This is a genomic window from Aquimarina sediminis, from assembly GCF_002895435.1.
Taxonomy (GTDB): domain Bacteria; phylum Bacteroidota; class Bacteroidia; order Flavobacteriales; family Flavobacteriaceae; genus Aquimarina; species Aquimarina sediminis.
The window spans coordinates 57,672-115,342 of record NZ_POYJ01000008.1 but is presented as its reverse complement, the minus strand read 5'-3'; the positions used below and the strand labels follow the sequence as shown (position 1 = coordinate 115,342).

Below are 57,671 nucleotides of genomic sequence, written 5' to 3'. Positions count from 1 at the left end.
GTTTGAGAACATTAAAAGCAGACTAAAAACCGTATCAGGTACGTTACATATAGATTCTAGAATTAATAGAGGTACCCTCATTAATATTGAAATACCAACATTGACAACAATCACAGAAAAAATGAACCAAAAACAATTAAGTTGATCCCAACTTAAATGCGTACTTTGGTACACTTTTATTGAATTACATAAAAAATAAATAGATGAAATATAATTTAATTATAGCAGATGACCATAAAATGTTTTTAGATGGTTTGCTTAGTATTCTTAACTCAGAGAAAGAATATAATATTTTATTAACCGCCAAAGATGGCAAGCACATCGCCAAATATCTAGAAATCAACCCTGACGAAAAGATAGATCTTATTATTACAGATATTTCTATGCCAGAATTGGATGGCATATCTCTTAACAAGATCATAAAAGATAGAAAAACGAGTATCAAAACCCTTGTGGTTAGTATGCATAATGATGCGGAGATGATAGACAACCTAATAGAGCATGATGTTGACGGTTATGTCCCAAAAAACGCAGAAAAAGAAGAACTCCTAAAGGCTATAAAAACTATTTTAAAAGGTGAAAAATATTTTTCGAAAGAGATAAAAGATATTTATTTAGAAAATAAATTCTCCAAAAAAAAGCAAGAAGAAGTCAAGTTAACGCAAAGAGAAATTGATGTAATTACTTTAATAGCACAAGAGTTTACTACACAAGAAATTGCAGATCAACTATTCTTAAGTAAGCATACTATCGAAAGTTATAGAAAAAACCTTATTGCCAAACTAAATGTTAGAAACCTAGCTGGATTAACAAAATATGCTTTGAAAATGAAATATATAAAACCTTAAAAAAAATCATCTATTTCCTCTTTAACACTAATTTTAAAACAATAAGTACTCCTAACAATAAAGGTTAAATAAGTTCGCCTACAAATTAAATTGTATTCATAACAAGCTATCAGTTTTTTGCCTAATTCTTGATACTATCAAACACATTCAAAATACATTCGAAAAAGAGATGGATTAATTTCTACTATCAAAACCTTCTCCTAAACGATAGCTTAGTATTATTCCATGGGTATTATTAATGGGAGTATTTCGTAATGCATGATTATAGTTATACATTAATCTCAAATGATTAGACACATGAAATCCCACAAGAAAATTCATAGAAGAATTGGTTCTATACCCAGCTCCCATTTCTATTTGATTTCTATAGTTTACTGTGGTATTAAAATCTGCCTGTAGTGGTGCTCCAGAAACATATTTAATCAAAACACTAGGCGTAATTAGGACTTCTTCAAAACGTGTAGCAAAAAAGCGATATCCAGAATACGCATAAACAGGATTTACGATATTAATATTATTTTCTGAAGAAAGAGAACTTCCTAAAACATTTGGTGAAGAAACACCCAAATAAATACGATCTCTATTATACAAAATACCAACACCCAGAGTAGGAACAAGAGTATTTATATTACTTACAAAATTAGGATCATTAGCAATACCTAATGATAACAAATCCTCATTATAAAACGTAACTCCTGCCGTAATACCAAATGATAAAACATTTGGATTATAGGACCACCATCTTGCTCGGCTGTAATTATGATCAAAAACTAATTTATAGGAATAGGCACCAAATACATTGGTTGTTGTAGTCACGCCTACCTGATCACTATAAATCCCAGCACCTAATCCCATATTATTAGATCGCAATGGTGAATTAAATGTTAATCCAATATTTCGCGGACTACCATCCACTTGATTCAAGTACCCTCTGTTCGTAATAGTTATATCTGAATTTTGATAAAAACCCGCATGAGCCGGATTAATAACAACAGTGTTGTAGTTATAATTAGCAAAAACTGGAGTTTGCTGTGCAAAAATCAAGTTATATAAACAGTTTGATAGTAATACAACTGCACAAAGTATATTCTTTTTTCTCATCTATCTTTTAATACTTAAAATAATGATCTATCAACTTTTCCCTTCTCTTATTGATTGTGGTCATCATTTTGTTAAACACTCATTATGAGCTTTTGTTTATTATCTTTTTAAAACTAGGAATCCGGTTTGTTTTCTTAGGTTATGAGAACCTTCTATTTTGATGTCGAAGAAATATGTCCCTTCTGGCAACTTATCACCTCCTATATTTCTTTTTTTGTTTGCTATTCCTCTAAATACCTTAGACGTATTATTATATCCTTTTATCTCAAAAACTATATCTCCCCATCGATTATATATTGACACTTTATTGTTAGGATAATTTTCGATATCATAAATCTCCCAATACTCATTAATACCATCACCATCAGGCGAAAAACCATATCTTGTTAGATCTTCTGGTTGCGCCTCCACATATACAGTAATCATATCTTCTGCAATACATCCTTGATCATTGGTAAAAAGAACAGTATATGTTGTCGTTTGGTCTGGACTTGCTACAGGATTAGTAATATTGGCATTATTTAGACCTGTAGATGGTGTCCAAACAAAATTACCATTGGTTGAGGCTACAGAACTTAACTCTATTTCTTGACCTATCATAATTTCTTCATCTTCTCCTACTTGAACAGAAACCTCTTCCTGATTTATTGCAAAAGCACAACTCGAGCTATTAGTACTAAAGTCTGTTGCTGTAATCGTTATCAACATCCCATCTACAATAGGAGATCCTGCAACAGGGTTTTGGATAATATTGGGATTTGCATCCTGATTATCTGTAACAACAACTAATTCTCTATAATCTGGTAATATAGTAGCATCGCAAGATAGCTCTTGGTCAGAAGGGCAATTTATCTTAGGTGCTTCTGTATCTGTTGTAGCGGTTATAGTAATTGAGCATCTACCAATATTCCCACTAACATCTGTGACTGTAAATTCTATTGTCATATCATCTGTAAATGGGCTACCTGCAACGGGGTTTTGAATAATACCTAGTGAGCTATCGCAGTTATAAGTAGCTACAACCAACCCTGTGTAATCAGGAATAACGGCACCAGTAACCAAAACCTGATCAGTTGGGCAATCAAGAATAGGATCCACAGTATCGCTTATAGTTATTATTTGGGTAACATTAATGGAATTTCCTGCACTATCAGCTACGCTGTATGTTCTAGTAATTATATTCGAGCTTGTATTTACATCTCCTACATAAGTGACTATAGGGTTTACTGTACAATTGTCTGCTTCGTCAATAACTACTTCGATATCTGCCACGGGTACATCTGTTATACAGGGTACAGTAATTCCTGCTGGATTACTAGCAGTTGGATCTATTGTATCTGTAATTAGTATTGTATGAGTAACTGAAACTCTATTATTAGCTTCGTCTGATACATTATAAATTCTTGTAACCATTGTAGGGTTTGAATTATTCTGACTAATAAAAGAGACTGTCGGATTAGCCGTACAATTGTCTGCTTTACTGGTTACCACTGATACATCTACAGGCGGAACATCCTCAAAACAAGCCACTGTAATTGTTGTTGGATTGCTAGCCGTAGGATCAATAGTATCATTAACTACAATTGTCTGAGTTACATTTATACTATTCCCAGAACCATCTGTTACACTATAGGTTCTGGTAATTACCTCTGGATTAGAAAGCCCATTGCTAACATCTTGTACAAAGGCAACCGTAGGCAGCACCCCACTATTGTCTGCCTCATCTGTAACTACTAGCGGATTAGGTGCAGGAATATCTGCGCTACATTGCACATCTACGCTTATAGGATTACTTGCTGTTGGATCTATAGTATCAATTCCTGATAAGGTAGTTACATTATCTATATGATAAATCTCTCCCTGATTGCCTACTCCATCTTCTAAAAACAAATACACATCATAAGTAGTAGCTGCAGCCAAAGAAGAAATCACTTCTTGGATATCTGTATTTGCAATATTCATCAAAAAACTTCCATTAACCACAGATCCTACTCCACCAGTAATATCATCATGAGATACGGTTGCAGAAAAATTACCTGGAAAAATGGCATAGTGTATTCTTCCAGTTTCGGGTCCATTAACAACCAAGGTAAATCCAGAAATTGTTTCATTAATAGCTTGTGGATATCCTGAATTTAATGGCATAGCATAATGATCTCCCCCAAAGATTACATAGGCACTACCACCACTTGCACCATTTCTATCTCCAAATATAAAATCAGTAAGTCCATCCCCATTCATATCCTTCCCTCCATCAATAGGTCTTCCTATATTAGAATTACTAACAGAAATATTAAATCCATTAACTCCATTTAGTGTAGAAGAATCAAAGCTAGCCGAAAATCCCCCTGATGTTCCGAAAACAACATAATTATCTGCTCCTGCTACAATAAAATCATCTATCCCATCTAGATTCAAATCTCCAGTAGGTGCCGCACATAAAACATAATTGTTTAATACAAATCCATTTGACCCATCAAGATCACTCATTAACAAATTTGCTGAAAAAGGATTTGTTGACCCTAAAATTATATTATTTTCAGAAAAACAATCATCAATTCCATCTCCATTTACATCACCAATTGACCCTACAAATGTTAAAAATCCATTTCCACCATTATCAACCTTAAATCCATCTGTACCATCAACCGCTACAAGATCTACTATTGGATCAAAAGGTGTACCTTTTCCAAATAACACGTAACTAATTTCACCAGACACATCAAAGCTAGAGCCCCAATTTCCAATCATTATATCATTGTAACCATCATTATTGATATCTCCTGCTCCTCCTACATTATAGGATGGTCTACTACCAGGAAACTGACTAGTTCTAAACCCATTAACCCCATTAAGCCAAGAAACATTTATCAATGCAGGAAAATCAGTTGAACGACCAAATACAATCCATGCTTGTCCTGACCAATGAGGGGTACCAATAATAAAATCATTAATTCCATCTCCATTTACATCCCCTAGAACAGCAACTTGATTACTACCGGGAGTATCTATTAAAAATCCATTAGTACCATTAATATCATTCACATCCATTACCGCCGAAAAAGTTGTACTGCCATATATAACCATTTCATCCGCACTACTATTACTAGAACCTACAATCAAATCATCTATTCCATCCCCATTTATATCTCCCGGACCTGCCACTGTAGAACCACGTCTTTGATTATAACCTACACCTTCAACAACAAAACCATTGGTTCCGTTTAATGTAGTAAGGTCAAAAGGTGTTGGAAAACCAGTGGTGGATCCAAAAATAATATAAGCTCTTCCTGCTAGATCAGAAGACATAACTGTTTCCTCTCCGTTTCCAAGACATACATCTTCAAGACCATCATTATTGATATCTCCTATAAACTGCATTTCATACCCTAACTTATAGGTTGTATCCATACCCGGAATAACAAAACCATTTGTCCCATTTAATGTAGTAACATCAAAATTTGCAGGATATAACTGTTGCGCTTTACCACTATTAGAAATCAAACAAAAAAATATGAACAGTCCAATACATCTAAAAATCAGGGCATGCTTTTTTATATTTCCCATCTTCAAAATTGTTTGCAACAAAACTATAGCCTCCGCTAAAATCACATACCACCATAAGTAGGGTTTTACCATTGTTAGCACCCCCCTGTTTACAGGGTATATTACTACTGTAATTTTATTACTGGACAAATAAGTTATTTAAAAGAAAAGGTTACCTTTTTAAAACTAGGAATCCAGTTTGCTTTCTCAAATTATGAGAGCCTTCTATTTTAATATCAAAGAAATATGTTCCTTCTGGCAGCTCGTCTCCCCCGAGACTTCTCTTTCTGTTTGCTATTCCTCTAAATACTCGTGATGTATTATTATACCCTTCTACCTCAAACACTATATCTCCCCATCGGTTATATATCGACACTTTATTATTAGGGTAGTTTTCGATATCATAAATTTCCCAGTACTCATTGATTCCGTCACCATCTGGAGAAAAACCATATCGTGTTTGGTCTTCTTGCTGCTCCTCTACATAGATTGTAACCGTATCCTCGGCAACACATCCCTTATCGCTGGTAAAAAGAACGGTATATGTAGTGGTTTTGTTAGGCTTAGCTATTGGGTTGGCAATATTAGAATTGTTTAAACCTATTGATGGTTCCCAAACAAATGTTCCTGATTTTGAAGAAACTGCACTTAACTGAACCTCTTGTCCATCTATTATCTCTTCATCTTCTCCAACTTCTACCAATACATTTTCCTGAAAAACCATAAAAGCACAATTAGAATTGTTTGCACTAGAATCTGTTGCAGAAATCGTAATTAACATACCATCTCTAATAGGAGATCCTGCAGCAGGGGTTTGGGTAATGACAGGATTACTATCTTGATTATCTACAACGGTAACTAATTGAGTATAATCAGGTAACTCAGTCACATCACAAGATAATTCCTGATCTGAAGGACATGTAATTGATGGTGGAATAGTATCTGGAGACTCAGTGATAATGATTGAACATTTACCCACATTACCACTAACATCTGTAGCCGTAAATTCTACAGTCATACCACTAGTAAACGGGCTTCCCACAGCAGGAGTTTGAACAATACTCAAAGTAGTATCACAGTTATCTAAAACGCTAACCAACCCAGTATAATCAGGCAATGTACTACCAAATGGCAAGTTTTGGTCTGATGGACAAGTAACCACTGGATCTTCTGTATCAGCAGATTGATTCACAATAAACTGACAAGTATCCGCATTACCAGATGCATCGGTAGCGGTCATTGTTATGATCATACCATCTACAAAAACTGATCCTGATACGGGGTTTTGAGTAACCACAGGGCTTGGATCTACCAAATCTGTTGCTGTTACTAATCCTGTATAATCTGGAATCACTGAAGTATTACAAACTAATTCCTGATCCGAAGGACATATAATTGATGGTGGAATAGTATCTGGAGACTCAGTGATAATGATTGAACATTTACCCACATTACCACTAACATCTGTAGCCGTAAATTCTACAGTCATACCACTCGTAAATGGGCTTCCCACAGCAGGAGTTTGAACAATACTCAAAGTAGTATCACAGTTGTCTAAAACGCTAACCAACCCAGTATAATCAGGCAATGTACTACCAAATGGCAAGTTTTGGTCTGATGGGCAAGTAACCACTGGATCTTCTGTATCAGCAGATTGATTTACAACAAACTGACAAGTATCCGCATTACCAGATGCATCGGTAGCTGTCATTGTTATGATCATACCATCTACAAAAACTGATCCTGATACGGGGTTTTGAGTAACCACAGGGCTTGGATCTACCAAATCTGTTGCTGTTACTAATCCTGTATAATCTGGAATCACTGAAGTATTACAAACCAACTCCTGATCCGATGGACAAGTAATCGACGGAGGAGTGGTATCTGGAGAAGTAGTGATGATTATAGAACACCTACCTATATTACCACTAACATCTGTAGCAGTAAACTCTACAGTCATACCACTTGTAAAAGGGCTTCCCACTGCAGGGATTTGAACAATACTCAGAGCACTATCACAGTTATCTGCAACACTAACCAAACCTGTATAATCAGGCAATGTACTGCCCGATGATAAGTTTTGGTCTGATGGGCAAGTAACCACTGGGTCTTCTGTATCAGCAGATTGATTCACAACAAACCGACAAGTATCCGCATTACCAGATGCATCGGTAGCTGTCATTGTTATGATCATACCATCTACAAAAGCTGATCCTGATACGGGGCTTTGAGTAACCACAGGGCTTGGATCTACCAAATCTGTGGCAGTTGCTAATCCTGTATAATCCGGAATCACTGAAGTATTACAAACCAACTCCTGATCCGATGGACAAGTAATTGAAGGAGGAGTGGTATCTACATCTTCATTAACCACAAAAGTACAATTATTGGTATTTCCTTTTGCATCGGTCGCTGTAAGCGTTATTGTCATTCCAGGAGTATAAGCACTCCCAGCAATTGGATTTTGAGTAATTACAGGTGCCGCATCGCAATTATCAGTTGCAGTTGCTAAAGTTGTATAGTCTGGCAATACATTTCCGGATGCCAAAATCTGATTAGCCGGACAAGTAATTACCGGTCGTTCTGTATCAATAATTTCTTTTCCAAAAATAACATAAGCAAAACCAGGGTCTGTGTTAATTCTAATACTATGATGCATCCCATTCTGACGCGAAGATCCAATAACTACATCATCAATACCGTCGTTATTAACATCACCTGCATATCCGACAGATTTATATCTTGAGCCTCTTACATATATCTTTAATCCATCACTGGCAGTAAGTGATGTACTTGAAATCGTTGCTTCCCATCTATTTTTCCCATATAAGATTATATGCCCTCCATTACTACTTTGATATATATAATCATCAAATCCATCATTATTAAAATCTCCTGCATAATTAAAAATATCTCGACCAGAAATATCTGTAATATTAAAACCATTTGTTCCATCTAAAGTGGATAAATCCATTGTCGGCGGAATTGAACTACTTCCAAATAAAATATAACTTTTATTAACAGCAATATCATTAAGACCATCACCATTAATATCTCCTACTTTTGCAATGCCAGATACACTTGGCAAAGCAGAAGTCGAATTTTCTATAATAAAACCATTCGTTCCGTCCAAAGATGAGATATCAAAAGTCGGCGGAAACGAAGTGTTTTTCCCATAAATAACAAATTCTCTATTACCCTTACCGCCTACACCAATATCCGGAATTCTATCTCCATTAACATCTCCTAATCCAGCAACCATTCTACCTATTTCTCCTGTCATCACATTTCCAGTGATAGTAAAGCCATTTACTCCATTTATCTCATCTACTCGTAGAAGTGCCGGAAATCCAGAACGTGTTCCATACAAAATATAACATTTACCACTTCCTCCTCCAGACCCTGCCGTAGTTAAAGCAATATCTGTAAAACTATCATTATTAATATCTCCTACTGTATCAATATCATATCCGGCATTTTCGTAATTGCTAGCACCTACAATAGTAAATCCATTTGTACCATCTAATGTTGAAAGTTTAAAATCAGCAGAAAAACCAGTATTTTTCCCAAAAATAATATAAGTATGTCCGTTCTCTCGACCATGAGGAGAATGGCGATAAGGATCTCCAATCATAATATCACTTATCCCATCACCATTGAGATCTCCTGCACTACTGACTGCATACCCAGTAACCGGGAAATTACTAGAAGGAGTATCATTACGGATTGCAAAACCATTAGCTCCATCCAAAAGCCCTAAATCTATATTAGGTGGAAACCCAGAACTTGTACCATAAACAACATAGGCTCCTCCATCAATAATTATATAATCTCTACCATATGGCCCGGAGAAAGCACTGTAACCACCTGGCGCTCCTACAATAAAATCATCAATTCCATCACCATTAACATCTCCTGCAGTATCCACACTATATCCTACTCCTCCAATCGCTTTTTCTCCATATAGAACCAATCCATTACTTCCATTTATATCGTTGATTGAGAAACCAGTTGTTTGACAATCAATTTCAGTTGTATCCGTCTTTAATTTTACTAAAAATGTACACGAATTTGTATTTCCTGATCTATCAGAAACTGTTACTGTTACATTTGTATCTGAGGTAAACAAGCTTCCGTTAGGGGGAGTTTGGGTAAATGTTAAATTCATATTATATGTACAATTATCATTCACTGTACGTAAAAAATGAACATAATTAGGAAGTACAGAGTTAGCATATAACTCTTGACTTCCACTCGGACAAGTGATCGTTGGTCGTTCTACATCAAAAACATCCATCGAGCCACCAAAAAATACATGAGCGTTTCCTCTTAAACCAGAACTTGACCCTGCATTTTCTCCAACTATAAAATCATTAACTCCATCGTTATTAAAATCACCTGTATTACTTACCGAAAACCCAAAATTTTGTCTATTAAACCTTACGTCATAAAAAACCTGATAACCATTAGCCCCATTAATCTGGATATCTTCTAGCAACGCTGGTGGTGTTGATCCTCCATACAATACATAAACTCCCCCTGACCCTGCGGGACCACCTCCTCCAGATGCAATTAATACATCACTTATACCATCTCCATTAATATCAGTCCCTCCGTCTACATCATTTCTATACCCTCTTTCTCTTCTAAAAACTAGTGCTGTACTACTTGTAAAGTCAGAAACCTGTATTGAACTAGGAAAACTAACAGTAGTACCATACATTATATACACTTGATCTCGCCCCGTTGCAATAATGATATCATCAATTGTATCATTATTAAAATCTCTAGCGGCTGCTACAGAAAGTCCTAAGGTATTATTCTCTTGATTTGAAGCAATGTAAAAACCGTTACTTCCATCTAATAAAGACAATTTAAACAATGACGTAAATCCAGTATTACTACCAAAAACAACCGCTACCCTTCCTGCATTCCTTTCGCCTGATTCATCATAAGAAGGATACCCTAATAAGAGGTCATCTGTTCCATCATTATTTAAATCTCCTGCTTTACTTACCTTCATGGACCTACCCGAAAATGTCTGTAAAAAGCCTTCTATCTTAAAACCATTGTTACCATCTAGAATACCAACATTTGCACTTGCTATAGTAGAAGAACCAAAAAACACATAAGCATTTCCAATTTGACTACTAGTGGCAGAACGACTTCTTGAAGCCCCAATTATTATATCATCGACACCATCATTATTAACATCTCCTGCATCGCTTAATGTCTCTCCAAAACTAGTAAATGTATCCACATCTTCTAATACAATACCAGTAACACCGTCATCTATATCTGTCCTGGTATAAAGCGATAGAAATCCTGTAGTTCTTCCAAAAACAATAATAACCCCTCTGTTGGTACCTATCATTACATCATCAATCCCATCTTCATTTATATCTCCTGCAGTACTAACACTAAGACCAACTTTATCATCTGCAATGGTTCCTATTACTTTAAATCCATTAGCTCCATTTAAAGAACTAATATCTATTGAAGATGTTGTTATTCCTGGAGCTCCAAAAACAACATAAGCTGCTCCTATATTGGTATTCGTAGCAGAGTCTACTTCTGATGCTCCTATCACGATATCAGGAATACCGTCATTATTTATATCACCAGCATCACTAACCGATCTTCCAAAAATATCGTTTGTTTCTTCACCCGAAAACTTAAGAACTTGGCTTTCATCAAGCCCAGACAAAGGTACATCGGGACATCCCTGAGCAAGAGATACAAAAACGTTTATTAATAGTATCAAACAAAGGATATATCTTTTTACATTTATCCTTAATATACTGGTACACTGGATCATTTTACTTTTCATTGACTAAAAATTGTTTAGATCAAAAATAAACGCATACCTATAGTCACCTATCACCTTATATAGTGAATTAAAAATATAGACACCCCCCTGTTTTCAGGGTACAGATTTTCACCAGAAAAGGTGTGTTTCATAATGTATCCTTCCCGCATCTTTGTACTGTGATTTTTTGGTCTTCAAACCTGTATCAAAAATCGTAGACACAATAAGAAGTTCTTAAGATCACGTATTAAAAAATCATATACTAACCCTTTAAAAACCAAAAATCATGACTTGGGGAATCACATTAATTTTATTAAGTATTATAGCAGTACCATCATTATTATTGTCTAAAAAGCCAAATGCAAAAGAGCTTTTAGAAAAAATCGAACCTTACCAAGGCTGGATAGGACTTGTATTCTGTTTTTGGGGAGTATGGGGAATCATCTCTGCAGTATTAAATTTAGGATGGCTTACAACATACCCAATCTGGTGGGTAACACTATTAGCTGGAAATGTTATTGAAGCGGTATTAGGTTTCATGCTAGGTTTTGGATTAATCAACAAGTTTTTCTTATCTAAAAACGAAGCTGCTAAAGAGAAAGCAAACCAATTAAGAGAGAAATTAGCTCCAAAGCAAGGTAAATTAGGTGTTCTAGGAATCATTGTTGGTTGCTGGATGATTGTTGCTTCTTTCTTATTCTTCGTATAATCACGAGTTAAAAAAGTAAAAAAACCAAAACACTATGATCATATTTGGAACAAGCTCTTCAACTATTCATCCGAAGCAGCTAAGAGAAGGAGATTGCCCATATTGTAAGACAGAAAATAATATGTGGATACAAGGATATAGAAAATATGTTCATGTGTTTTGGATACCATTCTTCCCAATAGGGAAAAAAGTATACTCAGTTTGTGGGCATTGTAAGGGAGCCTTTGAAAGAAATGAAATGAAAAGTCAGAAGCTAATAGAGAGTTTTGAAGAGTCAAAAAACACTTACATCAAAACTCCATGGTATCACTTTACAGGACTGATCCTTTTAATATCAAGTATTGCTTTACTTACCATTCTACCTTATTTAAGGTAAACCATAGATAATTTCAAAAAACATTGACAAAATGAGAAAGTTCGTTTTCATAATAATAGTACTCCTAAAAGTTACATCTGCAATATCGCAGGACAATGCTAAAACAATAACGATAATAGGAGAAGCCAATAAGCAAATAGAAGTCAACACATATTCTCTTACAATTTCATTAAGACAAATTGTTGCAAATGGATATCAACAAGTTGAACCTAAAAGCTTATCAGAGGTTACTCAGATTTATGAAAACAAGTTAAAAGCGGTAGGAATCGATTTTAACAAATTTCGAAAAAATGTTCTTTACAAGTTATATGCTTCCTACTCAGAAGTAAATGATATCTCTTACTATAATTATATCGCTACTTCAGAAGAAGAGATAACAAAAATTATCAAGCAAAAAATGAACGGTTTAACGATTGTACAAATCGAAGCTGTTGCCAAAGAAAAAACAAACGAACAATGGGCTACTTTAACCCAGGCTGCAATTGAAGACGCAAAAATTAAAGCTCAAAAAATTGCTACTACTCTTGATCAAAAAATAGGGGAAATAGTAAAAATCGAAAATTCTGACACCAGAACACAATACATAAATATGTATAAACCAGATGAAATTCAAAAACACTTGGTTACTGTGACCTTTAGATTAGAATAACAAAAAAAAGTGTAAAAACACCTTTAATTAATTAATAAAAATCATAAAAATGAAAACAAAAATTTTAGCCTTAGTTGTAATCCTTGCTTTCGGAAGTAGCTTCAATTCTCAAGCACAAAAACTAAAGAAGTTTGGTAGTTCTATCGAAAAAAAGATTGGACCTAAAACTATAAAAGTACCTTACACTGATGTAGTGTCTTATATGGGATATGCTGCTACAGGTAACGAAGATGAAGTAAAAGATGGGAAGAAATTTTACTATATCTACGTATGGGTACCAGCTGTAGCTCCAGAACTTGGGGTAAGAATGATGTCTCCTGTAGGAAAAACTAAAATCAAAAAAGCAACACAATCTGAGGCTTACACAAAAAATGCAAAGTCTTCTGATTACTTTGATACCTATATCACTTTAGAGCGTTCTGATATTATTAGTAAAGATAATATCAGTGTAGAAGCAGCAAAAAATGCTAACTGGATAACTTTAGAGCGTAACGATGATAGTAGTGAAATGCCAAAACAACCTAGTGGAAGTAGCTACAACTCTTTATTGAGATACAAAAGTGAAGCGAGCAACCCTACTAAGGCATTAACTGTTGGATTATACCGTATCGGTTTCACTACCTACAAAACTGGTGAAGTAAAAGGTACGTTCCTTGCAGAAGTTGCTGCCCCAATCAAATTACCTGGTGTAGTGATGGCTAAAACTATCGAAGACCTGAAAAAAGGACTATAAAACATATATTGGAATACTAGTTTCTAAGGTTATTCCTATGTTTTAGTTCACAAGCATAGGGATAACCTTTTTTTAAATACTCTGAAAACTTTTAATTATCACTTTTCAAGATGCAAGAAAAGGACAAAAATAAATCTAAAGAAGAAAATAATCTTCTCGATGATATTCTGGCGAATGCTCTTTCTTCTACCAAAAAATACGCAGAAACCAATGCAGGTCTTGAGACTAAAAAATGTAAAAGCTGCGGAGCTGCCAGACCCGAAGACACAGATCTAAAATATTGTGATTTCTGTGGAGATCAATTTTACTAAAAACATAAACCTTTATAAATATGTCTTTTAATGATACACAAACCAGATGGGATGGCTTCTTAAAGAAAATCGAAGATCGATTTGAAGAGATATTAAAAAAAACAGAAGCTGCATTACCTCTCTTGTTTGATGCAACTGATTTTGAAACCATTACCTTTCAAAATGCCTGGCAAGGAATTTATACACAGGCCAATGATCTAATTTACAAAATAGAAGATACCTGGTATGAAAAAGTTGAAGACACATTTATAAATAGTGGTATACAATTTGGTTCCAAACAATTATTACAAGAAAGAGACAAAGGACTACGAGTTAGATTTAACTTAGAACAAAAATTAAAGTCTTACGAAGTCAGCATTTTTTCTGATGCTGCAAAAAAATTACTCAATAAAGCAAAAGAAATTTTATCCAAAGACTTTTGTTGCACCCAATGCCAAGCAAAACTTCCTGTTAGAGATAATTTTTTCAGATCATACTATAGTACCTGTGACTATTGCCAAACAGTAAATACATTTGAGCCAGGGTCTAAAGCCAGAAATGTAGAACATTTTGCTGTCGATGCAATAAGTGAAGAAGCTGCTCTTGAACATTATCTAGAATATGAGCGGCTAAAATTTGAAAACGATTTGCATGACAAAAAAATCCACAAAAAAGACCAATTAACCTCTCAATACCGAAAATATATAGAAACATATCTCAAAAAAAGAATTGAGATTATCCCTGATTATCAGGATAGGTATCAAAAAGATTTGGATGCAAAAATGTTTATGGAAACTAATTATTAATCATTCAAAAGAAAAAACATGTCAAATTCATTGAGAAATCAACTACGCTCTGTAATCGAATGGGAAAACCCAAACCCTGAAACTCTTTTTGAAAAATGGACAGAAAACGGAGATGAAATTAAAAATGCTTCAAAATTGATCGTAGGGCCCGGACAGGGATGCCTTTTTGTGTATGAAGGAAAAGTAGAGGGTTTTTATGAAGAAGAAGGGCTTTACGATCTTAAAACCGGTAATATCCCGTTTTGGACTACTATCAAAAATATCATGTATACCTTTGAATCTGCTCATAAGGTAGGAATCTTCTTTTACAGAAAAGCAGAAATGCAAAATATACGATGGGGAACCCCATCTCCAATTACTTATAAAGATCCCATATACAATTTCCCAGTAGGACTAGGTGCTTTTGGTAATTTTTCTTTTAAAATCACCAAACCTGTTGATTTTTTCTCCAATGTTATCGCTGGTATCGATTACTACCCTGTTAAAGCGATCCAAAAAGTAATACTTTCAAGAATTACACAACCCATTAGTGATTTTCTTGCCAATGCTTCTTTTAGCTATATAGATATTGACAAACACAGAAATGAAATTGCTTCTTTCTCCAAAAACTCGAGTGAGCAGATCTTTAATGAATTGGGTTTTGAATTACTTGATTTTAGAATTGAAGGGACCAGTTTTAATGAAGAGACCAAAACAAGAATTGGTCGAATTGCAGATATGAGTGCCGAGGCTCAGGCAATGAAAGAACTTGGTGTAAGCTACCAGGATTATCAACAACTGGAAGCACTAAAAAATATGGCACAAAACGAAGGAGGAGGTAATATAGGAATGCAAATGGGTGCCGGACTAGGAATGGGTCAAATGTTAGGAAATATGATGAGCAATCAACAACCTCAGCAACAGCAACAACCTAGTAACACATCTTCACCTGCCTCTCCAAATAATACTTCTCAAGATAATGACCCTATAAAAAAATTAGAACAACTGAAAAAAATGTTTGATGCGGGCTTAATAGATGAACAAGAATACAAACAAAAAAAACAAGAAATACTATCTCAGTTTTAAAAACAGAAATCAATCTTAAAAAAAATTAAATATCATGAGTACAGTTAACCAATTATATCAAGATGTTTCAGGACAACATAAAGATGAGTACAAAGAATACTTAAAGACAATAGATTGTATGGATTGGTCCAGTTATGATTACACAACCTGGCCATGTGCGGATCTTTCCTTTCAAAACCTTGAAGAAGATCAAGATTATGATCTCTGGCCTTTTAAGCCTAATCTAAATGAACCGCATTGGGTTGACCTTAATAACCAATTCAAATCAGGTATTAAAAGATATGGTTATGTCAACCAATACAAAATGCCACGGCAAGTACGGGAGCTTTCTCATGAAGATGCTACTGATATCCTTAACGAGATCAAAAATCTAACACATAGCAATCCTGCCGAGTTTAAAGATCAGATCCATGAATATGGCTTTTCTGATGAAAATCATTTTTTATGGGGAATAGCTTTACTAGCGTCTGCCGAAGAAAAAGCATATGACAGAGCAGATGATTTCTTAAAAAAGCAAAAGGCAAAACTTGATGCTCAAATGGATAACCATATTGCAGCTGCCGAAGCTGGTGGTTTATTAGATCCTATAAAAGATATTGATATGGAAACATGGGCTGCAGCCAATGCAAAAATAGCAGGTGGTATGGGGCTAGAAGAAGTATTAAAAGTAGTAGGTACAGAAAAACCTATCTGGGATGAAGTTACAGCAGAATGGACAGCCAGAATGTCGCAAGATACTACCCATGCCATTTCTAAAGTTTATGGTGATGCTTTTATGAATTCTGATATCGGAAAATTTGCAACTCAACAAACCAATGAAGAATTAAAAGTAAGTCCATCTTCTGGAATGGATGCTTTGGATCAGGTAAAAGAAGATTTCGAATTATATGTTAAAATCATGTGTCATCAAAACATGGGATCAGGGCAAGGAAAAGACGCTTCTTCTATTTTACAAGAGTATGGACTTACCGTTACTGATTGGAGTTATGCCGGAGCGCATTGGAGTCCTAAAATGGCTACAGATACCCGGATAGCATTAAAAATGGGAGAATTAATGGAAAAATATAATTCAGAATTTGCTACTGCAAAAGCTGGAGATGATATAGATTTTTAAAACAAATAGCTGTTGATTGATGACCTGAGATCTGTTTATACCCTTACACTATATTACTAAATTAGGGAGAAATCAGGTCATCTTATTTTCAAAACAAAAAGTTAATCATGCAACTGAAATGGATAAAAAACTTCTCGAATTGAAAAAAACAAAATAAGTAGAATTATATTGTTTTGATTCGTTAGATCATATAATGCTCGAAGTTATTTAGAATATATTTTAGTTCAAAAACTTTCCTTTTTTATAGAGGAAAAATATTAAATAAAAACAAATATTACTATTCGTGTTTTTATAATTTACTGACCCCCAGAATATACAAGTATAAAGAAATAAATTGTTAAAAACATCTCTATAAACTATAATAATAAACCCTCATATTTGCAGTTAACTTTATGGATTAATAATCCGCAATCACATAAAAACAACCTATAGTGTTAAAAAAAAGTGTGTGTCTAACACTAAAATCAAATCAATTATTATGAAAACAAAAATCTTAATTTTACTAAGCATATTTGCCTTAGGAACATCTGTTGATTCTCAAGCACAAAAACTAAAGAAGTTTGGTGGTTTAACAGAGAAAAAGATAGGTCCAAAAACGATTAAAGTACCGTATACAGATATCGTAACATACCTTGGGTATGCATCACCTGGTAACGAAGATGAAGTAAGAGACGGAAAGAAATTTTACTACATCTATGTTTGGGTTCCTGCTGTGGCTCCAGAACTTGGTATTAGAATGATGTCTCCTGTTGGAAAAAATAAAATTAAAAAAGCTACACAATCTGCGGCTTATACAGAAAATGCTAGTTCAAGTGACTTTTTTGACACTTACATTACTTTGGAGCGATCTGATATCGTAAGCAAAGATAATATTAGTGTAGAGGCTGCTAAAAGTGCAAACTGGACTATTTTAGAGCGTAATGATGATAGTAGCGAAATGCCTAAACAACCTAGCGGAAGCAGCTACAATTCATTATTAAGATATAAAAGTGAAGTAGGTGACCCTCTAAAGGCATTAACGGTAGGATTATATCGTATTGGTTTTACAACATATAAGACTGGTGAGGTAAAAGGTACTTTCTTAGCACAAGTTGCAGCTCCAATCAAATTACCTGGTGTTGTTATGGCTAAAACAATCGAAGACTTAAAAAAAGGATTATAATCTATAAACCCTAATTTATTGACACACACTTATGATTATTCCTATATTTTCTTTTTTAAAGAAAGTATAGGAATAATTGTTTTTCTCCCTAGTTTGGTCTATAGTGAAATTTTAGATTTCATCTTTTCTACAATATTATGTGCAGCAGGGCATATAGCAACATTTTTCAATGTTAAATTAGAGATTTGTTGAAATTTTTTTCGATCTGTATGTGGATATTCACGGCATGCTTTTGGTCTAACTTCATAGATGGCGCAATAGTTATCTGCTCCCAGAAAAGTGCAAGGAGTACCCTGCAATATTAAATCACCTTCTTCATCTGTCTGAAGGTATTGTTCTTCAAATTGCCGTGCTTTTATTTTTAAAAATTTTGATATACGTTCTACATCTCTATCCGTAAATAAGGGTCCTGTGGTTTTACAACAATTCGCGCATTGCAAACAATCAGTTTTACTAAATTCATCATCATGCAACTCCTGCATAATATGATCTAATTTTTTTGGTGGTTTTTTTCTGAGTTTAGCAAAGAACTTTTTATTCTCGTTATGTTTATCTTTGGCCAGTTTTGGTAATTGATCTATAAACTCTTGCATAATGCAAAAGTAAAACTTTTGAGAATTATTACTAGCTAATTATGGATATATCCAATTCTAATTAGTAGCATTAAGTATCTCTAGGTTTTTTTACCTGATAATCAAAATAGTTTTCTAGAATAGTAAATCAACAAGTAATATGAAGAATGATATTTTCGGAGAAGCCATCAAAGATTTCCATAATCAAAAATACACTGAGGATATTATAGTACAGGCTAATGACTTTGAGGATGATCATATACCTATCCCCTATCTCTTTAGAGCATATCCGGATATGCCCGACATAGAACAAAAAGCACTAGATGTTTCATTTGGAAAAGTACTTGATGTAGGTTGTGGAGCAGGTAGCCATAGCCTCTTTCTTCAAAATAAAAGACATCTAGATGTAACCGCATTAGATATTTCTAAAGGTGCAATTGAGGTTTGTAAAAAAAGAGGTCTCAAACATGCCTTTACTCAAAATGTTTTCGATCATAACTCTTCTACATATGATACCATATTATTTTTAATGAATGGTAGTGGTATTATAGGTACTCTTAATCATATTGATGTGTTTTTTAGCCATATCAAAACCTTATTGGCGCCAGGAGGGCAAATTTTAATGGACTCCTCAGACATTTCGTACTTGTTTAAAGATGATGATGGTGGTTTTTGGGTAGATGCTTCTGCCGGATATTATGGTGAAATGCAGTATAAGTTAAAGTATAAAGGGCAAGAATCAGAAGGTTTTGATTGGCTATATATCGATTACAACACTTTACAAAATGCAGCAAATACTAATGGATTCTTATGTGATTTAGTATGCGAAGGTGAAAACAATGACTATTTGGCTAGATTATCCTTAGTAGATTAATCAAAAACTTTTCTATAAATCATAGATGGTATAATCTTTGTGCAAGAAAATAACTTAATAAAACAATCTTTAAGCAAAAAATAAGATGCTGTATAAACCTGTTTGTTTATCAGTTATAATCCTATAAAAAAAGAAATCTTGTGCACGTAATTAAACTAACAGGCTATCTATTGATCTTTTCTTTCATTCTTATTGGTTGTTCTGATAGTGATGATGACACACCTATTACAGACGCATTACAAGTTGGTAACAAACGGCCCTTGGGAACCTCGGCAAATGATCTATTAAGTGATACAAATTTTAATAGCTTAACGATAGAGATTGTCTCTGTTCAGGGATATGAACCTACAACAACAACCATCACTGGATTTAAGCAATTCTTACAAGAACGCCTTTTTAAACCTGATGGAATTATTATTACCCAACGTACCCTACCTTCTTCAAATAAGAGACCATTTACGATTGACGAAATTATAGAAATAGAAAACAATACCAGAACACTATTTAATCAAGAAGATGATATAACCGTATATATCTATTTTGCCGACGGAAGTAAAGAAGATGATACGAATGAAAAAGTAACCTTGGGCTCTGCATATCTAAACACTTCTATCGTGATATATGAAAATACACTACGTAAATTAAGTATCAAACCTAACTCTCCTTCTTTGGCAACTATAGAAATCGCCACTCTAAATCATGAATTTTCTCATTTACTAGGGCTAGTTAATATAGGTACTGCACTACAATCAGAACATGAAGATTCTGATTCTAAAGGGCATTGCAATACACCTGGTTGTTTGATGGAAGCTGCCATAGAGTTTGGAGGTGGTATGGGGATAGGAAATGGTGTTCCCAAGCTAGACCCTCAATGCATTGCTGATCTACAAGCCAATGGAGGGCGATAATAGCAAAAAGCACCATCAAGTATATCTGATGATGCTTTAAAAAAATCACCTGCATTCCTAAAAATCAATCTCTCTTTTTCAATTTGCTATTGTTTACTCTTATTGGCAATATCAGTTAACTGTACTAATGAAAAAGCTCCAATAGCCATTACTATATCTCGCACAGCTACATCAATAAAATGCCCACTAAAAACTAAGGTAAGAGCAATAGCCAATAACCATCCCATAACTACATACCCTCCAATCTTAGGGCGAAAAAGAACCAGAATTCCTGCTACAATTTCAATTATTCCTACAATACTCATAAAAATTCCTTTATCAAAAGGTAACATATCGGCAAATCCAGGTGAAACATATTGCCCCCAATCAGTAAGTATATTAGTAAACTTATCTAATCCCGCCACTATGGGAACAAGTCCGTATGTATATTTTAATAAAGTAAAAACCTTTTTAACCTGTAAATTCATAATTTCTTTTTTTTGTTATTCGGTTTTTAGATAGGAAATAGGCATTTTGGTTACAAAATTTGTAACTTTTTATCTGCTTTTTAATCTAAACATTAAACGAAAAGCTATGGAGCCCATTAAAATAAATGACTATAGAACTCACAAGATTTCGGATTCTGATGTCATAACCCGCGTACTTTCTGGAGAAAAAGAATTGTATGAAATTTTATTAAGAAGGAATAATCAGAAGTTGTATCGTGTCATAAGAAGTTATGTAAAAGATACGGCAGAAATTGAAGACATCATGCAAAACACTTATCTAAAGGCATATGAAAAACTATTTCAGTTTAAGCATAACTCTCAATTTTCTACCTGGTTGATTAGAATAGGTATAAATGAAACTTTGGCAAGGCTAAAAACCAAAGGCAAATACCGTAATTTACATACCTCAGAAAACAGTTTGTCCAAAAATTTTGTTCTTGAAATTCCAGACAAAGAACAATTAAACCCTGAGAAGAAAATGATACGTCAAGAAGCGAAACAGATACTAGAAAAAACTATTGATCGATTAGATGCAAAATACAGTACCGTTTATGTTTTAAGAGAGGTCGAAGGAATGAGTATTTCTGAAATATCTGATTGCTTAGGTTTAACAGTTTCTAATGTAAAAGTACGTCTTCATCGTGCTAAGGATATGATTAGAGAAGAGCTGTATGAACTCTCTATGAGTGCAGATGTTTTCGAGTTTGGCTTTGACAGATGTGACAACATTGTGGATAAAGTGATGAACACAATTAAATAATGAGGTACTTCTCTAAAAAAGACAATTGTCCGTTGGTTTAACTGAGATAGTTCTTTCTTAGATATCTTAGAGTTTCTAAATTATCACCGGTATCAGTTCACATCTATTTCATTGTTTATATTATTCTGTTGTTCTACTTTTACATATTCAACTACGGCAATTAGTCTTTTAACAAAGCTTTTATTAAAAAAATGTACAATACTTGGGATAAAATTCAATTAGAATTAAAGAGAACATCTGATCCGATTGCTAACAAATTTCTCGAGCAATACCAGGAGAACTGTAACTCCTTGGCAGAAGTACTAATTACTATTTTAAGCAAAAGCCTGTCGGATGAACTGATATCTTCAACTGAGTTAGCTGTCATTTTTCAACAATCTCTAAATACGAATACTACCTTAGTAGAATTTTTTGAGCAAGATCTTGTCACCTATTTTGAAAGAGATTTTGCATGTAAAAATTATTTTGAAGTATTGTTTTTTTATAGAGGGTATCAAGCATTGCAAGCCTATCGATTCTCTCATGAAATTTTAAGTAATGGAAATCATATAGCTGCCAAATGGTTACAGAATAGGATTTTTGAAAAATATGCTATGGATATCCATCCCGCAGCAAAAATTGGCAAAGGTTTGGTTATTGATCATGGGATTGGAGTTGTTATAGGAGAAACTTCAGAGATTGGTGATAATGTGTTTATTTTTCATAATGTTACTCTGGGTGGTACAGGAAAAACAGAAGGAAAAAGACACCCAAAAATCTGTTCTAATGTTGTTATAGGTGCTGGTGCTAGCATTCTAGGCAATATCGTTATTGGAAAAAACTCTAATATAGCTGCCGGGGCAATCGTCTTAAAAGATGTTGCAGAAGGAATAACCGTCGCAGGAATACCAGCCAAACCAAAAGGAAAAGCAAGTAAAGTACAATAAAACCAGTCACCTTATTCTTCAAAAAAAGCATAATGCTTTATTTGTAATTCTTAGTATACTTTTTCTCCATTCAAATAAGTAGCCTTTACTTTTATATTAGGAATTTTGTTTTCTTCAATCTTCATGATATCATCTTCGAGAATAACAAAATCAGCAAACTTACCAGTCGTGATACTTCCTTTTTCCAACTCTTCAAAATTACTATATGCTGCCCAGAGAGTCATTCCTCTTAAAGCTTCTTCTCTGGTAAGCGCATTTTCTTTTTGAAATCCTCCTTCTGGGTATTGTTTTAAGTCTTTTCTGGCAACTGCTGCATAAAATGTATAAAATGGACTCACATGCTCTACAGGGTAATCAGTACCCAGAGCGAGTCTACCCGTTTTTTCTAACAGTTTTTTATATGCATATGCTCCTTTGATACGTTCTTTTCCCAATCGCTCATCTGCCCAATACATATCACTTGTAGCATGTGTAGGTTGTACACTCATCACCAGATTATCATTAAGAATCTCAAATTCTTCTGGAGCCACTACTTGTGCATGCTCTACACGCCATCTTCTATCCGATTTATTTTGTAAGACCTCATAATACGTTTTCATTACTACAGCATTTGCCGAATCGCCAATAGCATGGGTGTTCATCTGAAAAGGAGATCCTGATAATCGTTTAGCCAATGCTTTAAAATCAGCATTACCAATAACCATAGCCCCATAGTGATTTTCCTGATCCGTATATGGTTTTTTTAATGTAGCTCCTCTGGATCCTAAGGCTCCATCTGCATAAACCTTAAAAGAAGAAACATTAAGTCTATCACTTTTATACACTCCATTTTTCAAATAATGATCAACATATTGAGGTACATTGCTTATCATAGCATACATCCTAATTTTTAACTCATTCACCTTTTGTAAACTATCCACCAATGTGATCACTTCTGGACTTAGCCCCGCATCATCCACAGTTGTTAATCCATAACCAAAATTAATTTTCTCTGCATCTTTTAGCGCTTGTATTTGCTCTTGTATCGTTGGCTCGGGAATAATAGCTTCTACTAACTCCATCGGATTATCAATAAGCACACCCGTAAGTTCACCATTGTTTTGAAGAATCTCCCCTCCTGTTACTTTGGTGGTTATAGTAATATTAGCCATATCAAGTGCTTTTTGGTTCGCTATCATTGCATGACCATCTACACGTCTTATTGCCACTGGGGTATCAGGAAACAAACTATCCAATTTTTCTTTTGTAGGATATTCTTTTATCACCCAATCATTTTGATCCCATCCTCGCCCCGTGATAAATGACACCCGCTTTTCTTTCTGAAAAGCTATAATACGATCTAATACTTCATCATAACTTGTAGTACCCGTAAGATCTACTTTTTGCTGCTGTATCCCAAGACCATAAAAATGGCAATGGGCATCAATCAACCCCGGAACTATTGTTTTTCCTTTTGCATCGAGAGTGTCTGAAGCTGTGTATTGTTCTAAAATTTCATCAGTGCTTCCTACAGCAATAAATTTTCCATCTTTTACAGCAAAAGCCTCAGCTCTTGGTTTTGAATCCTCTACGGTATACACATTAGCATTGATGATTAATGTATCTACTACTATAGGTTCCTGGCAAGAAAAAAACACTATAGTAATTAATAAGATGGCTAGTTTTTTCATTATTGGTTGAGTTTTTAGAATGCTAAATGTAAATATATCTAATTCATCAAGAGGTTAAGGTTTTCTTAATATACAAATCAAAAATTTGAACTCAAAAATTCTTAAATTGATATAACATGGATATCAAAGCTCCATCGTAGTATAAATCTTAAACCTGGCTCTTCGTTTTTAAAATTTTATCTGGTTTTCCGTAAGGATATAATCTAAAGAAAACGTAGATTAGAGTTAAATATATTAATAACCAACTTAGTAGATCGTTAACTTCTGTTAGCGCTACCTAATTTTCAAAAATTAGATATATTATGAATCATGCAATCAATTCTACTCAAAACAACTTTATCGAACACAATTTTCAGTCCTTAGGTGATGCAGGATTACAAGATTTCACCATTCAAACCTGGTTAAAAACTGACCATTTTGGTTCACTGTTCCAACATAATTCAACAAAAAACAACAGCTACTTTTTTATTGATATTTCTATGGATGGCAAAATTAGCTTTGCGTCTCAATCCAAGGGTACTAATTCTTGTATTGAAACTATCCGGGGAGGAATCAATAACGGACAATGGCATTATGTCTCAGTAATAAAAAAAGATGCAGATACAAGGATTCTGGTAAACGGAAAACTCATTGCTACCATGCAAATCGATACACCTCGACTACCTAAGCAAAATATTGAAGGTGTTTTGATTGGTAAAAACCATAACCAAGATCTCAAAGAAAGTATTTTCCAAGGCGAACTTGGTGGTATAGTGATTTGGGATCGTGCTTTATCTAATGATGAAACTATAAAACATCAAAAAGAACCTATTACCGGTAATGAAGATGGTATTCTTATGAACCATCCTTTTAATGTTGAAAAAGATCAAGGTAGTATCTCATATAAAGCCATAGAAAAACAATCTGCAATTATTAATATAATCAATGACTCCCCTTTCGAACTAAAAAAAATAAGACATAAATATAATGCTCTTTCTAGTCAGTTCCCTGAATTTATCTCTGCAAATAGCACGATTACTGTAACACTTAAGGATACTACAGGCCTACCTGAGTTTTATGCTTCTGCAGCCTATATAAATCACGAGCAACCCGAAATTGAGTTAACCATTGAGGTAAAAAAATCACTCACCCCCTATAATTCATATCTAATAGCTCCAGTATCTCCTATTTTAGAAAGAGATATTACAGTAAAATCAAGTACCGCTGAAGTTTTTGATACTGAGTTAAGAATCAGTGAAAATCTAGTGATCATAAACGCAAAGAACCTCAATCATTTTATCAAAGAGATTATTCCTGAAATTGGTGAGGAAAAAATAGTAACTTCTATGAACTATGATGATCATACAGGAAAAGCCAGTAGTACGGGACGTCAAATTATTGAATACAATCAGGCGTGCCAGTTGTTTAATAGACGAATTCAGAAAAAACCTCTTGCTATTGTATATTGTTCTTGTACAGATGATGTACAGATAGTATATAAAGCAGCTATAAAATATAATCTCCCAATTAGTGTAAGATCAGGAGGGCATGACCATGAAGGAGAATGCAGTGGATCTAACACAATTCTAATTGATCTTATTGGTCTTAACGAAATAGTAGTAGACAAAAACACTAAAGTAGCAGAAATCGGTCCTGGCAATCGTTTTATTAAACTCACAACTGCATTAGCAAAAAAAGGAGTTATGATCCCTCATGGTACCTGCGCGACTGTTGCTATCCCAGGATTTATTATGGGAGGCGGTTGGGGTCCCTGGACTCGAAGTAAAGGTATGTGTTGTGAGTATCTGGTTAAAGCAGAAATAATACTAGGTGATGGCAGCAAAGAAATTGTTTCTGAAAAACATAAACCCGAATTGCTATGGGCATTAAAAGGTGGTGGTGGGATGAGCTATGGTATCGTAACAAAATTTTTTATACAGACTTTTGATCTACCAGAAACATTGGTAAAGTTTGAACTAGAATGGAATCAATATGATAAGCTCACACAAGAGATGAATGAAAAGACTCCTACCATAAATGTATTACGATGTTGGGAAGAGGTTATTAAATCCAAAAAAACGTCATCATTAATAGGTACCAATCTAAAAATTAATGGTAAACCACTTCTTATCACGGGTTATAAAGATGAAAATTGTAGCCAACCAATTTATGAAGATTTTCATCCTAATACTGTTACTCATAATTGCGTGATGTATGGATACTGGGAAGGAACAGAAGAAAAACTAGACGCTTTTATCAAAAGAGAGTTTACAGATATGGGTGTACCACCAGATGCTATTCGCATAGATGGTATAGGAGGTATAGGAACAGACTATGGGGCTAATCTAATGAGCTCCTGGGATAGAGAATCATATCAAAATATCAAATTACTAACAGCGGGAGAAGAAGGAATGCCACTACCCCCTGATCTTGACGAGCCTGCTCCTCATAAAATCACCTCTCGCCTGGTAGATAAACAAGGCTTAGGATTTAGCGGTCATGAAGCCTTACTTAGTAGTCTTACATCTCCTTTGATATTAAAAGGAAATAGAGAAAAAGGTCTTTTTACATATGTAACCTTGGGAGCAATCTATGGTGATTTCTATAAAAAAATGTCTCCTAAAGATAAAGAGAAAAGCGCATTCCCTTACAAAGACAAAATATATACTATTCAATATCAAACCTGGTGGAACAACGAATTGGCGCAAAAAGAAGAGCTACAAGACAATAAAGTATATACCCGAACCAACAGGGCATTAGATTGGATAGAGGCTAGTAGAGATTTTGAGATCCCTAATACCTCTGGTGCATTTATCAGTTTTAAGGATAGTTCTATACCTACCAAAACATATTTTGCTCAGAATTATCATCAATTAAAATATATTAAAGAAAAATATGCTATGGATCAATATAACCATCTTAGAAAAAGAAAAACGATTATCTAATACCATCTTCTTATGTAAAATGGCGCCCCCCTTTTTTTAAGTGTTCAAAAGAAACCTCAAAGCTTTACCTTTGAGGTTTCTTACATCATTTAGGAGCTGATCATACCTCAAAAGCTAACTACAGCAATCATAACATTACTCAATATCACCTCTACTTTTAACGAATTATCTTACATCAGAAAGAGACAAGACACCTTTTGTAAGCATAAGATCAGAACAAATGCAGAGATATAATGCTCTATAAGTTGCGATTATGTTAAATTTTGCGTAACTTTTATATCACTTCTATTAGCAACTCAATACTCTTTTTAGAGTTTTTTTTAAAATAACAATATGCATAAATACTAATACTCATAAAACATTGCCCCTATGTCAAAAAATAAAAACATCAAACGTCTAGTAAATGAAATTTTGTATCCGGATATAGAAGATACCATACCTCACGATATTAGGTATAGAGCTACGGGGCGTTATGAGCTTAAAATATCACGTCTAACGCATCATGTCAAAAAATTAATCGCCAAAAGGCTGTATACTCCTTACATTAGAATCAAGGATAACAATGGTGATCTTATATTTAATGATCGTTTACATATTAGTGTTCCTTCTTATATTGACTCTTTTGCTGATCCCAGCGTAAATTATCATGTTGATTTTATTGATAACGGAATACGTTGCCCTAATATGTATTGTATCACTACTACATTTACTCAACAGGGTAGAGATACTCTCTTTGGTAGTGTAAATTTTAAAAAACCTTTATCCGAGCTTGATATCGCAGATTATTCTGGAGCCCTACAATCTCTCTTTGAAAATGAAGGAAAAATGCAAGAGAACACCTCTATACGAGTCAATATATTGACCCATCATTATAATTCTAATACTAAAACATGGAATATAGAGTTTCCTCTTTTTCCTGATAAACATTAGATCAAGATAATTACTTTTTGGATATAAGTTTACAGTTTCAGTCAGGATATTTTTGTATGATATTCATTTATGAATATATATAGAATTAAAAATGATTTCAGAAATAAATACCTCAACTTATATATGGGTCATAAATCCTAGAAAATATTTCCGACTTTTACATGACAAATTTTTCAATACAGAAACTACAGCACTACCTCAATTTAGCATCTAATAAATATAAATAGTGTACTGGTATTTTTAACAATGGTAAAAAATGAAGTATAAAAGAAATAAAACAGAATTAGAAGAAAAGGGATATTCTATACTTTCTGACCTTTATTCTACAACCGAAATTAGCCAAATTCTAGATTGTATCGCAAACTCCGAAAAAGAGGGTAATTCATTTTTAAAAACGAAAGATCTTTTTGCAATCAGACAACTTATTACAGTGATTCCTGCCCTAAAGGAAGTCCTCTTTAATCAAAAGCTAACCCTGTTATTATCTGATATATTTGGCACCAACTATTTCTTAACCAAAGCTATTTATTTTGATAAGCCCAGTCAATCAAACTGGTTTGTGGGATATCATCAAGATCTAAGCATTTCTGTCGATCAAAAAACTGCTACAGAAGGGTATTCTAATTGGACTTCTAAAAAAGGCATGTTTGGGGTTATCCCACCAATCAAAATATTAGAAGATACTGTTACTGTAAGAATTCATCTGGATAAAACAGATATAAATAATGGTGCTCTAAAAGTAATTCCCAAATCACACCAAAAAGGAATTTATAGAGTTAATACTATCGATTGGGATAAAGAAACAGAAGATGTTTGCGAAGTTGAATCCGGTGGAGCTATGTTAATGAAACCTCTTACGTTACATGCTTCTAATAGAACAACCAATAATAAACAAAGAAGAGTAATCCATTTGGAGTTCTGCCCCCATGAACTTAAAAAACCATTAGGTTGGTTAGAACGACAGGAAATAAACAAAACTTTTGTATAAAAGAAAACCTCACAGCTTCTTAAAACTGTGAGGTTTATTGCAATGTATTCTTTTTTATCTATTATTAGTAATCCAAGTATTGATTTTATTTTCTAATAACGCCAGGGGTACACATCCGGTTTCTAACACCTGGTTATGAAATTGTCGGATATCAAATTTATCTCCCAGCTCTTGCTTAGCCTTGGCACGTAATTCTCTTATCTTTAATTGACCTATCTTATACGACAATGCCTGACCAGGATTAGCCATATATCGTTCGATCTCTGAAGTAATCCCTGCTTCAGATTCTGCTTCGTTATCCAAAGAATATTGTATTGCTTGTTCTCTAGTCCAACCTTTAGAATGCAATCCTGTATCAACCACAAGACGAACTGCACGGTGCATCTCTGCTCCCAACATTCCAAAGTATTGATAAGGATCTGTATACAAACCGAGTTCTTTACCTAATGATTCTGTATATAATGCCCATCCTTCTCCATATCCACTATACCATAGTGTTTTTCTAAACTTAGGTAACTCTTTACTCTCTTGTGTTAATGAAATCTGATAGTGATGCCCAGGGATAGCTTCATGCAAAAACAATGACTCATCACTATACGTATTATACTTTGTGGCATCTGGTATTGGTGTATAAAAAATCCCAGGACGAGTACCATCAAGCGAACCTGGGTTATATTCTGCACTGGCAGATTTTTCTCTAAAAGCTTCTGTACGACGTACCTCGAATGGTGTTTTTGGTTTTACATCAAACAATTTTTCTATTTGAGGTTTCATTCGGTCATGAATTGCATTAAAATTATCAATTACCTGTTTTGGTTCTGTAAAAGGCATTAATTCTTTCTTATTACGCACATGATCAAAGAATGATTCTAAATCTCCGTTGTATCCTACCTGTTCTTTTACTTTTTCCATCTCAGCAGAGATTCTTGCTACCTCAGAGAGCCCTAATTTATGAATCTCATCGGCAGTCATTGTTGTAGTGGTATACAACTTGATTTGATATTGATAAAACTCATTTCCTCCAGGAATATCTGAAATACCAGAGCTAGCCCTACCTGCTTCCATATATTCTGTACTCATAAACTTATGTAAGCTTTTATAGGAAGGAATAATTTTTTCGGAAACCATTTTACTATAAGCCTCGGTTAGCTGTTTTTTATCTTCTTCAGAAAAACTTTCAGGAAAATTCTTTACGGGACTATAGAAAAGATGTTTATCTAAATCTTCTACTGTTAAGGCTTCTAATTGTGGCAGCACTTTAACGATCAAAGACTTTGGAAGCACATATCCAGCAGTCATTCCTTCTTTCATTTTTGCTTCGGCAGAAGCCATCCAATCGATGTACCCTTCAAGACGCTTTAACCAATTATTATAGTCTTCGACTGTCTTAAAAGGTTGTGCACTGGCACCACTTGCTAGTTGCCCGGCGACAAGGTTAATAGACCACATTTGGTCTATAGGAAAGTATTCTCTTTTAAAATTATATCCTTCTAAATTCATATCACATTCCCAATTGAGAATAGCTTTAGTCATTTTTTCACTTTCAGAAAGGGCAGCATCATCAAACTGTGCTAGTTGTTCTTTATATTTTTTAAAATAAGCTTTTGCTTTATTCACCGTTTCGTCCGCCAAAGGATTTGGAAACTGGTCATTAAATCTATTGTCTCCGGCAAAAGTCGCCTGTACAGGATTGAGTTGCAGACCTTCTTCATAGTAATTGTCTAACATCTCACTAAATTTGGCACTAACATTAACCTCTTCTTCTACAGGTTTCTTGGTGGTAGTTGTCTCATTTTTACAAGCTGCAAAAATTGATAATAGACAAACCATAACAAGCATTCTTTTGATCATGGTATGATATGTTTTTTGATTAAGGAATGAAAGATATGAAAATTAGTGATAAAAGAAATCTTTCTTAACAGTGTCATAACTTCATTTAATATAATAAATCTCCTGATTTCTAACTCAGGAGCTTTATTATAAACAAGTTTTGTATGTCGATTATATCCTAAACTTATCCAAAGTAACTTTTTTATTTTGATTGTATAACTTAATCAACTTTACCGTTTTTGTTTCATCGGCAAGTCCATAATTTCTATAGATTGTATATTTCATAAAAGTAGGGTTCTGCTTTGACACTTCGCCATACGATTGTACATTAACAATCCACTCCCCTGGCATTGAATCATCCACTACAAACTCTTTTGATGCAACACCATGCCTTGTTTCTTTAAGAAGTAATTCTTTATTGTTTTCAAAACGGTGTGCCCACTTTTCATACTTCTTATTAGGGTTTACAAATTGAAATTCAAACTCTGCCTGCGGGTCATTCCAATCAAAAACAATACGAACAGGAATACTTTTTACTGTCAAAAATTCTGAAGGAACATCACTATGTGATATATGTGATCTGTGGTGGTTTAACAAATGTCTTAATTCTGATTCTGTTTGTTTACTCACTTCGGTAAACCCGATTATGTTTTTATGATTTTCTAGTATTCGTTTATATATTTCAAATGCTTTGTCATACTGCTTATCTTCTTTATATACTCTTCCCAAATCCAGATATGATTGTGCATAACTAGATTTTAAATCAAATAGCTTTTCATAGACTACCAATGCTTTCTTAATATCACCTTTTTCTTCTAATAAAAATGCTAATGTACGAAGCACACCATAGTTATCATTTGATATTTCAGCAAGATTAGAAACTACCTCATCAGAAAACTCTTGATCCCATCTCTTAAAGTAATCAGAACAAAACACATAAAAAGGTACTTCGTGTTTATGTACTTTTCTTAGTTCGTAGTATATTGTTAACGCTTCATTATATGTTGAGCTACTCCATAAAGTATTTAGATATTCTGGTCTTTTTTGATTCGGATCTAGTAGATAAATAGACTCTTTATAATCATTACCTTCTACTAATAATGATTTCTTTTTACCATCCTTTGACGATGTTATACTTGCTCCCAACTTAGTTTCAATAAGAAACACGCCATTTCTTCCTTGGCTACCATAGCGTACAGCACCTGAAACACCCGGTATAAGGGTTATACTTTCGATCTGAGGAGGTGTTACATCAGGAATACCATTCTGTATTATGTCATCTACTACGAACAATGCTCCATTATTTAAAGCAATTGAACTCCTTCCTCTTACCAAAACTACACTTTGTCCTTCTCTATCGATATAAGCAGAAACACCTGGGAATTGACCTCTTATCAAATCAAGTAAAGTAATAGCCATAGAGGGAAAATCTTCTTTGTTCTTAGTAAAACTAGCATAGCCTAATTTTTGTCTATCCACTTTTTTGTTTCCCACACTTACTTTTTCTTTTTCGGCTTTCTTTTTTTGTAGCAGTGCTATCTCACTTAGGTTTTCATATTTTGGTTTAAGAAGTACTTTCATCATTTTTGATGTGCCTACCTGTATTTCTTCACTATAGGTGCTAAAATGTTGAAAAGACAAAACCTGATCAATGTCTGCTGCAATCGAAAACTTACCGTCACTATCTGTTACGGTTTCTACAAGTGTCCCTTTTACAGCTACTTTACATCCTTGTATAGGTAAACTATCTGAGAACACAATACCACTTACAAATTCTTTGGCACTATCATTATTATAAACTGCTTCATCTTTTACCAAATGATTAATATATGTAAGGGCTTTTGGAATTTCTATACTAGAAAGGTTAAGGTAATGCCCCTCACTAGAGAAACCTCCTTCTTGTAGCATAGTATCATTAGCGTTTTTTTTGCTATTTATATAAAAAACAGGAGTACCATAAATAAACTCATGATCTCCATAGGTAGCGTATCCATCTGTAAAGACTAGATATTGATCTGCTTTTTTATTTTCTTTAAATAGTTTAGAAAAATCACTTGCGCCATTATACTTTAATCCAGAAAGCATATGGGTCAATTTTTTACTATCCCCCTTTTCCAGTACAAAGTGCTTTTTTTCTTCTAGCTTATTAGAGAATGTGATGACATCGATATTTGCTTTCTTTATTTTGGCTAGGTATTTTTTTAGAAATGTTAGTTCTTTTTCAAGATCTCTAGATTGCATAGAGAGCGAAGTATCCCAGTATATTGTGATATCTTCAGGTTTTTGCCTTTTTTCTGACTTAACAGAAGATGCAGGGTAAGAGACATCTATTTTAAAAGCAATACCAACTTCTTTAAGTTCTTTCCAATTATCCTGACTTATATCTCTAAGAAATGAGCGCCCTCCACTTCCTGCAATAACCGCAAACTGAATATCACTACCGTATACTTTTATAAGTTCTATACTCGCAATAAAATCTTCGTCAACCTTAATATTATAAGGCGATAAATCAATAATCTCTTCTCCTTTTCTAGTAGAGATTGTATGATAAATATTACTGGTTAATATATTACTCCCCGGTTTTTTTCTTTTCTTATCATAGATATTTACTCTTACCAATAAGCTATCTGCCGTATTTTCTACAATGTTAAACTTTAGGTTTAGTAATTTAGAATTCTTTTTTCTTACTTTGATTAGCGCAGCTATTTCACCCCCCAGTGCTTTATCATCTTTCCAATAGGCAAGTAAATTAGAATTATAGGAAGAGTACCCTATAGAATCAATTTTTCTTTTTTCAGACTGTACAATAGCTTCGTCTAGATTGAATATGGATTGTTTTAAAAATAGTGTATTATTCTTTTGGAGTGTATCAAAGAGTTCTTTGGGAGTTAATCGCAACGGTTCATATCCTATACAAGATAATTGAAATATATCATCGCTTTTGATTTTATCTTCGTCATATTGTAGATAAAATCTTCCGCTCTTATTGGTTACTGTTCCTATTCCTTTATCGATAAATCCAATATTGGTATATGGAATAGGTTTTTGGGTATCCTGATCCAAAACATATGCTTGGATAGTGATTTTATACTGCCCAAAAACCGCACTAAAATTAAATAAAATGGCTAAAAAGAGTAATGGTAATGTCCTGTTCTTCATTATTAAAGGTCTTTAAAGTTAATTTATGTGATAAAATAAAGACCACAAATATTACACCATAATCAAAACTATTTGCTGAAAATCACTAATTTATGAAAATACAGGGTGCATTACCATTCTCTTTCATCATTAACACTCCAGTATTCTTTTTTCTCTTCTCAGCTTTGGATTGTTGTTATAAACCAAAACTCTTTTCAGGCTCTTCAAGCAGAAAACAAAACGCTCAAAGACAAAGGAATACAGCGATACACTTAGTACTAATCCCCCAATTAGTCCATATATTCCTTTGGCAACCATAGAGTATCCAACAACTTCTGTTGGGAATTTAAATACTGGGTATAATTTCAATAAAAATTCTGTAGTAGGAGTAAAAACTAATGTTTCTTGGTCGTATGCATATCCTATCAAACTACATATTGTTGCTAAAACAAAGAGTAAAACAAATGTAGTGATGTACGTATGTAAGTTAATATTTTTCATCTGTATATGTAGTATTAAAAATTGTTATAAAGTTGTTCTCTAATACTGCGCAAGATATATCCACTTGCCTTTTTGCCAAACACCATAAACGATGAAAATTAACGCACTGAAAACAGGGGTATAATCATAAAAACAACCCCCATAAACCAGTTATAAGGGTTGTTTAAAGGTTCTTTTTCTTACTTAATTAATATGCTCTCTTATATTTTTCTTTTTCGATAAGCACTATTGCTCGCTTACCTTCTCCGGTTAGAAATTTTGTCTTTAGAGTTATTCTTTCTTTTAGTCTTTGAAAAAAGACAATAAAATGTAAATGTGGTCCTGTAGCCCATCCTACATCACCACTATACCCTATAAACTGACCAATTTTTATGTGATCCCCAATTTTTACTTTAGCCCCATCCTTTTTGATATGTGTATATTCGGCAAAAGTACCATCATTATGATAAACCAAAATAAAGTTGTTGTATTTAGCACATTCTGAGGTCGTACAGCTTTTTCTATAACTTTCTTCTATATCTATAACAACTCCGCCTCTGGCGGCATAGATTTTGGTGCCTATGGGCATTTTAAAATCTAACGCATTTTCATTTTGATGAGAAATAGAGCCATTATATCCTTGTGATAACCAATATTCGGCACCTTTTGAAAAAGGTAGGTAATACTTAAAATCCTTATCATACTTCTTTAATGTATGATCCCCATGATTGTAAGTAGATTCATATCCTAATTTTATGCGTTTCTTTCTATCAATTACGTTCAGGTCTGTAATTGTATGTTTTTTAGTTTGTGCTGGTACGACAAAGACTTTATTATTACCATTTGAAGAAGAAAGGTTTTCTAATCTAAAATCTATTTTTGCAGAAACCGGACTAAACTCATCATTATCTGCTAAGATTTTAAACCCTGTCTCGGTTTCTTCATAATAAAGTTTGAAATTATCTTGAGAAAATACAGCAGTAGAAAACAAACCAATAATAAGTAGTATTGTATTTTTCATAGGCTATAGATTTTATACCATAGTTACAAAAAATATACCATCTTCGCAAAACTAGAGACGATGGCTAGCATTTACTTACCAATACCCTTTACATATTACTAATCTCTTACTCCATTAATTATATGTGTAGTTTCTCTTAGTAAAGAAAGAAATTTATGTAACTCTTTCTTTCGGTAATCATTTTTCCAAAACAAAGATATCCTTCTAGAGAAATCAGCATCTTTTATGGGTATAAATTTTACTTCCGGAACAGAAAAATTTGGTTTAGGCATTAATGTAAACCCCATATTAGAGGCAACCAAAGCCAGTACGGTTTCGTTATTGTGAGCTGTAAAAGTTTTTGTGAATTTAATATTCCTTTTTGAGAGCTCTCCAAAAACCTCATCATGGAGTACACATTGACTTCTCTCTATAAAATCTTCTTCTGCTATCTGCTGAAGATTAACAAATTCTTTTTTAGCCAAAGGATGATCAGCATTAATTGCAAAATATAATTTTTCTACAGCAACCGGTATTTTTTCGAAATCTGTAGAGATACTGTTTTTATCTGAAAAGAACGCATGTATTTCTCCCTGCTGAAGTAATTCGTATAGTTTCTCGTGCTTATCTTCTGTAATAACTATTTTGGATAATGAATTTAATTTTTGATAATCATTAACATAATGTAAAATATCATTGATTGATAAATTCTGAACAAACCCAATTCTAAGTGATTCTAGATTGATTACATTAAAATCTTGCTCAATATCAGACCACTTATTTAGTAATTCTTTTGCCTTAGGTAAAAACTGTTGCCCGTATTTGGTAAGTTTTACATTTCTATTGTTTCTCTCAAACAACTGAACACCAAAATGTTCTTCCAATTTTTTAATCCCTGCCGAAAATGTTGACTGCACTACATTAACCTGCTTGGCTCCTTTTGTAAAGTTTTCTGTTGAAGAAAGGACTAGAAAATATTTAATAAACTGCAAATTCATGATCGCAAATATAGATTATTACATCGAATTAATCTGTTTTGACGATAGTTTAATTATATAGAATTTTACAAAACGTATAATCTTTAAACAATTAAAAAAATGTCACAATTCAAGCAAATTGAAATCGAAGAAGCTACAGGAAAAACACAAGAACTTTATACTGCAATAATCAAAACTTTTGGAGGTGTCCCTAATTTATTTAAAATGCTAGGAGATACCCCAAACATTCTAGAAGCCGTATTACTATTAAACTCCAGCACTACATCTGACGGAGGCTTAACATCAAAAGACGTCGAACAAATCGCATTAACAGTATCATCTATCAATGCATGCAATTATTGTGTAGCTACACATGTAGCCGTCGGATCTCAATTCAAAATACCTGAAGAAGAATTAATGAATAATATTAAAGGGATTTCTGATACTCCAAAAATGAGTGCTATTCTAAATTTTACGAAAGAGGTGGTTCTAAATAAAGGTAAGGCAGACCCTAATACAGTTACTAATCTAAAAAAAAATGGAATAGAAAATTCAACAATACTAGAAATACTTACGGTTATAGGGTTGTACACATTCCTCAATTATCTTAACCATCTTACTCAGCCTGTACTTGATTTTCCAGAAGTAAAATATCAACCAATTACACAATAACTATTGAGTAAGGCAAAAATTACATCATACAAAAAGGTATATCCTCTATACTCGTTTAGATTTTTTTGGATTGTAGTGAAAACAATAACATTCTAACCTACCCAAAAAATTTAGGCGAGTACTATTACTAAAGGAGTGTTGTAACCTATCTAGAAACAAAGATCAATAGTCAAATTTATAAGTTACCCCTCCTAAAAACTGTATTCCTTGTACTGGGTAATTTGCCCATCGTTGATAATTCTCTCCTAACAGATTATTTCCCTTTACAAAAAATGAAAGTTGATCACTTAATCGATATCCAAGATTTACATTGGCATCAAAATAAGAATCCAGAGTAACTGTAGATCCAGGAATTCCGGGTAATACAACTACTTGATTATTGATATCTTTTCGTTCACCCACATAAAATAATTGCGCTCCTGCATACCACTGTTTATTTATCTGATAATCTAGCAACACAGATGCCTTAACTTCTGGCAAATTCCATGCTTCTTGTTCATCTTCCGTATTATAATCAAAGTATTCTGCAGATGCACCTAGTTTAAATCTTTTATTGATTTCAAAATTTAACTCTCCATATCCAATAATTGTGGTAATATCATCATATCGATAAGCAAATGAATTACCATAATCATATCCTTCAAACTGAAGTATCGGTCTGGTGTTATTAACAAGCAAAGGTTTTTCATCTTCAGAAACATAGCTACCTCTAAAATTATAGCTTACGACATCAGAGATTTTTCCTTTTATCCCAACATATGCATCATACAAGGTACTAGTAGGTTCTATAATCAAAGTTGGAGATACAAAAGGATTTTTTTGTACCGCTTCTCTATATGTATTTTGTTCTAAATCACCTTCTAACCCTCCATAGGCTATAACCGCCTCTTCTAATAATCTATATGAAGCTGTAATCTTTGGGTAAACAAAGAAATTATTGTCTTCATTCTGGGTATCGATACTATAGTATACTGCCGCTCCCAGATTTAGGGTAAGATTGTCTCTTAATATCACCAAACTTGGGTTTACTCCCAAATTTAAAATACCATACTTATTAGGAGTCTGTGCAGCCAGATCCAGATCTCGGTCGAAACTGCCACTAAGATAGTCGGCGATAAAATTAGTAGTTATCAGATTATCTCCAAGTTCAAACTCGAAGGTAGGCTTTGCTATCACATGATGTTCTACCGAACTCAAAGCATCTCCAAAAAAACGATATTCTAATGATGCTTTCTTAAAATACAGATCATCAAATTGAAGTTTTCCTCCAAGTTTTGCGCCAAAATAGCTTTGTTCCGGGTTAATAGCACTAATTTGCTCTGGTGTTAATAATGGAACCTCTGGTAATCCATACCAATTATACAATTGGTGCTCTACTCCTGCTTCAATACCATATGTATAATCTCTTGTCCTTGATGTGTAATTAGCATCTAAAAACGTATTATAAAATTTATCATCTAATTGCACTTCTTCTATGCCTCCTTGTGATGAATTATGATGTAGGTATAGTCCTAAATTATCAGATCTATTTAGTTGAAAATTACTGTAAAATTCGGCAAGAACAGATGTAAAACTCCCAAATCCCAATGTTGCGTAGTTATCATAAATATCTATTGGTTTTGGTCTATCAATATTAGCTGCCCTACCTTTTGCCGGAGTGTAAGTAGAAGCTACTGGCACCGAAAAAATACTGTAACGCATTTGTTTTTTTTGCAGCGTAACAGAGTCATTAAGAACAGGAGTAGATTTTATCTTAAATGCATCACTTATAGTTGGGGTATACGCCTTAACAATAATCACACGCTCTGTATCTAAAGTTTCTTTTTCTTTTTCCTGAGCAAAGCATATTTGACTTACCATCAAAATAGCGCATCCCAGGAGTACTACTTCAGACCTTACTGGTCTATTCAATTTTCTAAAATATGCAAACATACAATGTGTTTAATAACTGATTACTACTGTTCGGTTTGGATGGATGAATTAGTTTTTGCCTCTTCGGCTTTAATTTTTCTTAATTCGACACGAGCTTCATCAATGACATCTGGATAATCGGTAAAATTTTTGATTACGCTTTCTAAAATATAGGTTGCCTGATATGCATCATCGAGTCCATAAAAGTTTTTAGACATTAGTACTAGCCCTTTAGAACCATATAGTCGATATCCCGAAAAGTCCTTGGATAGCCTCTGTATTGTTTCGTTAGATGCTTTGTAGTCTTCTTCAAGATTTTTGAAATATGCATCATAATATAATGCTTCGGCAGCAAGCTCTCCAGTAGCTATTTTTTGTACTTCAGCATAGGCTTTTTTGGCACGTGTCATATCCGCAGTTTGCAATGCAGCTCTGGCTGTAAAAATTTTAGCATCACTTTTTACCTCTTTTTGAATTTTGGAATTTGCCAAGACTTTATCTGCGTACTCTAAAGTTTTTTGATAATTTACCAGTTGGTAATAGGATTTCATCAAATTAGATTGTGCAAAAATGATGTTTTGTGGATAATCTGCATCACTTTCTAACCGCTCTAATATTGGGATTGCTTTTTCATACAAGCGATCTTCCAGATATACCTGAGACAACCTTGCTAATGCTTGTTCTGTAAATTCTGTTCTTTCCTTTTGTAGTACATATTCATAATGCGGTATGGTAGTTTGTTTATCTCCTTTTTTGAAATATAACTGCGCTAGATGAAAATGACTTTTTAAGGCATGTAATCCATTCGGGAATTCGCTTAAATATTTCTCAAAACCACTAATTGCTGCGTTATCGTTATTTTCTATAAACTGCTTTTCTGCTGCTTCATAAGAAGTATTATCCAGATCTGCATCACTCACATCTACAAAACTTAACCCTCTTACCCAAGTTGCATACTCGTTTGTTCTTCCTAGGTCAACGTAGATAAGCCTAGCCGTGTTTACTGCCTGTATTGCCTCCTCGGTACCGGGATATTCTGCGACGACTTTTTTAAATTTTGATAATGCTCTTTCTCCTTTATTTCCATTATAATAGACTAAACCTTGCTTTAACAATGCTTTTGAGACATACGAACTTCTGGGTATATCTCTAATCAAGCGATCATAGGCATCGATCCCCTTTTGGATTTTGTCCTCTGATATGTATACATCCCCCAGAGCAAACATTGCATCATCCCGATAGGTTGATCGCGGGTATGTTTTTAAAAACATTTCGAGGTCTTTAATCTTTTTATTAGGCTTATTTACAAAACCATAGCTAATTGCTTTTTGATAATGTGCATAATCTGCATCTGGTCCATCTTTTTTGATGGCCTCGTTATATGCTTCCATCGCTGGCCAATATTTTCTGGAAATAAAATGACTATCTCCCAATCTTAAATATGTATCTGCCGTTCTAGTATTATCAATTTCGCTTTTTTTAGAAAATGTATCAAAAAATGTAGCCGCCTGAGGATATTGTTTTAGTTTAAAATAGGCATACCCTATATTATAGTCTATATGTTTAAATTCTTTGGTTGATGATGCTCCCTGACTACCTTGAAATTCTTTAAAACCAATTAACGCTTCATCAAAATTGTTTAGTAGATAATCACTTTCTGCTTTCCAATATATGGTTCTTGCAGTAAATTCTGGATTGACTGATTCTTTAAGGGATTTATCAAAATAACGTATTGCCTCTTGGTAGTTAGCATCATTATACAATTCGATACCTCGATAAAAGGCTACTTTTTGATATACTTCTTTATCTGCAAAGTTTCTACTTCCTTCTAGAAGATCCATTGCCTCTTTATAATTTTTAGAAGTAATATAGGAGCTTATCAACAATTCTTTTATCTCGTCTTCAAATTCGGTATTCGGATATGTGTCTAGATAAGACAGTAATACTTTTGGAGCACTTTCAAAAGAATTTCCTATTTCATAGCTTAATTTTGCATAATTATAGGTTGCATCTTCTTTAATTTTATCCTCAAAATCCATCTCTGAGGCGTTTTTAAATGCATGCAAAGCTTGCTGTTTTTGATCGGTTTTTAGATATGATTCTGCCAGATGGTAGTATGCATTTTGGGCAGTGGCATTGCGACCATCAACAATTTTATTAAACTCAGAAATTGCATTTTGATATTCACCTTGCTTGTAATAGGCGTATCCTAACAGGTAGTAATCTGTATTGTTCCACTTTCCTTTTCGACCTTTGTATTCTTTAAGGTATGGAGCTGCTTTATCATATTGTCCAAGGTTAAAATAGCTTTCTCCTATTATTTTATTTAATTCTGATCTTTCTGAAGGCTTTGATTTTGGTAATTGAACCAATCCTTCATTAATAGCTTCTTGAAAATTTCCAGATTTAAAATTCATATCACTCTGAAAATAGGACAAGTTCTTATTATATTGATCCAAATCTTTTACTTCATCAAAGAGTTTATCTGCTTCCTTATAGTTATCTCCTTCGTAGGCAATAAACCCCAGATAGTATTTTGCTTTGGCGCTATATTCTGGAGAATCTTCAACACGGTTTAAAAATTTCTTTGCTTCATTAAATCGCTGAATTTTAAAATATGCATATCCATTATTAAAATTATACTTTTCTTTTTCTTTTCTTCCCAAATTACTTTCGTCAACTTTATCATACCATTTACGCGCATAAGCATATTTTCCATTATCAAAGTAATAGGTAGCGGCATCGAGATAAGCTGCATTACGCTTAATACTAGTAGGGTACTCTCTTACAAAATTTTCCAAAAGCTGATCTGCTCCTTTTTGGTTTAGCCATACAGCACAATTTGCTATATAATATGTGCAGTCGGCATCAATATTCTCATCATGTGAGGTATTCTTGACTTTATCAAATAGGTTTTGAGCTGCTAAAAACTGCTTATTATTATACAGTTCAAGCGCTTGGTTATACAGCACTAAATCATTGGTATAAATTGCGGATTGCTGTGCAAGCATGTGTGCAGACAGACCAATCACAAAAAGCATCGAAGAGATGTATTTGTTCATTTAACTAAAGTATTACAATCAAAAAGGTAAATATCGTTTCCCGTGGATAAATTTTATGTTAAAGATAGCCTAATCTTCATTTTAATAACGAAATAATTTAGAGATAATTACATTATAATTTTAGAATTGTGAATTCTTTAGGAATATTAAGTCTTTATTCTTTCTATTACCACTGATAAAGGAAAGCACTTTGTTAATCTTTGGCTTTGCTGGCATTAAGAAAGATACAATTAAAATATTTACTCCAATATTAGGTTACTTATTTATAATAAAAAACAAAAACTATTTCTATACCTAATTTTTTTTAACCGAAAACTTTTTACTTTTACGTGATATTATTAATCCAGAATCATAAACTATGTCTAATATGGTATTAAGCCTCAAAAATGCTTCGATCTATCAACGCGAAAATCTAATTCTCTCTGATGTTAATGTAGAAGTAAATAAAGGTGATTTTGTATATCTTATTGGTAAAACTGGTACGGGTAAAAGTAGTTTTATGAAAACTTTATATGGTGATCTTCCGTTATTAGAAGGAGAAGGTAGTATTGTAGACTTTGATCTGCCAACTTTACAAGAAAATCAAATCCCTTTTTTGAGAAGAAAATTGGGTATTGTTTTTCAGGATTTCAAATTACTTAATGACAGAACGGTAAAGGACAATCTTTTGTTTGTATTAAAAGCAACTGGATGGACAGATGAAAAAGGGATGAGCAGCAAGATTGATGATGTGTTGGATAAAGTAGGTATGAAAACCAAAGACTTTAAGTATCCATATCAATTATCTGGAGGTGAACAACAACGTGTAGCTATAGCAAGAGCGCTACTTAATGACCCAGAACTCATATTAGCAGATGAGCCTACAGGAAACTTAGATCCACAAACCTCTGTCGAGGTAATGGAGGTTCTACAGGATATAAATAAAAACGGCAACACTATCCTTATGGCAACTCATGATTATGCTTTATTGCTCAAATACCCTTCCAAAACCTTAAAGTGTGATGGTAGTAAAGTATTTGAAGTAGTGCAAAGAAAAGGGTAGTCGAACAGACATTAAAAATCTGATATAAGCACCTATCCTATTTTCATCCCATTTTTGACTTGTAAATCGGGGGTTAACAAAGTTACTTCTTTATCACCACCTATTGCCCCAAGTATCAAACATTCACTCATCATATTTGCAATTTGTTTGGGAGGAAAATTAACTACTGCAACTACCTGTTTACCAATAAGTTTTTCTGGTAGATACAGTTTTGTTACTTGAGCAGAAGTTTTTCTAAGCCCCAACTCTCCAAAATCTACGATTATTTTATATGCGGGATTCCTGGCTTCTTTAAAAATTTCTACTTCTATTATAGTTCCTACACGCATATCTACTCTTGTAAACTCGTGCCATTGTAAATCTCTATCCATTATTTTTATTTCAAAAATACATTATAACGTCTTAATATTTTTTTTAAGAAATGTTTTTAACTCCATTTATTTCGAATATTGGAGATAAAACCGTAGTAAAACGATGGTTATTTGTGTATTTCATCGTAAATAAATTGTATTTTACCGATATTTTGTTGATTTATACAAGTCTTGAAGAAGGAAAGATTCTTACATTTGTAATATAAAAATAAAGAAACTGAAAACGATATGCCCCCAAAATATTGAATCAGCCCCTTTACCCCAAATCATACCCCAAAATATCGACAGAAAATCCCGAGCTTAGCTCGGGATTTTTCTTTTATACTATCTCATACACTATGATAGTCATTAACTAAAACACTGATTTTTTTCAAACCGGCTATATTTTGTTTTAGTAAAGAAGAAAAATGAAAATAAAAAAAACCGAGAAATATTTTCTCGGTTTTTAACACTTATTATCTTATTCGATCTTTATACGATCTTATTTCTCTTACGTTCTACTTCGGTAAGGAATATTTTTCTTAATCTCAAATGATTTGGAGTTACCTCTACATACTCATCTTTTTGAATATATTCAAGAGCTTCTTCCAATGAAAATTTAATTGCAGGTACAATCTTAGCTTTATCATCAGCACCAGAAGAACGAACATTTGACAGTTTTTTTGTCTTTGTGATATTTACAGTCATATCATCACCTCTAGAATTCTCTCCGATCACTTGTCCTTCATAAATATCTTCTCCCGGATCTACAAAAAACTTACCTCTGTCTTGTAACTTATCAATAGAATATGGTATTGCTGATCCTTTTTCCATAGATACTAAAGATCCATTGATACGCCCAGGAATATCACCTTTAAGAGGTTGGTATTCTTTAAAACGATGCGCCATAATTGCCTCACCAGCAGTCGCAGTTAATAACTGATTACGCAAACCAATTATTCCTCTTGATGGTATCAAAAATTCACACACCATACGATCGCCTTTGGCTTCCATACTAAGCATCTCACCTTTACGCAGTGTTACCATTTCTACAGCTTTTCCTGATACGGTCTCTGGTAAATCAATTGTCAGCTCCTCAATAGGCTCACATTTTACACCATCAATTTCTTTAATGATTACTTGTGGTTGTCCTATCTGTAATTCATACCCTTCTCGACGCATAGTCTCTATCAATACTGATAAATGCAGAACTCCACGCCCAAAAACAAGAAATTTATCTGCACTATCAGTATCATTTACTCTCAGTGCTAAATTTTTCTCCAGTTCTTTTGCCAGTCTTTCTTTTATATGCCTAGAGGTTACAAATTTTCCATCTTTACCAAAGAAAGGAGAATCATTAATTGTAAACAACATGCTCATTGTTGGCTCATCAATAGCGATTGTTTTTAACCCTTCAGGATTCTCAATATCTGCAACGGTATCTCCAATTTCAAAACCTTCTAGTCCAACAAGTGCACATATATCACCTGCTTCTACTTTTTCTACCTTCATTCTTCCTAAACCTTCGAAAGTATGAAGTTCTTTTATTTTTGATTTTTTTATGGATCCATCTCGTTTCACCAAAGAAACCTGCATTCCTTCTGTTAACGTTCCTCTTTGTAAGCGTCCTATAGCAATACGACCTGTAAAAGATGAGAAATCCAATGAAGTAATAAGCATTTGCGGAGTACCTTCTTCTATTTTTGGAGAAGGAATATGCTCGATTACCATATCTAATAATGGTTCAATATTATCTGTTTCTTTCTTCCAGTCTTCACTCATCCAGTTATTCTTAGCAGAACCATATACCGTAGGAAAGTCTAACTGCCATTCTTCTGCACCCAATTCAAACATTAAATCAAATACCTTCTCATGTACTTCATCTGGAGTACAGTTCTCTTTGTCTACTTTATTCACTACCACACATGGCTTTAGACCTAGATCAATCGCTTTTTGTAATACAAATCGAGTTTGAGGCATTGGTCCTTCAAAAGCATCAACAAGAAGTAATACTCCATCTGCCATGTTCAATACACGTTCTACTTCTCCACCAAAATCGGCGTGACCAGGAGTATCAATAATATTGATTTTGGTGTCTTTATAAATTACTGAAACATTTTTTGAGGTAATAGTAATTCCTCTTTCTCGTTCCAGGTCATTATTATCCAAAATCAAATCACCTGTGTTCTCATTTTCACGAAATAATTGACAATGGTACATAATTTTATCTACCAACGTAGTTTTACCGTGATCTACGTGAGCAATTATCGCAATATTTTTAATAGCTGTCATAAACGCCTCATTTTTAAGGCTGCAAAGGTACATTATATTTCGACATGTTGTATATGAAAATTTAATAATTAAAAAAGCTTTGTAATCCCTTAAATAAAACCCTAAGAAAAAGCGCTTTACTACCTTGTCAAGGCTTAATTCTGTAAATCTAGAGATTGTATCATATACATTAATCTAAATATAGTTTTTGATATCGGTAAAGATTGTACTATCATACTTCTCTCCATATTTAACTCACTTTTACTACTATTTCCTTCTTTCAAATCTTAATAACGTCTATCTTTGACGTTTTAAAAAAAATAGTATGAATCTTTCTGAAATCAAAAACTTAAAAAACCTTGACTCTGGTAATTTTTTTCTTCTGGCTGGTCCTTGCGCTATCGAAGGTGAAGAAATGGCATTACGTATAGCAGAAAAAGTTGTTGACATTACTTCAAAACTTAAAATACCGTATGTCTTTAAAGGGTCTTTTAAAAAAGCTAATCGTAGTCGTATCGATAGCTTTACTGGAATAGGAAATGAGAAAGCTCTAAAAATCTTACGCAAAGTTGGTGAAACTTTTGAAATACCTACTGTGACTGATATTCATGAGAATGAAGATGCTGCACTTGCTGCTGAGTATGTGGATATTTTGCAAATACCGGCTTTTTTGGTACGGCAAACAGATCTAGTTGTGGCTGCTGCAAAAACTGGAAAAACTGTAAATCTTAAAAAAGGACAATTCATGAGTCCTGAAGCTATGCAACATGCTGTAAAAAAAGTGCAAGATAGTGGTAATAACAATGCTATGATCACAGATAGAGGAACCATGTTTGGCTATCAGGATATGATTGTTGATTTTAGAGGAATTCCTACTATGAGACAATACGCAACTACTGTTCTTGATGTAACACATTCATTACAACAACCTAATCAATCTAGTGGTGTAACCGGAGGAAGACCAGATATGATAGAAACTATTGCAAGAGCTGGTATTGCCACTGGAGCCGATGGTTTATTTATCGAAACACATTTTGACCCTGCAAATGCCAAAAGTGATGGTGCCAATATGTTAGATCTTCAATATTTAGAGAAATTATTAAGCAATCTTGTAGCAATTAGACAGACTATTATTGGTTTATAGCCCTATTAGAAAAGAACGATTCTAGTTTTTCGATTAGCAATAACTGGAAAACGCAAAACTATCGCCTAAGAAAATGCAGTCCCGATTCTAAAGGTAAAATAACGATTAAGACTAAAAAATAAAGGAGAACCATAACTTTTCTTTTTATAAGCAAAGAGTACTCTGGGAGGTATTTTTGAAATATTTTAATCCCTCCCAGAGTAACAATCTATTTACATCCAAAAATTGCTTGCTCTTTTGTGCTACTGGAACACTATGTCTTAGAGTTGCTACTACAACATTATTGCATTCAGGAATCTTATTAAAAAGGCGTCAATCCGCTTGGTTGTAACCTTGCCAATATCTTATATTAAATTACCAAACTATCGTAGTATCTCTAGCAACTCTCTATTTCCTTGCATACGTGCGTGATCCAATGCTGTATTTCCCCGGTCATCCTTTATCGATAGATCAGCTCCTTGTTTCAACAATTTTTCTACTATATCACCATGTCCAAATGTAGATGCATAAATAAGAGCAGTTGCTCCATTATAATTTCTAATATCAATATTTGCTCCTGCTTCGACCAGCATACGCACCATCTTCAAATCCCCTTTAAAGCAAGCCCCCATAAGAGCAGTATTACCAGATTTATCTTGTGTATCTGTATTTGCATTATGAGAGATCAAAAGACTAACGACATCCATGTGCCCATTATACACTGCCAAAACCAAAGGACTATACCCTTTGTGATCCGTAGTATCAACATTAGCTTTTTTTAGTTTTAATAATTCTGCAATTGCAGTTACATTCCCTTCTCTACTATAATTAAATATATGATTTTGTGCTTCTAATACTTCACAAAGCATCAAAAAACAAAATACGACCAGTATCTTTTTCATAGTTCTTTTTTTGGTATAACATTATGCCAATACTATACCAGCTACAATATCTTTTGGTCTATAATTGTCTTTACTCTAATAGAATTATATTGTAACTGGTACTGCATTGTTCGCGTTTACATAAAATCTTTTTGGGTGAACCCAAGGGCTTTTGCTACTCGCATCCCATAATCTCTATCAGACTTATAGAAATATGTAATCATAATTTTCTGAATACGTTTATTTGTTACTTGCCCTAAATCTCCTGTCAAATTTTTAATTAGATTAACCTTTTCTTGTTCAGATAAAGATCTATAGAAATTGCCAGGTTGTGCAAAATCATTCGTTTTTGTAATTTTTTTATGAATGATCTTAACATTACTTACCGGTGTTTCTGATGGTTTATATTCTGAGTTTTCTTGTAAAGATACTTTAGTGCTGGGTTGATAATTAATATCTGCATCAGGAAACTTAGAATTAGCGGCACTCGAGTAACTATCAGAATTATAATTAACAACTTGTTTTTTTGGCTGATTTACAGCTATTTGTTGATTATTAGGTCCTAATCTATGTCGTTGTGTATCAAAGTAAGAAAATAATCTTCCTTGCAAGAGTTTATCTTCTGAGGCTTCTACTCCAGGAATCAGGTTTCCGGGAGACATCGCAACAGATTCGACTTCTTGAAAATAGTTAACCGGATTTCTATTTAGAGTCATTGTACCAATTTTTACTTTTTCAATTTTATCAGCTGGCCAGTCTTTGGTAGCATCCAAAGGCCAAAAATCAAAACTGTGCAAATTTTCAGGCTTAATCATTTGAACATAAAGATCCCATTGAGGATATTTTTTCTTATCAATATCTCCTCTAAGATCTACTGTAGCATGCTGCCAATCCATAGCTTGTTGCTTTGCAGCTTGCTCTAGATCTAGGTTTTTCTCCCCTTGTTTACTAACCCATGAATATTTTACGTACACTACTTCTCCATTTCTATTTAGCCACTTAAAACCATGAACACTACTTCCATTCATATATTGATATCCTTTTGGAATTCCTAAGTCGGTATACAAGCGTGTAATCATATGTGTTGCCTCTGGAACATTAGCAAAAAAATCAAAAAACCGATTAGGATCTTGTTTATTTGTTACAGGAGAAGGTTTTAAGGAGTGTACCATATCAGGAAACTTAACCGCATCTCTAATAAAAAATATAGGAAGATTATTCCCTACAATATCATAGTTACCTTGTTCTGTATAGAATTTTACAGCAAACCCTCTAGGATCCCTTGCTGTTTCGGGAGAGCCTTTGCCATGAATTACTGTAGAAAAACGAACAACCAAGTCTGTTCGCTTATTGTTTCCTTGAAACAAAGATGCCTTTGTAAATGAAGACATATCTTTGGTACTTTCAAAATACCCAAAAGCACCTGCTCCTCTTGCATGAACTACACGCTCAGGAATTCGTTCCCTATCAAAAGCTGCCAATTTCTCAATTAAATGTATATCCTCTAATAGTACAGGACCATACTCTCCAACGGTTTTAGAATTTTGGTTATCTCCTACAGGAACACCTCCATTAGTGGTCATTATTTGTTGACCGTAAAGAGTGGGCCACAAACCTAAGATAATAACAATTAAGACTATTTTTTTCATGTGTGAAATATTTAAGTTAATACTTAAATACAAAGTAAGTTTAGTTACCATTATTAATCAAATTAATAATATTTATCAATATATTTATAAAATCAATAATCTATGTAAAAAAATGACTCTTCAACAATTAAGATATATTATAGCTCTAGATCATAAGAGACACTATACAAAAGCTGCAGAAGAATGTTTTGTGACTCAGCCTACATTAACCATTCAGGTAAAAAAATTAGAAGAAGAGATTGGCACCACTATATTTGATCGTAACACAATACCACTTACGCCAACTCCCATAGGGAAAATTTTAATTGCTAAAGCAAAAAGTCTTCTCAGAGAAGCCGATGAGTTTAAAGAAATTGCATATAGTAACACCTCTACTCTTACAGGGCAGTATACCTTAGGTATTATACCAACCATTGCCCCTTACTTGTTACCTCTATTTTTAGAGAGTTTTTTGAAAAACAATCCAAACACCAAATTGGTAATAAAGGAAATGCAAACAGATCACGTTATTGATGCTTTACATAATGGAACTTTGGATATAGGTATTGTCTCAACACCTCTTGAAGATAAAATGATTAGAGAAATAAACCTATATCAAGAACCTTTTATGGTATATTGCCAGGATAAAGATGTTTTTAGCTCTTCAGAAATTATAAAACAAGATGACCTTACTCCGGATGACCTTTTGATTTTGGAAGAAGGGCATTGTTTTAGAAATCAAGTACTAAATATATGCAAGGACGACGAAAAACATAAAAACAAAGCTTTTTTGTTTGAAAGTGGATCAATACAAACCATTAAAAATATGGTTAAAGCGGGTCTCGGGTACACCTTGGTTCCTCAATTATCAATCTCCGAAAGTTTTGAAAAAAAACACATAAAACCCTTTGCCTTACCAAAACCAACTCGAGAAGTAAGTATTGTGGTAAATAAAAATTTCACCAAAGAAAAGCTAATTGAAAACTTACTTGTAGAGATCAAAAACAATATCCCAAAACAGGTTAAAGAAATCGACAACTATATCAAAATTCGTTGGAAGTAGTATAAACTTCATATTCCTGTTTTATTCATACATTATAAACTTCTAAAAAACTAAGATTATACTTTTGCAAAGCCCTTCTCCAAATAAAATTTGCATAATTCAGTATTTTGATTTTACTTTGTATTTCAAAGTACTTTTAACATGAGCACAGAAGAATACTTAAAAGACATTACAGAGATTAAGGATATGATGAACAAATCGTCACGATTTTTCTCACTTAGCGGGTTATCAGGAATAATGGCTGGTATTTACGCACTTATTGGCGCCGCAGTAGCTTATTATCTCGTTAGTATTAGTGGTAGAAGCTACCTAATTCTGGATGGTAAAATTTTTAACTACATACTTATAGACCTAGTTTGCGTTGCCTCTCTAAGTATCATTACTGCTATTATTTTAAGTATTAGAAAATCAAAAACAAATAATGAGACACTATGGAACAGTGCTTCCAAAAGATTATTATCTGCCTTTTTGATTCCATTAGTAACCGGTGGCATTTATATCCTTATAAAAATATCCAGCCACCACTATGGTCTTACAGGCTCCCTAATGCTCATTTTTTATGGTCTTGCGTTAGTAAATGCCTCTAAGTATACTATAGGAAATGTGAAATACTTGGGGTATATAGAAATTATATTAGGTTTAGTTTGTGCCATATATCCAGGGTTCGGATTTTGGTTTTGGGTGCTAGGCTTTGGAGTGATGCATATAGTATACGGAAGTTTAATCTATTTTAAACATGACTTATAATACATAAAACATATTGTAACGTATATACTATAAAATAATCTGGTAAATTTAGGGTTTCAACCCAAACCAGATATTGATAAAATCAATTCAGTAAAAAAAATGCACAGCATAATTAACAATATAAATAAAGCTTTTGACCACAGGATTCGCTTAGGGATTATGTCAATACTGATGGTTAATGAATATGCAGATTTTAAAATGCTGAAAGAGCTTCTTGGTGCAACAGACGGTAATCTAGCCAGCCATACCAAGGCTTTAGAAAAAGAAGACTATATAGTGGTCGAAAAATCATTTATTGGAAGAAAACCAAACACAAGATATAGTGTTACGAAAAAAGGAAGAGAAGCTTTTAAAAAGCATGTAGAGGCTATTGAAAAGTTATTAAAGCAGTAGCTATATTTTTTTATCAACTTACTTTGAATTTCAAAGTACTTTTAAAATTTAAAATGAGAGCATTTATTTTAGAAACGATATATAACTGGAGTAAAAAACCATACCAAAGGTGGTTTAAAAAAAATCCGCCCTGGGATATTTCAATAAAAACACTTTTGAAATACCCTAAAGAAACCTTAGGATTTCACTTAGGATGCTTCTTATTACGGAATAATTTTAGTCCTCAACCAAAACTAGAGGATCATGATGTTTTTCATGTATTAACCAATATAGGTATAACTGTTTCAGAAGAGATTGCTATGCAATATTATCTATTAGGAAATGGTAAGCATAGCATATATCAAGTCTCAGTTATTTTTCTTGGCACCCTACTCTATCCAGATAAAATCAAGCTATTCAAAAAATCATACAGAAAAGGAAAGGCCGCTTACCCATTTCATCAATTAGACTATAAAAAACTTTTGCATCAACCTGTTCAAACATTAAAAACCACATTTCTAATTTCATCATTATGAAAACAATACAACCGATACATAAAAACACTGTGATTATGACAGTTATAAACTTCATTACCGGCTTGTTTTTAATAATATCATTTCTCATATCCCAATCACAAATAATTCTGGACATAAGCTTTTTTTACACTCTAATCATGTCTGTTCTAAATGTGATTATGCTTATCGGGCTGATAGGCAACTCCTTTATTCATTACCAATATCATAAAGAAAATCGCACTTCTATGATACTACTAAGTGCAAATTTTCTGGTAACAATTTCATTTATCATAACAATCCTAAACAAAACACTTCAAAACACACTCTCATGATTAATACCATACAAAAACAACTACCTTTTATCAAAGGGTTTATTACTGCGGTAGCTTTTAGTTTACTATTACTATGCACAAGGATTATAAAAACCGACACTTCTTTTTATCTATTCTTAGTCTGGAATTTGTTTTTAGCATGCATACCATATGCCATTGTATTAATACTAAGCCTACGAAAAACCAATCATTTTATCTTCTGGATTGGTTTTATCACCTGGTTAGTTTTTTTACCAAATTCCCCGTATATCCTTACTGATCTTCAGCATATCAAATTAAGTACTTTACAGTCTGTTTGGTTTGATGTTTTACTCATTCTCTCTTTTGCTATCAATGGGATGATCATCGGTTTTGCTTCTTTAAGAATGATGCAAACATTACTATTAGAGCGCTTTTCTGCAAAAATGACTAACATCATAATTTACATAGTTTTACTGCTTTGTGGTTTCGGGATTTATCTTGGAAGAATCCTTAGATGGAATAGCTGGGATATCATACAAAACCCAATTGGTATTCTATCAGACATTGCTAAAAGAATCCTATTTCCTAGTCAACACCTCAACACATGGGGTTTCACTATTGGTTTTGGCATTTTCTTAATCATTACATACAGAATGATCCAATACTATCATATCAAAAAAAACGAAAATTAAAATAATACGAATACTATAAAAATTTTATACATATGGAAACCCAAAAACAAAAAAAGTCCTTTGGACAATGGCTTAAGACATCTATTACTGTTAGAATGCTAATGGTTGGTATACTAATCCTTGTATTATTAATTCCTTTATCATATATCAAAGATTTGATACGAGAACGCTCGTATCGACAAGAAGAGGTTGTAAAAGAGATTAATCAAAAATGGGGAAATGAAGTTTTACTGTATGGACCTGTACTTAAAATCCCATACCAAATACATACATTAAAAAAAACTTGGGATGAAAAAACGAAATCATACTCAGAAGAAGATATCATCACCATAATGCATGCATACTTTTTCCCAAATACATTGGATATCAAAAGCAATATAGAATCAGAGACTTTAGGAAGAAGTATATATGAATCTGTTGTTTATACCGCAGACATGAGTATAAAAGGTTCTTTTACAACTCCTAATTTTGAGACGCAAGACATTAAAGAATCTGATATTCTTTGGAATAAAGCCACTGTAATCATAAACTCCACAAATTTAAAAGGGATACGAAGCAATCTGGAGTTAAAACTAGGAACAGACAATTACCCTTTGCGATCTAGATATACGCAAAACTCATATACAAATACTTTAGAAACCAAATTTCTTAAAGAAAGCTCTTTACCAAAAGAAAATGAAGTCAATTTCAGTCTTGATCTTGTAATTAACGGTAGTGAACAGCTGCGTTTTATCCCTGTTGGTCGTGAGACAAATGTAGCCATGACCTCTAATTGGGCTTCACCAAGTTTTAACGGAAACTACTTACCTGATACCAAAACAAAGGAAATTACCAAAGACGGATTCAAGGCTAACTGGAAAGTTTTGCAGATTAACAGAGAATTCGAACAAGAGTTTTTTGGACAATTACCACATATAGATTCTTCTGCATTTGGTGTAAAACTACTAATCCCGGTAGATGAATACCAAAAAAGTGAACGTGCCGCCAAGTACGGATATCTTGTTATTGCCCTAACCTTTTTAGTATTCTTCTTAATCCAGACCATAAGCAAAATAAACATTCATCCTTTTCAATATTTAATGATTGGTTTGGCACTAACGATGTTTTACACCTTATTGATTTCAATATCCGAACATTCTAGTTTTTTACAAGCCTATATCATTGCAGGTGCAGCGGTAGTATTACTTATCTCTATATATTCTAAAGCAATACTCAAAAGCCTTAAATTCATGGGCTTTATTGCCGCTTCTTTGGCTGCTTTATACACCTTTATATTTGTCATCATACAATTAGAGAGTTATGCACTATTAGTAGGTAGTATTGGACTGTTCTTAATACTAGGAGCCATAATGATGATCTCTCGTAAAATTGATTGGGGGAATGATTGAGAAAAAAGACACCATAACATATCAAGAAAAAATAGTATAAAAAGTGCTGGTTAGTTAGTTGATAAAAGTCGTACTTCATATTTTTGAAGTGCGGCTTTTTTATCTACTTTTAGCTCTTATAAAAAAACCGATGAAAAAAACTATATATATTTCAATCCTTGCATGTGCTACATTAAGTATATTTTCATGCAAAACAGATTCTAAAAATAATCAGAACCTAACCAAAGAAGTTACGTTCACCAAAGAAGGTGAGCTTTCTTTATTTGATCTAAAAGATTCAATTCCTAATCCAATTACTAAGTTAGATATAGAAATAGCCGATTCTGATTATGAAAGAGAAACGGGTCTTATGTATAGAAAATCTATGCAAAATGATCAGGGAATGCTATTTGTCTTTCCAGAAGAAGCACCTCGTTATTTTTATATGAAAAATACCAAATTGCCATTAGACATTATATATCTCGATGCACAACAAAGAGTAGTAAGCATACAAAAAAATGCTCAACCTCTTAACGAATCATCATTACCCTCTGAGGGACCTGCGCAATACGTACTAGAGGTAAATGCTAAACTATCAGACACTTGGAATCTTAAAAAAGGGGACTCTATTTCTTTTACTAAAATCAAAAGCAATAATTAAGCTTGAATCTGACATAAGAAGATTTATACCAATTGTTGTACTTTTTTGGATAAATCACTGTATAGTCAACGCCTAGCTTTAATTTTTTTAACTCTAAACTCTCAAAATACAATACATATCTACATCATTGCAAGAAGCATCTACGTCATTGCAAAGCATATCTACATTAATACAATAAATATCTACATTACTGCAAAGAATACATACTGGCAGCACATAGTAAACACCAATAAAAAAGCCGCCATAAAGACATGTCTTTATGGCGGCTTTTTTTATTAATTTAATCTTCAAGAAGGCATATTACTTCTTCTCTTCAACTTCTTTTACTTTAGTCTTTAAACCGACTTTACGTACTGTATCATACATTATAGGAGTTGCTATAAACAATGACGAGTATGTACCGATCACCACACCAATAATTAATGAGAACATAAACCCTCTTAAAGGCACTGCAAATATAAAGATTGCAACAAGTACCAGTAATGTAGTTAATGATGTATTTAAGGTACGACTTAACGTACTATTTAAAGCCGCATTAACATTTTTATCCAATGGTCTCCCTGTGTACTCATTAAAGAATTCTCTAATTCTATCAAATACTACCACGGTATCATTTAAAGAGTACCCTATAACGGTAAGTATCGCAGCAATAAATGCTTGATCAATTTCCATGTTAAACGGCATAAATTTGTATGTTAGAGAGAATACCCCAAGTACTATCAATACATCATGGAATACCGCTGCTACAGCACCCAAACTAAACTGCCATCTTCTAAATCTAAGTAAGATATACAAGAACACCACAATCAATGATGCGAGTACCGACCAGAATGCAGCTTGCTTAATATCATCTGCAATTGTAGGTCCTACTTTCATAGATGACATAATTCCTACTTGCTTATCTTCATCTCCATTAGCAAAATCATCATAAGTCAATCCATCAGTTAGATAAGGTTTTAATGCCGTATATAATTTATTTGAGATTTCGGCATCAATTTCTTCACCTGTTTCATTAACCTTATATTTTGTTGTAATCTTTAACTGGTTATTTGCTCCATATGTTTTTGCCTGTGCGCTTTCAAATGTTGCTACAAGATCTTTCTCTACAGCTGTAGGCTCGACATCATTTGCAAAACGAACTGTATATGTTCTTCCTCCTACAAAATCAACTCCATAATCTAAACTTTGAGTAAACAAAGATCCAACACCTATTAAAATTAAGATTCCTGAAATAACATAAGCTATTTTTCGCTTCTTCAAGAAATTAATATTAACATTCTTAAACAGGTTTTTAGTCGCACCTGTAGAAAAAGCTAATTCTTTTCCATTTTTACCATAACCATCAATAAATAATCTGGTAATAAAAATTGCAGTAAACAATGACGTTAAAATACCTATTAACAAAGTTGTAGCAAAACCTTTAATCGGTCCTGTACCAATAACTAATAGAATTAAACCAGTAAGACCAGTTGTTATATTTGCATCAAGAATAGATGATAGTGCATTACTAAATCCATCTTTTATCGAATCTGCCTGAGATTTCCCTTTGGCTAGCTCTTCTTTAATTCTTTCAAATATTAAAACGTTTGCATCAACAGACATACCAATTGTTAATACAATACCAGCAATACCAGGAAGAGTTAATACAGCTTTTAAACCTGCTAATACTCCAAAAATAAACAAGATATTCACTACCAAAGCAACATCAGCAAAAGCTCCTGCTTTACCATAATAAAATATCATCCAGATTAGAATCAGCACTAATGCAATAGCAAAAGACATAACTCCACTATCAATAGCCTCTTGTCCCAAAGATGGTCCTACTACCTCAGCCTGAATAATATCTGCGGATGCAGGAAGTTTACCTGCTCTCAATACATTTGCTAAATCCTGACCTTCTTCAATGGTAAAATCTCCAGTAATCTCACTTCTTCCACCACTAATAGCTCCCGTAGTTACTCCCGGAGCAGAATATACAACATCATCAAGCACTACTGCTATCTGACTTCTTTGACTAAATGCACGACCGGTCATTTCTTCCCACTTCTTAGCACCTTTACCATCCATTTGCATAGTTACAGTAACTACTCCTTGTTGGTTATACTCTTGTCTGGCATCTGTAATTACTCCACCACTTAATTCTGGATCATTATCTCTATTACCTTTGATTGCATATAAATCCAGAACTTCTGCATCCTTAACGGCTTTTCCCCAAGCAAATTTTACAAAACGTTGCTCTACTGGTAGCAAAGCTCTAACTCTAGGATCGTTAAGGTATGCCATAAATTTATCAGCATTCTTTTTCTCTACAATCGCAATTACTGGTCCTCCTTGTCTTCCTTGTCCTG

Annotated in this window: 46 protein-coding genes (2 of these 46 cut by a window edge); 28 read left to right on the top strand and 18 right to left on the bottom strand. The window is 33.6% G+C overall.

Annotated features, from left to right (window positions below; genetic code table 11):
• On the top strand, positions 1–145 hold the end of the coding sequence (locus C1X07_RS16810) for a tetratricopeptide repeat-containing sensor histidine kinase (RefSeq protein WP_164914185.1). Its footprint begins 2,021 nt before the window's first position; only the last 145 of its 2,166 coding nucleotides appear in the window; the start codon falls outside the window, past its left edge; it ends in the stop codon at positions 143–145.
• 58 nt (positions 146–203) lie between these two features.
• The gene (locus C1X07_RS16805) at positions 204–848 is read left to right on the top strand and encodes a response regulator transcription factor (protein ID WP_103071197.1); all 645 of its coding nucleotides are present in this window, start codon (positions 204–206) and stop codon (positions 846–848) included.
• Between the two features lie 174 nt (positions 849–1,022).
• Here the strand turns inward: C1X07_RS16805 and C1X07_RS16800 are convergent, their stop codons facing one another.
• The 3 genes from C1X07_RS16800 to C1X07_RS16790 all read right to left on the bottom strand — a co-directional run bounded on the left by C1X07_RS16800 (position 1,023) and on the right by C1X07_RS16790 (position 11,259).
• On the bottom strand, positions 1,023–1,949 hold the full coding sequence (locus C1X07_RS16800; protein ID WP_103071196.1) for a PorP/SprF family type IX secretion system membrane protein: 927 nt from the start codon (positions 1,947–1,949) through the stop codon (positions 1,023–1,025).
• A 99-nt stretch (positions 1,950–2,048) separates the two neighbouring features.
• Complete coding sequence (locus tag C1X07_RS16795; protein ID WP_164914184.1) at positions 2,049–5,516, bottom strand: T9SS type B sorting domain-containing protein; 3,468 nt, start codon at positions 5,514–5,516, stop codon at positions 2,049–2,051.
• Positions 5,517–5,667: 151 nt separating this feature from the next.
• Positions 5,668–11,259, bottom strand: coding sequence for an HYR domain-containing protein (locus C1X07_RS16790; RefSeq protein ID WP_206604248.1), 5,592 nt, complete (start codon positions 11,257–11,259; stop codon positions 5,668–5,670).
• A 331-nt stretch (positions 11,260–11,590) separates the two neighbouring features.
• On the opposite strand from C1X07_RS16790, the gene C1X07_RS16785 reads away from it, so the two are divergent.
• The 9 genes from C1X07_RS16785 to C1X07_RS16745 all read left to right on the top strand — a co-directional run bounded on the left by C1X07_RS16785 (position 11,591) and on the right by C1X07_RS16745 (position 18,208).
• Positions 11,591–12,013: a hypothetical protein gene (locus C1X07_RS16785; RefSeq protein ID WP_103071193.1), complete on the top strand. Its 423-nt coding sequence runs from the start codon at positions 11,591–11,593 to the stop codon at positions 12,011–12,013.
• Positions 12,014–12,047: 34 nt separating this feature from the next.
• On the top strand, positions 12,048–12,389 hold the full coding sequence (locus C1X07_RS16780; protein WP_103071192.1) for a zinc-ribbon domain-containing protein: 342 nt from the start codon (positions 12,048–12,050) through the stop codon (positions 12,387–12,389).
• A gap of 31 nt (positions 12,390–12,420) precedes the next feature.
• Entirely contained in the window at positions 12,421–13,038 is a 618-nt protein-coding gene (locus C1X07_RS16775; RefSeq protein ID WP_103071191.1) for an SIMPL domain-containing protein, read from the top strand.
• A gap of 49 nt (positions 13,039–13,087) precedes the next feature.
• On the top strand, positions 13,088–13,771 hold the full coding sequence (locus C1X07_RS16770) for a Lipl32 family lipoprotein (RefSeq protein ID WP_103071190.1): 684 nt from the start codon (positions 13,088–13,090) through the stop codon (positions 13,769–13,771).
• 110 nt (positions 13,772–13,881) lie between these two features.
• Positions 13,882–14,082, top strand: coding sequence for a hypothetical protein (locus C1X07_RS16765; RefSeq protein ID WP_103071189.1), 201 nt, complete (start codon positions 13,882–13,884; stop codon positions 14,080–14,082).
• 20 nt (positions 14,083–14,102) lie between these two features.
• Complete coding sequence (locus C1X07_RS16760) at positions 14,103–14,867, top strand: hypothetical protein (protein WP_103071188.1); 765 nt, start codon at positions 14,103–14,105, stop codon at positions 14,865–14,867.
• Between the two features lie 18 nt (positions 14,868–14,885).
• Positions 14,886–15,932 (top strand): SPFH domain-containing protein, encoded by a 1,047-nt coding sequence (locus C1X07_RS16755; protein WP_103071187.1) that lies wholly within the window; start codon positions 14,886–14,888, stop codon positions 15,930–15,932.
• Between the two features lie 34 nt (positions 15,933–15,966).
• On the top strand, positions 15,967–17,046 hold the full coding sequence (locus tag C1X07_RS16750; protein ID WP_103071186.1) for a DUF6620 family protein: 1,080 nt from the start codon (positions 15,967–15,969) through the stop codon (positions 17,044–17,046).
• A 478-nt stretch (positions 17,047–17,524) separates the two neighbouring features.
• Positions 17,525–18,208 carry a Lipl32 family lipoprotein gene (locus C1X07_RS16745; RefSeq protein ID WP_103071185.1) on the top strand — a complete coding sequence of 228 codons (684 nt, stop codon included), beginning with the start codon at positions 17,525–17,527 and terminating at the stop codon, positions 18,206–18,208.
• A 98-nt stretch (positions 18,209–18,306) separates the two neighbouring features.
• On the opposite strand, the gene C1X07_RS16740 is transcribed toward C1X07_RS16745, so the two are convergent.
• Positions 18,307–18,801 carry a YkgJ family cysteine cluster protein gene (locus tag C1X07_RS16740; RefSeq protein ID WP_103071184.1) on the bottom strand — a complete coding sequence of 165 codons (495 nt, stop codon included), beginning with the start codon at positions 18,799–18,801 and terminating at the stop codon, positions 18,307–18,309.
• Positions 18,802–18,940: 139 nt separating this feature from the next.
• Here C1X07_RS16740 and C1X07_RS16735 point away from each other — a divergent pair, with 139 nt between their 5' ends.
• Together C1X07_RS16735 and C1X07_RS16730 are read left to right on the top strand one after the other, a co-directional pair.
• Complete coding sequence (locus C1X07_RS16735) at positions 18,941–19,654, top strand: class I SAM-dependent methyltransferase (protein ID WP_103071183.1); 714 nt, start codon at positions 18,941–18,943, stop codon at positions 19,652–19,654.
• 140 nt (positions 19,655–19,794) lie between these two features.
• Positions 19,795–20,562 carry a hypothetical protein gene (locus tag C1X07_RS16730; protein WP_241507275.1) on the top strand — a complete coding sequence of 256 codons (768 nt, stop codon included), beginning with the start codon at positions 19,795–19,797 and terminating at the stop codon, positions 20,560–20,562.
• Between the two features lie 86 nt (positions 20,563–20,648).
• Here the strand turns inward: C1X07_RS16730 and C1X07_RS16725 are convergent, their stop codons facing one another.
• Positions 20,649–21,029 carry a hypothetical protein gene (locus C1X07_RS16725; RefSeq protein ID WP_103071182.1) on the bottom strand — a complete coding sequence of 127 codons (381 nt, stop codon included), beginning with the start codon at positions 21,027–21,029 and terminating at the stop codon, positions 20,649–20,651.
• A 106-nt stretch (positions 21,030–21,135) separates the two neighbouring features.
• Here C1X07_RS16725 and C1X07_RS16720 point away from each other — a divergent pair, with 106 nt between their 5' ends.
• Both C1X07_RS16720 and cysE read left to right on the top strand, forming a co-directional pair.
• Positions 21,136–21,810, top strand: coding sequence for an RNA polymerase sigma factor (locus C1X07_RS16720; protein WP_103071309.1), 675 nt, complete (start codon positions 21,136–21,138; stop codon positions 21,808–21,810).
• Between the two features lie 191 nt (positions 21,811–22,001).
• Complete coding sequence (gene cysE / locus C1X07_RS16715; protein WP_103071181.1) at positions 22,002–22,736, top strand: serine O-acetyltransferase; 735 nt, start codon at positions 22,002–22,004, stop codon at positions 22,734–22,736.
• A 50-nt stretch (positions 22,737–22,786) separates the two neighbouring features.
• Here the strand turns inward: cysE and C1X07_RS16710 are convergent, their stop codons facing one another.
• A complete protein-coding gene (locus tag C1X07_RS16710) occupies positions 22,787–24,406 on the bottom strand; it encodes an amidohydrolase (protein ID WP_103071180.1) in 1,620 nt (539 codons plus the stop codon).
• A gap of 302 nt (positions 24,407–24,708) precedes the next feature.
• Between C1X07_RS16710 and C1X07_RS16705 the strand changes: the two genes are divergently transcribed.
• From C1X07_RS16705 to C1X07_RS16695, 3 genes are all read left to right on the top strand, one after another.
• Positions 24,709–27,330 carry an FAD-binding protein gene (locus C1X07_RS16705; protein WP_103071179.1) on the top strand — a complete coding sequence of 874 codons (2,622 nt, stop codon included), beginning with the start codon at positions 24,709–24,711 and terminating at the stop codon, positions 27,328–27,330.
• 369 nt (positions 27,331–27,699) lie between these two features.
• A complete protein-coding gene (locus tag C1X07_RS16700) occupies positions 27,700–28,260 on the top strand; it encodes a hypothetical protein (RefSeq protein WP_103071178.1) in 561 nt (186 codons plus the stop codon).
• A gap of 256 nt (positions 28,261–28,516) precedes the next feature.
• Positions 28,517–29,248, top strand: coding sequence for a phytanoyl-CoA dioxygenase family protein (locus C1X07_RS16695; protein WP_103071177.1), 732 nt, complete (start codon positions 28,517–28,519; stop codon positions 29,246–29,248).
• 54 nt (positions 29,249–29,302) lie between these two features.
• Here C1X07_RS16695 and C1X07_RS16690 read toward each other — a convergent pair whose 3' ends face one another.
• From C1X07_RS16690 to C1X07_RS16670, 5 genes are all read right to left on the bottom strand, one after another.
• Complete coding sequence (locus tag C1X07_RS16690; RefSeq protein WP_103071176.1) at positions 29,303–31,099, bottom strand: DUF885 domain-containing protein; 1,797 nt, start codon at positions 31,097–31,099, stop codon at positions 29,303–29,305.
• A 150-nt stretch (positions 31,100–31,249) separates the two neighbouring features.
• Positions 31,250–34,237 carry a hypothetical protein gene (locus tag C1X07_RS16685; protein ID WP_103071175.1) on the bottom strand — a complete coding sequence of 996 codons (2,988 nt, stop codon included), beginning with the start codon at positions 34,235–34,237 and terminating at the stop codon, positions 31,250–31,252.
• 129 nt (positions 34,238–34,366) lie between these two features.
• Entirely contained in the window at positions 34,367–34,717 is a 351-nt protein-coding gene (locus C1X07_RS16680; RefSeq protein ID WP_103071174.1) for a hypothetical protein, read from the bottom strand.
• Between the two features lie 187 nt (positions 34,718–34,904).
• A complete protein-coding gene (locus tag C1X07_RS25395; RefSeq protein ID WP_103071173.1) occupies positions 34,905–35,717 on the bottom strand; it encodes a M23 family metallopeptidase in 813 nt (270 codons plus the stop codon).
• Between the two features lie 98 nt (positions 35,718–35,815).
• Complete coding sequence (locus C1X07_RS16670; RefSeq protein WP_103071172.1) at positions 35,816–36,694, bottom strand: LysR family transcriptional regulator; 879 nt, start codon at positions 36,692–36,694, stop codon at positions 35,816–35,818.
• Positions 36,695–36,793: 99 nt separating this feature from the next.
• Between C1X07_RS16670 and C1X07_RS16665 the strand changes: the two genes are divergently transcribed.
• The gene (locus C1X07_RS16665) at positions 36,794–37,345 is read left to right on the top strand and encodes a carboxymuconolactone decarboxylase family protein (protein WP_103071171.1); all 552 of its coding nucleotides are present in this window, start codon (positions 36,794–36,796) and stop codon (positions 37,343–37,345) included.
• 162 nt (positions 37,346–37,507) lie between these two features.
• Here the strand turns inward: C1X07_RS16665 and C1X07_RS16660 are convergent, their stop codons facing one another.
• Together C1X07_RS16660 and C1X07_RS16655 are read right to left on the bottom strand one after the other, a co-directional pair.
• Complete coding sequence (locus C1X07_RS16660) at positions 37,508–39,277, bottom strand: porin family protein (protein WP_164914183.1); 1,770 nt, start codon at positions 39,275–39,277, stop codon at positions 37,508–37,510.
• 23 nt (positions 39,278–39,300) lie between these two features.
• Complete coding sequence (locus tag C1X07_RS16655; RefSeq protein WP_103071170.1) at positions 39,301–42,318, bottom strand: tetratricopeptide repeat protein; 3,018 nt, start codon at positions 42,316–42,318, stop codon at positions 39,301–39,303.
• 358 nt (positions 42,319–42,676) lie between these two features.
• Here C1X07_RS16655 and C1X07_RS16650 point away from each other — a divergent pair, with 358 nt between their 5' ends.
• Positions 42,677–43,360, top strand: a complete 684-nt coding sequence (locus tag C1X07_RS16650) for a cell division ATP-binding protein FtsE (protein WP_103071169.1) — start codon at positions 42,677–42,679, stop codon at positions 43,358–43,360.
• Positions 43,361–43,392: 32 nt separating this feature from the next.
• Here C1X07_RS16650 and C1X07_RS16645 read toward each other — a convergent pair whose 3' ends face one another.
• Complete coding sequence (locus C1X07_RS16645; protein WP_103071168.1) at positions 43,393–43,731, bottom strand: tRNA-binding protein; 339 nt, start codon at positions 43,729–43,731, stop codon at positions 43,393–43,395.
• A 471-nt stretch (positions 43,732–44,202) separates the two neighbouring features.
• Entirely contained in the window at positions 44,203–46,002 is a 1,800-nt protein-coding gene (gene typA, locus C1X07_RS16640) for a translational GTPase TypA (RefSeq protein WP_103071167.1), read from the bottom strand.
• Between the two features lie 304 nt (positions 46,003–46,306).
• Between typA and kdsA the strand changes: the two genes are divergently transcribed.
• Positions 46,307–47,125, top strand: coding sequence for a 3-deoxy-8-phosphooctulonate synthase (gene kdsA, locus C1X07_RS16635; protein ID WP_103071166.1), 819 nt, complete (start codon positions 46,307–46,309; stop codon positions 47,123–47,125).
• Between the two features lie 362 nt (positions 47,126–47,487).
• Here the strand turns inward: kdsA and C1X07_RS16630 are convergent, their stop codons facing one another.
• Together C1X07_RS16630 and C1X07_RS16625 are read right to left on the bottom strand one after the other, a co-directional pair.
• Complete coding sequence (locus C1X07_RS16630; protein WP_103071165.1) at positions 47,488–48,006, bottom strand: ankyrin repeat domain-containing protein; 519 nt, start codon at positions 48,004–48,006, stop codon at positions 47,488–47,490.
• Positions 48,007–48,122: 116 nt separating this feature from the next.
• A complete protein-coding gene (locus C1X07_RS16625) occupies positions 48,123–49,634 on the bottom strand; it encodes a catalase (protein ID WP_103071307.1) in 1,512 nt (503 codons plus the stop codon).
• Between the two features lie 112 nt (positions 49,635–49,746).
• On the opposite strand from C1X07_RS16625, the gene C1X07_RS16620 reads away from it, so the two are divergent.
• From C1X07_RS16620 to C1X07_RS16590, 7 genes are all read left to right on the top strand, one after another.
• A complete protein-coding gene (locus tag C1X07_RS16620) occupies positions 49,747–50,676 on the top strand; it encodes a hydrogen peroxide-inducible genes activator (protein WP_164914182.1) in 930 nt (309 codons plus the stop codon).
• A gap of 141 nt (positions 50,677–50,817) precedes the next feature.
• Positions 50,818–51,423 carry a hypothetical protein gene (locus tag C1X07_RS16615; RefSeq protein WP_103071163.1) on the top strand — a complete coding sequence of 202 codons (606 nt, stop codon included), beginning with the start codon at positions 50,818–50,820 and terminating at the stop codon, positions 51,421–51,423.
• A gap of 99 nt (positions 51,424–51,522) precedes the next feature.
• Positions 51,523–51,816, top strand: coding sequence for a winged helix-turn-helix domain-containing protein (locus tag C1X07_RS16610; RefSeq protein WP_103071162.1), 294 nt, complete (start codon positions 51,523–51,525; stop codon positions 51,814–51,816).
• Positions 51,817–51,869: 53 nt separating this feature from the next.
• Positions 51,870–52,331 carry a Coq4 family protein gene (locus C1X07_RS16605; RefSeq protein ID WP_103071161.1) on the top strand — a complete coding sequence of 154 codons (462 nt, stop codon included), beginning with the start codon at positions 51,870–51,872 and terminating at the stop codon, positions 52,329–52,331.
• A 307-nt stretch (positions 52,332–52,638) separates the two neighbouring features.
• Complete coding sequence (locus C1X07_RS16600; RefSeq protein ID WP_103071160.1) at positions 52,639–53,295, top strand: DUF1361 domain-containing protein; 657 nt, start codon at positions 52,639–52,641, stop codon at positions 53,293–53,295.
• 32 nt (positions 53,296–53,327) lie between these two features.
• Entirely contained in the window at positions 53,328–54,683 is a 1,356-nt protein-coding gene (gene creD / locus C1X07_RS16595; RefSeq protein WP_103071159.1) for a cell envelope integrity protein CreD, read from the top strand.
• A gap of 130 nt (positions 54,684–54,813) precedes the next feature.
• Positions 54,814–55,323, top strand: a complete 510-nt coding sequence (locus C1X07_RS16590) for a DUF192 domain-containing protein (protein ID WP_103071158.1) — start codon at positions 54,814–54,816, stop codon at positions 55,321–55,323.
• 300 nt (positions 55,324–55,623) lie between these two features.
• Here the strand turns inward: C1X07_RS16590 and secDF are convergent, their stop codons facing one another.
• Positions 55,624–57,671 carry the 3' portion of a protein translocase subunit SecDF gene (secDF, locus tag C1X07_RS16585; RefSeq protein ID WP_103071157.1) on the bottom strand. Its footprint extends 1,006 nt past the window's final position, so only the last 2,048 of its 3,054 coding nucleotides appear in the window; its start codon lies beyond the right edge, outside the window — the gene reads right to left on this strand; its stop codon occupies positions 55,624–55,626.

What these genes read in the sequence shown, in the direction of transcription:
- C1X07_RS16805 (WP_103071197.1), top strand. Translation starts at nt 204, where the DNA reads ATGAAATATAATTTAATTATAGCAGATGACCATAAAATGTTTTTAGAT.
- C1X07_RS16800 (WP_103071196.1), bottom strand. Translation starts at nt 1,949, where the DNA reads ATGAGAAAAAAGAATATACTTTGTGCAGTTGTATTACTATCAAACTGT.
- C1X07_RS16795 (WP_164914184.1), bottom strand. Translation starts at nt 5,516, where the DNA reads ATGGGAAATATAAAAAAGCATGCCCTGATTTTTAGATGTATTGGACTG.
- C1X07_RS16785 (WP_103071193.1), top strand. Translation starts at nt 11,591, where the DNA reads ATGACTTGGGGAATCACATTAATTTTATTAAGTATTATAGCAGTACCA.
- C1X07_RS16780 (WP_103071192.1), top strand. Translation starts at nt 12,048, where the DNA reads ATGATCATATTTGGAACAAGCTCTTCAACTATTCATCCGAAGCAGCTA.
- C1X07_RS16775 (WP_103071191.1), top strand. Translation starts at nt 12,421, where the DNA reads ATGAGAAAGTTCGTTTTCATAATAATAGTACTCCTAAAAGTTACATCT.
- C1X07_RS16770 (WP_103071190.1), top strand. Translation starts at nt 13,088, where the DNA reads ATGAAAACAAAAATTTTAGCCTTAGTTGTAATCCTTGCTTTCGGAAGT.
- C1X07_RS16765 (WP_103071189.1), top strand. Translation starts at nt 13,882, where the DNA reads ATGCAAGAAAAGGACAAAAATAAATCTAAAGAAGAAAATAATCTTCTC.
- C1X07_RS16760 (WP_103071188.1), top strand. Translation starts at nt 14,103, where the DNA reads ATGTCTTTTAATGATACACAAACCAGATGGGATGGCTTCTTAAAGAAA.
- C1X07_RS16755 (WP_103071187.1), top strand. Translation starts at nt 14,886, where the DNA reads ATGTCAAATTCATTGAGAAATCAACTACGCTCTGTAATCGAATGGGAA.
- C1X07_RS16750 (WP_103071186.1), top strand. Translation starts at nt 15,967, where the DNA reads ATGAGTACAGTTAACCAATTATATCAAGATGTTTCAGGACAACATAAA.
- C1X07_RS16745 (WP_103071185.1), top strand. Translation starts at nt 17,525, where the DNA reads ATGAAAACAAAAATCTTAATTTTACTAAGCATATTTGCCTTAGGAACA.
- C1X07_RS16740 (WP_103071184.1), bottom strand. Translation starts at nt 18,801, where the DNA reads ATGCAAGAGTTTATAGATCAATTACCAAAACTGGCCAAAGATAAACAT.
- C1X07_RS16735 (WP_103071183.1), top strand. Translation starts at nt 18,941, where the DNA reads ATGAAGAATGATATTTTCGGAGAAGCCATCAAAGATTTCCATAATCAA.
- C1X07_RS16725 (WP_103071182.1), bottom strand. Translation starts at nt 21,029, where the DNA reads ATGAATTTACAGGTTAAAAAGGTTTTTACTTTATTAAAATATACATAC.
- C1X07_RS16720 (WP_103071309.1), top strand. Translation starts at nt 21,136, where the DNA reads ATGGAGCCCATTAAAATAAATGACTATAGAACTCACAAGATTTCGGAT.
- cysE (WP_103071181.1), top strand. Translation starts at nt 22,002, where the DNA reads ATGTACAATACTTGGGATAAAATTCAATTAGAATTAAAGAGAACATCT.
- C1X07_RS16710 (WP_103071180.1), bottom strand. Translation starts at nt 24,406, where the DNA reads ATGAAAAAACTAGCCATCTTATTAATTACTATAGTGTTTTTTTCTTGC.
- C1X07_RS16705 (WP_103071179.1), top strand. Translation starts at nt 24,709, where the DNA reads ATGAATCATGCAATCAATTCTACTCAAAACAACTTTATCGAACACAAT.
- C1X07_RS16700 (WP_103071178.1), top strand. Translation starts at nt 27,700, where the DNA reads ATGTCAAAAAATAAAAACATCAAACGTCTAGTAAATGAAATTTTGTAT.
- C1X07_RS16695 (WP_103071177.1), top strand. Translation starts at nt 28,517, where the DNA reads ATGAAGTATAAAAGAAATAAAACAGAATTAGAAGAAAAGGGATATTCT.
- C1X07_RS16690 (WP_103071176.1), bottom strand. Translation starts at nt 31,099, where the DNA reads ATGATCAAAAGAATGCTTGTTATGGTTTGTCTATTATCAATTTTTGCA.
- C1X07_RS16685 (WP_103071175.1), bottom strand. Translation starts at nt 34,237, where the DNA reads ATGAAGAACAGGACATTACCATTACTCTTTTTAGCCATTTTATTTAAT.
- C1X07_RS16680 (WP_103071174.1), bottom strand. Translation starts at nt 34,717, where the DNA reads ATGAAAAATATTAACTTACATACGTACATCACTACATTTGTTTTACTC.
- C1X07_RS25395 (WP_103071173.1), bottom strand. Translation starts at nt 35,717, where the DNA reads ATGAAAAATACAATACTACTTATTATTGGTTTGTTTTCTACTGCTGTA.
- C1X07_RS16670 (WP_103071172.1), bottom strand. Translation starts at nt 36,694, where the DNA reads ATGAATTTGCAGTTTATTAAATATTTTCTAGTCCTTTCTTCAACAGAA.
- C1X07_RS16665 (WP_103071171.1), top strand. Translation starts at nt 36,794, where the DNA reads ATGTCACAATTCAAGCAAATTGAAATCGAAGAAGCTACAGGAAAAACA.
- C1X07_RS16660 (WP_164914183.1), bottom strand. Translation starts at nt 39,277, where the DNA reads ATGTTTGCATATTTTAGAAAATTGAATAGACCAGTAAGGTCTGAAGTA.
- C1X07_RS16655 (WP_103071170.1), bottom strand. Translation starts at nt 42,318, where the DNA reads ATGAACAAATACATCTCTTCGATGCTTTTTGTGATTGGTCTGTCTGCA.
- C1X07_RS16650 (WP_103071169.1), top strand. Translation starts at nt 42,677, where the DNA reads ATGTCTAATATGGTATTAAGCCTCAAAAATGCTTCGATCTATCAACGC.
- C1X07_RS16645 (WP_103071168.1), bottom strand. Translation starts at nt 43,731, where the DNA reads ATGGATAGAGATTTACAATGGCACGAGTTTACAAGAGTAGATATGCGT.
- typA (WP_103071167.1), bottom strand. Translation starts at nt 46,002, where the DNA reads ATGACAGCTATTAAAAATATTGCGATAATTGCTCACGTAGATCACGGT.
- kdsA (WP_103071166.1), top strand. Translation starts at nt 46,307, where the DNA reads ATGAATCTTTCTGAAATCAAAAACTTAAAAAACCTTGACTCTGGTAAT.
- C1X07_RS16630 (WP_103071165.1), bottom strand. Translation starts at nt 48,006, where the DNA reads ATGAAAAAGATACTGGTCGTATTTTGTTTTTTGATGCTTTGTGAAGTA.
- C1X07_RS16625 (WP_103071307.1), bottom strand. Translation starts at nt 49,634, where the DNA reads ATGAAAAAAATAGTCTTAATTGTTATTATCTTAGGTTTGTGGCCCACT.
- C1X07_RS16620 (WP_164914182.1), top strand. Translation starts at nt 49,747, where the DNA reads ATGACTCTTCAACAATTAAGATATATTATAGCTCTAGATCATAAGAGA.
- C1X07_RS16615 (WP_103071163.1), top strand. Translation starts at nt 50,818, where the DNA reads ATGAGCACAGAAGAATACTTAAAAGACATTACAGAGATTAAGGATATG.
- C1X07_RS16610 (WP_103071162.1), top strand. Translation starts at nt 51,523, where the DNA reads ATGCACAGCATAATTAACAATATAAATAAAGCTTTTGACCACAGGATT.
- C1X07_RS16605 (WP_103071161.1), top strand. Translation starts at nt 51,870, where the DNA reads ATGAGAGCATTTATTTTAGAAACGATATATAACTGGAGTAAAAAACCA.
- C1X07_RS16600 (WP_103071160.1), top strand. Translation starts at nt 52,639, where the DNA reads ATGATTAATACCATACAAAAACAACTACCTTTTATCAAAGGGTTTATT.
- creD (WP_103071159.1), top strand. Translation starts at nt 53,328, where the DNA reads ATGGAAACCCAAAAACAAAAAAAGTCCTTTGGACAATGGCTTAAGACA.
- C1X07_RS16590 (WP_103071158.1), top strand. Translation starts at nt 54,814, where the DNA reads ATGAAAAAAACTATATATATTTCAATCCTTGCATGTGCTACATTAAGT.